Below are 57,671 nucleotides of genomic sequence, written 5' to 3'. Positions count from 1 at the left end.
AGGTCGTGTTCAGAACCGTAGAGGTCGATGGTGGCTTCAGGGCACTTGCACTTATATGTCTGCGCGCCGCTGCCGTCGTTCGCACGGATAAGAAAAGTTATCGTAGGCGGATTTTCCACGTCTATCTCGTCTTCCTTATTTTCAGGTTCGGGAAAATCGATGTTATCGAAAGATACTTCGGCGAAAACCTTGAGCTTTACATACTTTTCAAACTCCTTGGTATAGTGACCGGGTATCATGAGCAGCTTTATCTTCTTAGCGTCCTCGTTGAGCTTGAAGTAGCCTTCTGCGAGCTGTGTGCTGCCCTTTTTGATGGTAAATCTGCCCTCTTGGTCGAAGGTGAACGTCATATCGCCGTCGCCGCGCTCTACCCACGGACCGGTGATTATCTGGCGCGAAACGCCCACACGTTCAGGCTGACCCAGCGTGTATGTCATTACAAGTACGATGCAGAAAATGAGTACGATAAAAAATATCGTAAGGAAAATGCGTCCGATGATCTTTAGTGCTTTCATAAGAATGACCTTCCTTTTATGTCGTTAACGTTAGTTGTTTTTGAGTATAGCGCCGGTGTTGCCCGAAGTTACGAGCGAAGCGTATCTTGCGAGGTAGCCGGTAGTTATCTTAGGCTCTCTCGGCTGCCACTGCGACTTTCTTGCGGCGAGCTCTTCGTCGCTGAGCTTTACGTTTATGGTATTTTCGGGAATGTTTATCGAGATCATGTCGCCGTCCTTAACGAGTCCGATAGGGCCGCCTACCGCCGCTTCGGGGGAAACATGGCCGATAGCCGCACCGCGTGTAGCACCGCTGAAACGTCCGTCGGTGATGAGCGCTACCGACGAGCCGAGACCCATGCCCATTATAGCGGAGGTCGGGTTGAGCATCTCTCTCATTCCGGGGCCGCCCTTAGGACCTTCGTAGCGGATAACTACTACGTCGCCCTCGCTGATCTTGCCGCCCTTTATAGCGTCGATGGCGTCCTCTTCGCAGTCAAAGCACTTGGCAGGGCCTTCGTGAACGAGCATTTCGGGAGCTACCGCGCTTCTCTTTACTACGCAGCTGTCGGGCGCAAGGTTGCCCCTCAGTACCGCGATGCCGCCGGTTACGGAGTACGGGTTGTCGATAGGTCTGATTATCTCGGGGTTCTTGTTTACGGCGGGCGCTATGTTTTCGCCTACCGTCTTGCCGGTGCAGGTGATTATATCGGTATTGAGCAGGTCTTTCTTGGTCAGCTCTTTCATTACCGCGTATACGCCGCCCGCCTCGTTGAGGTCTTCCATATAGGTCTTTCCTGCGGGTGCGAGGTGGCAGAGGTTCGGGGTCTTGGCGGAGATGTGATTCGCTATATCAAGGTTGAGGTCTATGCCGCACTCGTGCGCGATGGCGGGCAGGTGGAGCATAGAGTTTGTGGAGCAGCCGAGAGCCATATCTACCGTGAGGGCGTTCATGAAAGCCTTTTCGGTCATGATGTCGCGCGGGCGGATATTCTTTCTGTAAAGCTCCATTACCTGCATACCCGCTTTCTTAGCGAGCTTTATTCTCTCGGAGTAAACGGCGGGGATAGTGCCGTTTCCGCGCAGACCCATGCCCAGTACCTCGGTAAGGCAGTTCATAGAGTTTGCTGTGTACATACCCGAGCAGCTTCCGCAGGTAGGGCAAGCCTTGTTCTCAAATTCGTCAAGGCCTTCCTGATCGAGCTTGCCTGCCGCGAAAGAGCCTACCGCCTCAAACATACTTGAAAGCGAGGTCTTTTTGCCCTGAACATGGCCTGCGAGCATAGGACCGCCCGAAACGAATATCGTCGGCACGTTTACTCTTGCCGCCGCCATCAGCAGACCGGGCACGTTCTTATCGCAGTTAGGCACCATTACCAGCGCGTCGAAATGATGTGCGAGCGCCATGCACTCGGTGCTGTCGGCGATAAGGTCGCGGGTAACGAGCGAGTACTTCATGCCCTGATGACCCATAGCTATACCGTCGCAAACGGCTATCGCGGGGAAAACTACCGGCGTACCGCCGTTCATAGCTACTCCCAGCTTTACAGCCTCTACTATCTTGTCGATGTTCATATGGCCCGGTACGATCTCGTTATATGAGGAAACTATACCTACCAGCGGTCTTCTCATTTCCTCTTCGGTCATACCCAGTGCGTTGAAGAGCGAGCGCTGCGGAGCTTTGTCCGAGCCTTCGCAGAAAAAGTTACATTCTTTACATTCTGACATTTTAGATTACCTCTTTTGCATATATGAATAAAATTTATTCTTCGTTGTAAGTTTCGGCAGCGTGGTCGAGTATAGCCGTCAGCTTTTTCTCGAGCGGCGTGCCTACTGCGTCGCGACAGTAAGTCATGCAGAGTCCCCAGTAATTCTTCTCAGATCTATCGCCGAGGTACAGCCCGTAAAAAGCGACTATCTTGCCGTAATAGTTTACGTTTTTCGCCTTGAAAAGTATATGGCCGCGGTCTATCGGCTGAAACTGCGAAAGCCCGCTCACTGTGCCGCTGCTAAGGTAGCTCACTACTGCCTTGTAGATGAAGTTAGCGCAGTCAAGGCTGATACAGGGCTTGTTGAGGTCTATATCGGCGTCATCTTTTTCATCATACTTGTAAAGATGGCACATCATAGGCTCGGCGTGGCTTCTGAATTCGGTGAAATCCTCAGGCAGCTCAAAGCTCGAGATCGGCTCGTAATATTCGTTTTTCACGATCTTGTAAGGCGCTGTCGGCTCACTGCCGCTTGCCAGTACCTCGGGCGGCGTGCAAGGCGCGTTTGAGATGCTCGCAGGTGCTGGCGATGGCGCTGAAACGTGGGTAGCTTCATGCTTTACGCCCATAGCCTTATCCACCGCTTCGGCAAAGCTGTTGCCGTTCGCGGTAGAGCCGCCGTTATTCACTATCGCGTTGTCGATAGCTTTTGCCGCTTCTTTTAATATTTTATCAAATAACCCCATTGCTGTTCTCCTTATAAACTGCGTTTTAGTTTTTGTTCAGACCCAAGAAAGCCGCGCCGATTATGCCCGCGTCGTTGCCGAGCTTAGCTATAACTATCTCGGTGTTCTTAGCCGAGTTTTTGGTATAAACTTCCTTAGCCACAAGCTCTTTCAGCGGCAGCAGCAGCGGGTCGCCCTCGTTGCAAACGCCTCCGCCTATGCAGAGTATGTCGGGCTGGAAAATGTTGATGGTGTTCGTGATGCCGAGCGCCAGGTACTTGATGTACTTTTCAACTACTTCCTTGCCAGCCTTATCGCCCGCGCGCATAGCGTTGAAAGCGGTTCTGGCAGATACCTTGCCGTCATCTTCGTTCATCTTCCACATTATCGAGCTCTTGTCGGCGAGCATGGCTTCCTTAGTCATTCTTACCAGACCCGTTGCCGAAGAGAATACCTCGAAGCAGCCCTTTCTGCCGCAGGTGCACTCAGGACCGTTGGGGTCTACCACAGTGTGACCTATCTCAGCGCCCGCGAAGTTGAAGCCCGAGTAGATCTTGCCGTTGATGATTATTCCGCCGCCTACGCCCGTGCCGAGTGTGATACATACCGCGTCATTCGCGCCCTTAGCCGCGCCTGCGACAAATTCACCGTAAGCCGCAGCGTTAGCGTCGTTTTCCACGAAACAGGGCTTATCTATATGAGTGCGCATGAGCTTCACTACGGGGAAATTCAAAAAGCCCAGATTGTTTGAATACTCTATAACGCCGCTCTCAGAGTTCGCAGTACCCGGCGTGCCGATGCCTACGCTCTCGATGTTTTCGAGGGTAAGGCCTGCCTTTTCTACCGCCTCGAGCGCTACCTTTGCCATGTCCGCGCATATCTCTTCCGCGGGGCGGGGCAGGTTTGTCTTGCAGGTCGCCTTTGAAACTATCTCAAAATCCTCAGATACCACGCCTGCCTTTATGTTAGTACCGCCGAGATCTATACCTATATAATATTTCATGTTTATACCCCTTTATCAAACTTTGGTGAGCACCGCTTTGCAGCAGCCCTCTACCGCATATTCTCCCGTACCTGCGCTTACGAAAACGCTGTCGCCCTTAGCAGCTTTCACGCCGCCTATCGTGCACTCGCCCTCGAGCACAAGAATGCTGTTGAAAGACTTTTCGTCCGCGTTTAGCTTAGCGCTGCCGTTGATGTCGAGCGCGTATGTAGTGAAGTAATCGCAGGAAGCGAGCAGCTTGCCGGTGTAGCCCTCGAATTTTTCAACAGGCGTATCGGGATACTGCTGCGCGGGCGCGAGCTTAGTAACGTCCTTAGCCTTTTCAACGTGCAGCTCTCTGGGCTTGCCGTCTTTGCCCACTCTGCCGTAATCGTAAATACGGTAGGTGGTGTTGGAATTCTGCTGTATCTCGGCTATGAGTATGCCCTTGCCGATAGCGTGAAGAGTGCCCGCCTGAATGAAGAAAACGTCGCCCTTCTTTACGGGAACAGCGTTGGTAACTTCCAGCAGGGTGTTATCGGCGATGCGTCTTGCAAATTCGTCCTTGCTTATCTCGTGCTTAAAGCCGTAAAGCAGGGTAGCGCCGGGGTCTGCGTCTACAACGTACCACATCTCTGTCTTGCCGTACTCGCCCTCTACGCGCATAGCGTACTCGTTATCGGGGTGCACCTGCACTGAAAGATTATCCTTAGCGTCGATGAGCTTTATCAGTATCGGAAAATTCTCAAACTTTTCGCAGTCGCTGCCCAGCACCTTTTTGCCGTGCTTTTCGATGTACTGCTCGAGGGTAAGGCCTTTGTCCTCGCCGTCCGCCACGGTAGAAGCGCCGTCTTTATGGCAGGAAAGCTCCCAGCTCTCAGCCACCTTATCGTAATCGCACTTTTTGCCGTACTCGTCGCGAAGTCTTGTGCCGCCCCATATATAGTCCTTAAATGCAGGCTCTAGTTTAAAAATAGCCATCTGAAATATCATATCCTTTCGTTCAAGTATTCTAAATTGAATATGCAACAATTTTAATATGTCGCATTTAATTTCAGTTAATTTTATTATACCATATCGCCAAATGAGTGTCAAGAGTTTTGCAGCAATTTCGGTCATTTTGCGCAAATGAAAAAGGCGGTGCCGAAGCGAAAATGCCCGGCGCCGCCAGTTTTCTGATAGATGAAATAAATCAGTGAATATCTTTGTAAAGTCCGATGTAGAGCTTGGCCGAACGCTTCCAGCTAAAGTCCTCGCGCATAGCGTGTCCTACCAGCGCGTTCCATCTTTCCTTGTTGTCGTATGCTACTCTTGCGCGCGTTACTGCGTCGAGCATATCGTTGGCATTATAGGTCTTGAATGTAAAGCCGTTGCCGTTCTCGCCGCCCGCGTCCTTGATAGAGTCGCGCAGACCGCCGGTTTCTCTTACTATCGGTATAGTGCCGTATCTCAGCGAGATCATCTGTGCAAGTCCGCAAGGCTCGCTCTGAGAGGGCATGAGGAACATATCCGCGCCCGCATAAATGCGCTTCGAGAGCGGGGGCACGAAGCCGATGGTAACGCCTACTCTGTCGGGATAGCGGTAAGCCATCTCGCGGAAGAAATCTTCGTAGATCTTCTCGCCCGAGCCGAGTATGGTGAACTTACAGCCGAGGCGTACCATGTCCTCAAAAACGTATTTCACGAGGTCAAGACCCTTGTGGCTTACAAATCTGGTAACTATGCCTATTACAGGCTCGTCGCCCTTTGCCAGACCAAACTCCTCCAGCAGCTTTTCCTTGCAGATCTTCTTGCCGCCGCGGTTCATGTAGGAGTAGTGTACGGGAATGTTCGGGTCGGTCTCAGGATTGTAAACGTCCTGATCTATACCGTTGAGGAATCCGCAGAGCTTGTACTGCTTCTTCACAAGTATCCTGTCCAGACCGTAGGAATACCAGGGGTCGAGTATCTCCCAAGCGTAGCTGGGCGAAACGGTGGTCACCTTGTCGGCGCACTCGATAGCCGCCTTCATAAAGTTTACGTCGCCGTCGTACTCCAGCAGGTCGGTGTGGTATAGGGGTATGCCCATGAGGTCGTTTATGATCTCCAGACCGTATCTGCCCTGATACTGTATATTGTGAATGGTAAATACCGTCTTGATATCCTCATAGCCGCCCTGATAGCGGTAGAAAATATCGTAGTAAACGGGAACGAGGGCTGTCTGCCAGTCGTTAGCGTTGATCACCTGCGGCTTGAAGTCGATGTATCTCAGCAGCTCGAGTACCGCGCGCGAGAAGAATATGTATCTCTCAGCGTCGTCGTAAAAGCCGTAAAGACCGTTTCTTGCGAAGTAGTATTCGTTATCAAGCAGGTAATATGTAACGCCGTTTACCACCGCGGTGAATACGCCGCAGTACTGGTTTCTCCATGCAACAGGCACGGTGAAATTGGTGAGGTAGCTGCACTTATCTTTCAGCTCCTGCTTTATTTGTCCGTAGTAGGGTATTACCACGCGGCAGTCGTTGCCCTCTTCATTGATAGCGCGGGGCAGCGAGCCTGCTACGTCTGCAAGTCCGCCCGAAGCTATAAAGGGCAGAGCCTCGCTGGCTGTATATAAAATATTCAATGTTTCGTACCTTCTTTCGTTATGTGGCTGAAAAGGTTTTTTAAACGCCTGCGCCCTTTGCAACGTACATCGGGTATGTAGGCGCGCTGGTGAGTATGTGGCCGCTGCCGATGGTAACGTTCTTATCGGTGATAAGGTAGTTGCACTCAGCTCCGTCGCCTACTACCGTGCCCTGCATCAGTATGCAGTTTCTTACTCTTGCGTTCTTGCCTATCTTTACTCCGCGGAAGATAACAGAGTTCTCAACTTCGCCCTCGATTATGCAGCCGTCTGCGATAAGGGAGTTCTTTACCGAGCAGTTGAGGTCGTACTTAGCGGGAGCGTTGTCGCTTACCTTGGTGTAGATAGAGCGCTTAGGCAGGTAAAGCTGCGAAGCGTTCGCGGGGTCGAGCAGCTCCATATTTGCCTTGAAGTAAGAGTTCACGCTGGTTATCTTAGAGAAGTAGTTGTTGTACTCGTAAGCCTGAATGTTCAGCTCGCCGCACTTAGCCTGAAGCACGTCGGTCTCAAAGCTTACCTGTCCGCGCGCGATAAGGTCTGTTACCAACTCGATGAGGAAGTCTTTCTTCATCACGAAAACGTTAAGGCTGGTGGTGCAGGTGCCGCTGATGTCGGGGCGAATGAGCACGCTCTGTACCTTGCCGTTTTCATCGGTATTGAGCACGGTGGACATCTTTATATCATCATTTGAATACTGACCGGTGTGAGCCACGATGGTTATATCAGCGCCGCTCTCTGCATGTCGCTCTACTATCGGCTTGTAGTCGATGTTGGTAACTACGTCGCAGTCAGACATTACGACGTATTCGCACATAGAGTGGCGAATGAAGCTCATAGCGCCGTTGAGCGCCTCAATTCTGCCCGTGTAGAGCGAAGCGCCTGCGTTGCCGAAAGGCGGGAGTATGTAAAGACCGCCCTTTTTGCGCGCGAGATCCCACTCTCTTGCCGAGCCGAGGTGGTCGAGCAGCGACTGGTAGTTATCCTTAGTGATTACGCCTACTGCGTTTATACCGCTGTTTACCATATTGGAAAGCGGAAAATCGATCAAGCGGTATCTGCCTCCGAAAAGTACAGATCCCATAGTTCTGTTTTTAGTCAGATCTCCTACGGTCATATCGTGCATATTGGCGAAAACAAGACCGAGGACATTACCCATATTTACACTCATTGCAGATCTTCCTTCCTTACATATCTTCGTAAATGATAGCCTTGGGTGCTACGGCAGCGCCGTCTGAGATGTTCAGCTTATGGCCTACTACTGCTACGCCCCAGGTGTCCTTATCCTCTATCGTTTCAGGTCTTGCGCCTATCTGCGCGTTCTCGCCTATAACGGAGTCTTCACCTACTATCGCGTACTCTACGTGCGCGCCCTTCTTTACTACGCAGCCGGGCATCAGTATAGAGTCGTAGATAACTGCGCCCTCTTCTACGGTAACGCCCTCAGAGATCATCGAAAATTCTACCGAGCCGTCGATCACGCAGCCCTCGGTCACCATAGAGTTCTGCACGCTGGCGTTTTTGCCGATGCTCTGCGGAGGCAGCACGGGGTTTCTCGAGTAGATCTTCCAGCTCTGGTCGTAAAGGTCGATGGGGATATTGGGGTTGATAAGATCCATGTTGGCTTCCCAAAGAGAGTCGATAGTTCCTACGTCCTTCCAGTAGCCGTCGAAGCGGTAAGCTACCAGCTTTTCGCCTGCTTCTCTCATATCGGGGATTATGTTCTTTCCGAAGTCCTTGCTGGCTTCCTTATCGTTTTCGTTTGCGATGAGGTAAGCGCGCAGCTTTTTCCATGTGAATATGTAGATACCCATAGAAGCGAGGGTAGAGCGCGGGTTCTTCGGCTTTTCCTCAAAGTCTATGATGTTGTCCTCATCGTCGGTTATCATGATGCCGAAGCGCGAAGCCTCTTCCTTAGGCACGTCGAGTACCGCGATGGTGGCGTCCGCGCCCTTTTCCTTGTGGAAAGAGAGCATCTTGTTGTAATCCATCTTGTAGATATGGTCGCCCGAGAGGATTATAACGTACTCAGGGTCGTATCTTTCGATGAAGCCGATATTCTGATAAATAGCGTTAGCAGTGCCCGAATACCAGTCTGCGCCCGAAGCCTTCTGGTACGGGGGCAGAACGTGTACTCCGCCGTGGATCCTATCGAGGTCCCAAGGCTGGCCGTTTCCGATGTACTCGTTGAGCACAAGGGGCTGGTACTGAGTAAGCACGCCTACGGTATCTATGCCCGAGTTGATGCAGTTTGAAAGCGGAAAGTCGATTATACGATACTTTGCACCGAAAGGCACCGCGGGCTTAGCCACGGTCTGCGTCAGTGCGTACAAGCGGCTTCCCTGTCCGCCTGCGAGCAGCATTGCTACGCATTCTTTTTTGTTGAACATAATAATTCACCCACCAATTTCTTAAATATTGTTCATCTATCTATCAATGGCAGTTTTGTCTGCCGCTGATGTCTTATTTTTTATCCGCCGCGCTCTTTTTCGCTGCGGGCTTTGTGCTTTTAGCCGTTTTAGAGGTCTTAGTCGTCTTAGCCGCAGATTTCTCAGCCTTAGCAGTCTTGGTCGTCTTAGCCGTCTTTGTGCTCTTCGCAGTTTTAGCGGTCTTAGGCTTAGCCGCCGACTTTTTCTTCTTCGGCTCGTCCTTCTTCACGGTAAAGTACAAGCAGCCGTATGCGGGAATATCTATACATATAGAATGTTCCAGACCGTGCATAGGTACGGGCTTTGAATGTACCGTGCCGTTGGTAAGCGGCGCGCCGTCCTCAGAGGTACAGTTGAGCACCTCAGTGTATTCGCCGTCGTAGGGCACGCCGAAGCAGTAGCTTGTGCGCGCTACGGGCACGAAGTTGCAGACGATTATTACCTCGTTTCCGCTCTTATCAAATCTGCGGAAGATTATTATGCTCTGGCGGTAATCGTCGTTAGAGATCCACGAGAAGCCCTCCCATGTGAAGTCGCGCTCCCAAAGCGCAGGAGTGTCTTTGTAGAAATTATTCAGCCTGCGGATATATTTCTGATAATTCCTATGGCTGTCATATTCCTCTATCATGAACCATTCCAGACCGTTTTCGTAATCCCACTCTCTGAACTGCGCGAACTCGCTGCCCATGAAAAGCAGCTTCTTTCCGGGGTGCGCCATCATGTAAGCCATGAAAAGGCGCGCCTGCGCGAACTTCATATCGGCATCTCCGCCGAACATTTTGTTTATCAGTGAAGCCTTGCCGTGAACTACCTCGTCGTGCGAGATAGGCAGTATGTAATTTTCAGAGAATGCGTAGAAGAACGAGAACGTAAGCATATCGTGGTGAAACGCTCTGTGTATCGGGTCGAGCTGCATATATTTCAGCATATCGTTCATCCAGCCCATGTTCCACTTGAAGTTAAAGCCCAGTCCGCCGTCCGAAACAGGCTTGGTCACCATCGGCCATGCGGTAGATTCCTCAGCTATCATCAGCGTGTGCGGGTCTTTTGCGAAGACCGCTTCGTTCAGCTTGTGGAAAAATTCTATCGCTTCGAGATTCTCATGACCGCCGAATTCGTTAGGCGTCCACTCGCCGTCGCGTCTGTCGTAATCGAGATACAGCATAGAAGCCACAGCGTCTACTCTAAGACCGTCGATATGGTATTTTTCGAGCCAGTACAGCGCGTTAGAAATAAGGAAGCTGCGCACTTCGGGTCTGCCGTAATCGAAAACGCGCGTGCCCCATGCTAAGTGGTCGCGTTTTTTCGGGTCGGCGTACTCGTATGAAGCCGAGCCGTCAAATTCAAAAAGGCCTGCCTCGTCGCGCGGGAAATGCGCAGGCACCCAGTCGAGTATAACTGCTATGCCCGCCGCGTGGAAGAGGTCTACCATCATCATGAAATCCTTAGGCGTGCCGAAGCGCGAGGTCGGGGCGTAGTAGCCTATTCCCTGATAGCCCCAGGAGCCGTCGAAAGGATATTCCGCCAGCGGCATGAACTCTATATGCGTATAGCCCATATCCAGCATATACGGTATTATCTCGCGTGCAAAATCTGTGTAGCTGTAATACTTGCCGGTTTCGCAGGTCTTCCATGAATTGAGGTGCACCTCGTAGATATTCATGGGACTGTTGTAAATATCTTTCTTTTTCTTCTCGGCGAGATATTTCTTATCGCTCCAGAGGTAGTCATCTATATCAAACACCTTCGACACCGTTTCGGGCGCTACGCCCATATGCGTGCCGTAGGGGTCGGCTTTCATTCTGGTAACTCCGTCGCAGCCTGTAACTGCGTATTTGTAAGAATCAAAAGTTTTCAGACCTGTAACGAATACTTCCCATACGCCCGTATCGCCCAGCTGCTCCATTCGATTCGCCTCAGCGTTCCAGTTATTGAAATCGCCCACCAGCGAAACGCCCTGAGCCTTAGCCGCCCATACTCTGAAAACTCTTCCTTCTGCGCCTTCCCTCTTGCAGGGGTGCGAACCGAAGAAATCGTAAGCGGTATGCAGCGAGCCTTCGTGAAAAAGATACAGCGGCAGCTCGTATTCCTTAGGTATATTCAGAGCCATTTGATCCGATCCTCCTTTTATATATCAAGTCGGGACGAATCCATTTGCTGCGGCGGTGCGGTCATGCTGGTCGCGCGTATGAATTGCCCTATGTATATTTTAACCGATTTTAAACAAAAAAGCAATAGTTTTAGTTATACTTTTCAGTTTCGTACATATTTCAACCCTCGCCGTTGTGCAAGTTGACGAATTTTTTTACACAATATTTATGGAATGTGAATTTCACATACAAACCCTTTCTTTTTTATACGAGATCTTTACGACCGCGACTGTTATATCGTCGCTTTTTACCCCGCAGGAAGCCGCCGTGCAGAGCGAGCCTATGCTGTAAGCGAGGTCGTCGGCTTCGGTGCGGGTATCCTCAGCCAGCTCGCTGAAGCGCATGAGCGTTTTTTCGGGCGCGCCGTCTGACGCCAGCAGAAGTACATCGCCGTCGAAAAGCTTGCATGACGAAACGTTCGGGTCGCAGCTAGGCAGTATGCCCGCGGGGAAAGAGTCGCAGTCGATCTTCACCATGCTGCCGTCGCGGCAGAGGTATGCGGGCGCTGCGCCCGATTTGAGAAACTCAGCCCTGCCCGAAAAGAGGTCGAGCCGCAGGAAATCGAGCGTGGCAAAGCTCTCTTCCCAATCTTTTACCCGCATCACGGAATTTATCATGCGCTGGGCAGTGGACATTGAAAGCCCCGAGCGCAGCATATGCGCCGCTAAGTTCACTGACATCGCCGAATCGAGCCGCGCGCGCTTGCCCGAGCCCATGCCGTCTGAAAGCAGCACATACCGCTCCCCCGCCGAGCAATCCACCGTTTCGAGCGTATCGCCCGAACAGCATGAGCCGCTGCCGAGCGCCGTATAGCAGCCGAATTCAGCCTTGAAAGGCGGCGTTTCGTCAAACTCCAGCTTGGTTATCCTATCGGCAGAAGTCACGCCGGGCAGGTCAAGATCACAGTCGAGCGCGCGGCAAAGTCCCGCCGTTATCTGCAAAGCGTCTTTCTCAAATTTTCCTGTGAGGTATATCTCGGCGTGGCGGCAGCAGTTCTCATCAGTGTAAACGCAGGCGCGCACGCCCTTAAATCCCTGCCGTTCGAAATAGCTCTTCGCCGCGGCGGAAAGGCGCGCGTCCACCTCGCGGCGGCGGGACAGACGGCATGAGAGGTCGCCGAGAATATCGGTCATAGAGCCTAACTGCTCCTGCAAAAATCCGCGCATCTCTTTCAGCCGAACCGCCTCGGCACGGTCGGCAAGCTGCTCTTCGCGGCAGCGTGTAATGATTTCGGGAAGCTCGGCGGCGCGCACACAACCCACCGCTTCGGGCAGTTCTCCGCGGCAGTAACTCAGCATATTGTTCATGCAGCCGTTCCTGCGGCACTCGTCGCAAAGCCGGCAGCGGCGGCAGGCGGCTTCGGCAACGCGGTCTTCCAGCGTTATGCTTTCCGAGCGGTTCTCCACCGTATGCGATACCGCCGCGAGCTTGTCCCGAATATCGTTTATCGTCATAGAGGCAAAAGCCAGCCGCGATGAAGCGGTCTGTCCCGCCGTGTCAGACGGGCTGTTCAATATAACAAAGCGCGACATAAGCGTGTACGGCAGCGAGCGCGGCATAGCGGCGAATATCACCGAGCCTGCGATTATATCGGCGAGCATATGGAAAGTATCGCTGTTCAGCCCCGCGGCGGCAAGGGCGGCACTTGCGGAGATCATGAACGAGAGCGCGGCGGCAACGCAGCCGAGTTCGCAGAAAGCCGAGCAGATAAGCCCTGCGGCGGCGAGCAGCATAGTGTTCACCGAAAGCGCAGAGCTGCAAAGCGTTACCGAAACGGCGGTGAGCGCGCCCATAACCGCACCGCCCGCAGCCCTGCGCTTTTTCGCCGCGGCGGGTATGGCTGCGCAGGCGCACACTCTGCCAATGTTGAAAATACCTATCTGACATGAAGAGAGGGTGGCTATCGCGGCTATGTAGAGCATGGCGCAGTAGACGGCGGTCAGCCCGCAAAGGCGCACAGGTTCGCCGCTGCGCGCACGCTCGATAACGAAAGCCGCGGCGTACACCACGCAGGCGCACATCAGCGAGCTGATAATACGCATGGAAACGAGGAAACCATCGGGGCTGACGGCGCTGCTTACCCCGCTGAGCAAAAGCGTTACGGCGGCGGTGAAGAGCGAAAGGCGTATCGGGTCGCCGTTTTTAGAGTAGGCGGGGAAAAAGAAATTTACGGCGGAGCACACGGCTATCGCGGCTATCTGTATAGCCGACTCCGCAAGCCTGCCCTGCACGGAGTATGAGAGCAGCGCGCCAATGAATGCCGCGGGGCTGAACCTGCCCGCGATAACGGCGCAGGCGACATTCATAAAGCTTGGAAAGCCCACCATATTTCCGAACGAGGCGAGAAAGCAGACCCCTGCCGCGGCGGCGCACCTCAGCAGGAAAGAGCGGGCGGAGCGCGGCGCTGCATCGTCGCAGACAGCCGCTTGTTTTGACTTGAATTTGAGCATGACCTTACACTTCCTTAGAATTAAAATACTGTAACTTGTGAAACAAAGCTTGGTAATTTAATTATATAATGCCCCGAGCGAAAAAAATGTCGTATCATTGTTGACATAATGTGATATGTGTGGTATTATGAATAAAGTGTTTTCGGACAAAAACCGTCAAGTGTGATTTGCATTGACGGTGAATATCTGTTATAATAAATGTAAGCGATAAAAAAACCGTTCCGTTTTTTCAGGAGGTATCCGAACCGTGGAATTTGGCTTTAATAATGATAAGATAACAAAAGCTCTTATACGAACAACTATAAAAAAAGCGCTGGCAGACGTTCAGCGCGACCCTAAGCGCAGCGTTAGAAATCTGGTAGATCTGGGGCTGAATTTTGCCGACGGCAGCAATCAGCAGTATTTTTTGCAGATAACCCAGTCGTATCTTTCAAGCGACAACAGCGCCTATTTCCGCTTGGCTGAAAATATAGTCAACGAGATAGACCACGAAAAGCTCGCCGCTTACGGTATAGATTTCGGCTATAACGGCTGCACATACGGCGCACGCAAGATCCGCGAAAATCAAGCGCGGCTGGGTTGCCATATACCTTTCCTCCTCGCTTTCAACGTAAGTTCCGCGCCCGACGCGCTGACGGTAGAGGACATCTCAAAGACCATTCGTCAGGGCATGGAGCTGGGCATATACATCTACGTTCTGATATGCTCGAGCGATAATTACCCCGACCTGCTTGATATGGCGGAGCAGTTCAGCGAGTGCGCATTCGTGTACTTCGTCAACCCCCGCCGCCTTACGCGAGAAGTGATAAGCCGCACCAGTGAGCTGAACAATCTTGTTACCTCTGTACGCTTCGACCCCAGCACCGACCTCAGCCGCGAAAAGGTAGCGGAGATGCGCGCGGCGGGCTGCATAACCTGCCTGCATTACGAGTACGGCCCAAATAATCTCAACCAAATACTCTCCGGCAGCGCGGTGGACGAAATGGCTGAAACGGGCGCGATAGCCGCTATACTTTACGCCCCGCCGTGGGTGGACAAAGCGGCGCAGAAACTTGTTTTCGACTACAAGACCGAAACTGTGCGCAGCCAGCAGTACCCTATATTCATGTTTGAAGCCAAGAGCGACATCGACCATATAGAGCATATGTTTTCAAACGCCGAGTGTCTAGTAGTGTTCACCGACGGCGGCAAGGCGGGCTACACCGCCGAGCAGAAGCCGCTTACCGGCGTAGACCTGCGCAGCAATTCGCTGATAGAGATACTCAAAGCTATAAAGCTCGACTGATAAAAATAACTAAAGCGCATGACTTTTTCGCAAGCCATGCGCTTTTTTGTGCTGTAATTTATATCGTCAGATCATCAGGTCATTAGGTCATCTCTGCGCCGCGCTGCATCAGCCGCTGAGTAAGTTCGCGCATTATGCGGTGGTCGGCGCGCTTTAGCTGCGGGTCGCTCTCGATTATGCTCTTCGACATCTGCTGAGCGGTCTGAAGAAGCTGCATATCGCGCGTTAGGTCGGCGAGCTTGAATGCGGGCAGACCGTGCTGGTGAGTGCCGAAAAAGTCGCCGGGGCCGCGCAGCTTCAAGTCCTCTTCAGCTATCTTAAAGCCGTCTGAGGTCCTGCTGATTATTTTCATTCGCTGCACACATTCTGGCGAGGTGTTGTCGGTTATCAGTATGCAGAAAGACTCCCACTCGCCTCTGCCGACTCTGCCGCGAAGCTGGTGAAGCTGCGAAAGCCCGAACCTATCGGCGTTCTCTATCACCATAACGGCAGCATTTGGCACGTCTACGCCTACCTCTACCACCGTAGTTGCGACAAGCAGGTCTATCTCGCCGCGCTTAAAGCCGTTCATTACCTCTTCCTTCTCCGCCGCCGACATCCTGCCGTGCAGCAAGCCGACTTTGTAATCAGCGAACGCCCCCTGCGCGAGCTTTTGCGAATAGCTTGTAACGTCGTTCAAGTCGCTCTCGCTCTCGTCTATCATCGGGCATACGACGTAGCCCTGCCGCCCCATCTCCAGCTGTTTTTTTACGAAGCCGAAAGCCCGCTCGCGCATTTTGCCCGTAACGGCGTAGGTCGAGATAGGCTTTCTGCCCGCGGGCAGCTCGTTTATCACGGAAATATCGAGGTCGCCGTAAAGTATCAGCGCGAGGGTGCGGGGTATAGGCGTAGCGCTCATTACAAGGCGGTGGGGATTGCGCCCCTTAGCCGAAAGCGCCGCGCGCTGTTCCACGCCGAAGCGGTGCTGCTCGTCGGTGATGACAAGCGCTAGATCGCTGAAATGGGTGCTCTCGGAGAAAAGCGCGTGTGTGCCGACTATCACGTCAAATTCGCCCGCGGCTATCTGCTCTTTCAGCACGCGCTTATTTTTCGGCGTAAGCGAACCTGTCAGCAGCGCCACCCTTACGCCGAGCGGCTCCAGCAGGCTCTTAAAAGTCTTGTAATGCTGCGCCGCGAGTATCTCGGTAGGCGCCATAACGCATGACTGGTAGCCGTTTTTGTAAGCGAACCACGCCGCGCCCGCCGCTACTACCGTCTTTCCGCAGCCTACGTCGCCCTGTATCAGCCTGTTCATGCGATGAGCGCCGCGCATAGCCACCGTGCAGTCGTTAAGCGAGCGAAGCTGCGTTTTTGTAAGCGTGAAAGGCAGCGCCGAGGTAAATTCCTCCAGCGGCTGAGCCTGCATAATGTAATTCGAGTCAGAATCTTCGTTCTGCCGCTGATAGGCTATCGCCAGCGAATGTATCAGCAGTTCGTCAAATATCAGCCGCCTGCGGGCTTCGTGAGCACCGTAAAGGCTTTTCGGAAAATGTATGTTTTCCCAAGCGCAGGCTAAGCTGCACATACGGCAGCTGTCGCGCACATACTGCGGCATTATGTCCTCCACCTCGCCTAGCACCAGATCGAGCGCGCCGCGGACTGCTTTGCGGATAATGTTCTGCGAAAGCCCCTCGGTAAGCGGGTAAACGGGCAGGATAAGGTCGGGAGATGCAGCGGAAAACACCATCGGCGAATTCATCTCGCGGCGCACCATATTGCCCGCCACCTTGCCGTAAAGTATGTAGTCCTCGCCCTCTTTCAGGCTCGCAAAAAGGTACTCCTGATTATAGAGGGTGACGGTAATATCATCAGTATCGTCGGTAAATACGGCTTTGCAGACCGTCAGCCCCTTGCGTATGCGGGCGGGCGGCATTTTTTTCACAACACGCGCGCGTATCACAAGCGGGTCTTCGCCCTGCGCGTTTTTTATCTCGCACGGCGCTGATAAGTCGATATAGTCGCGCGGGCAATATTGCAGCAGGTCGTAAACGGTGGATACTCCCACCTTTTCAAAAAGCTCGGCGCGCTTTGGCCCTACCCCTTTCACATACACCACGCTGCGTTCAAGTATCTGCTGCATGATATTTCAAAACCTGCCTTTCCACGAAACGTAATACAAAAGCGGCAGACCCCCGCGCAGGACTTCCCGCCTGCCAAAAGTCTGCCGCTCGCTTTATGCCATATGATATTAGTCAACTGTTTCTACTCTCATCATATTGGTGTTTCCGCTTACGCCGAGCGGCACGCCTGCGGTAACTACCACTAGGTCGCCGTGCTTCAGCAGACCCATATTTACCGACTTCTTGATAGCGACTTCGATCAGCTTATCAGTGTCCGACTCTTCCTCTACTATCCCGGGAACAAGACCCCAAGACATATTCATCTGGCGGGCGGTAAGCTCGCTGGTGGTCAGCGCGATTATCGGGCACTCCGGACGGAATTTCGAGAGCCTGCGCGCGGTAGTGCCGCCCTTAGTAACGGTGATTATCGCCGCCGCGTCAAGGTCGTGGGCGGTGGTAACGGTAGCGTGCGATATAGCCTCGGTAACTTCGTGGCAGAAATACTCGTCGTTTTCAGAATGTATCTCAAAAAGCTTCTTGTAGTTGGTGTTCTTCTCGGTAGTTTCCGCTATCAGCGCCATTGTCTTTACAGCATCTATCGGATACTTGCCCGCGGCAGTTTCACCCGAAAGCATTATCGCCGATGTGCCGTCGTAGATAGCGTTGGCAACGTCGGTTATCTCAGCGCGGGTGGGACGGGGGTTTAGTATCATCGACTCAAGCATCTGGGTAGCGGTTATTACCTGTTTGCCGGCGTTGTAAGCCTTATGTATCAGCTCTTTCTGTATAGCGGGTATCTGCTCAAAGGGTATCTCTACGCCCATATCGCCGCGCGCTACCATAATGCCGTCAGCCGCCTCGAGTATCTCGTCGATATTCTCTACTCCGTCGCTGTTTTCTATCTTCGCGATAATGCGTACATGGTTCCAGCCCAACGCCTGAGTGAACTTGCGCAGGTAGATAACGTCAGCGCCCGAGCGCACGAACGAAGCCGCGATAAAGTCAAAGCCCAGCTTAGCGCCGAACTGCAGGTCGCTCATATCGGCGTCGGAGATGTAGGGCATGGAAAGCTTTACGCCGGGGACGTTTATGCCCTTGTGGTCTTTTACCTCGCCGCCGTGAACTACCTTACATACAACGTCGGTCTTTGTCACCGACTCTACCGACATTTCTATAAGTCCGTCGTTTATGAGAATGCGCGTGCCCGCGGAAACGTCTTTCGGCAGACCCTCAAAGCTCACCGAGCATATATCCTTATTGCCGACTACCTCGCGGGTGGTAAGGGTAAAAGTATCACCGTCTGCGAGCATCACTGGCTTATGCTCTTCAAACTCTTTCAGGCGTATCTCAGGACCTTTTGTATCCAGCATGGTAGCAACGTGCAGACCCAGCTCGTCAGAAAGCTTGCGCACCATATGAAAGCGCTTTTCGTCCATCTCATAATTGCAGTGCGAAAAGTTGAAGCGCGCTACGTCCATACCCGATCTCATAAGCTCGCGCAGGGTGTTTTCGTCCTCGGTAGCAGGGCCTACGGTACATACTATTTTTGTCTTTCTCATAAACTATCTGTCCTTTCTTTAAAAAAGCAAAAAGCCAAACGCTTTCCTTTATTATACTTCATTTTATCGTAATAGTCAAGATTTTCAGCGCGCAATTACTTTATTTTTACTTTTGAAAAAAAGTTTGCGCTTACCCCTACCATTCGCGGCGAAAATGTGTTATAATAATAGTGTATACTTTATTATAGATGATTTTAGATGGAGGAAATAGCCATGCTAACAGGAAAGACCGTAGTTATAGCCGTTACGGGCAGCATCGCCGCCTACAAAATGGCAGACTGCGCGCGCGAGCTTACAAAGCTCCACGCAGATGTGCACGTTCTCATGACTCAGAACGCCACGCAGTTTATAAACCCCATAACCTTTGAAACGCTCACTCAGCATAAGTGCCTTATAGATACATTCGACCGCAATTTTCAGTACAGCGTAGAGCACGTCGCCCTCGCTAAGGCTGCCGACGTAGTGCTGATAGCCCCCGCTTCGGCAAACGTCATCGGCAAGATAGCCTGCGGCATCGCAGACGATATGCTGACCACTACCGTTATGGCGTGCACCTGCAAAAAGCTGGTAGCCCCCGCCATGAACCACAATATGCTGCACAACCCGATAGTGCAGGAGAATATAGAAAAACTGCGCCGCTATGGCTACGGAATAATCGAGCCGGCACGCGGTATGCTCGCCAACCGCGACATCGGCGACGGCAAGCTGCCGGACGTGAAAATACTCATCGACCGGGTATTGCAGGAGATAGCAAAGCCGAAGGACATGGCGGGCGTGAAGCTGCTTGTTACCGCGGGCGCTACCTGCGAGCCTATCGACCCCGTGCGCTTTATCACAAACCACTCTACGGGCAAGATGGGCGCTGCCATAGCGCGGGCGGCTTCGCTGCGCGGCGCTGACGTTACGCTGGTCGCGGGAAGCTGCACCGCCGAGATGCCGCCTTTTGCCGAGATAGTGAACGTGCGCACCGCCGAGGATATGTACCGCGAGGTGACAGCCCGCGCACCCGAGCAGGACATTATAGTAAAAGCCGCGGCAGTAGCCGACTACACCCCCGAGCACACGGCTGAGGACAAGATAAAAAAATCAGACGGCGAGATGGCTATACCGCTGCGCCGCACCAAAGATATTCTCAAAGCGCTGGGCGAGAACAAGCGCGCTGGTCAGCTTATCTGCGGATTTTCGATGGAAACGCGCGATCTGCTTGAAAACTCGAGCCGCAAGCTGAAAGCGAAAAACTGCGATATGATATGCGCGAACTCGCTGCGCACCGAGGGAGCAGGCTTCGGCACTGATACCAACGTGCTCACGCTCATCACTGCCGACGGCACAGAAGAGCTTGAAAAGATGAGCAAATTGCAGGCGGCGGATATGATACTTGACCGGCTTATGGAAATGAGAGGAAAATAACATGAAGAGGATAGAGATTTTTGAAAACGGCATATATTTCGTGCTGGAGATAGACGATGAAAACCGCGCACGGCTGCTGCATTTTTCGGCGCTGCCATTTGACGAAAAAACGCTGACTTCGCGCAGCGGGACTTACGGCTTTAACCTCTGCGAAGTGCAGATGTCGGGCATCGACCGCGCGGGCGAGCGCCACGGCAACAAGTACATCGTAACCGCGCCGGGATACACGCTGAAATTCAAAGACTTCACCGACACCTGCAATCAGACGGGCAGAAAGCTCGAGATAGCGCAGTTCGACGAAGGCACGGGCACGCTCGTCACTTCGCACTTTCAGTTCTACAATGGCATATCCGCCGTGCGCTGCTGGACGGTGGTAGAAAATCAGGGCAGCGAGCCGCAGACGCTTGAATATGTATCTTCATTCTGTCTGACGGGCATAGAGAAAGAGGGTCTGCGCACGCAGGACGAGAAGATGCGCATAGGCGTTTGCCACAACTCTTGGCAGCGCGAGCTTCAATGGAAAACATACACCCTGCCGCAGGTAGGTCTTGAAATGGCTCAGCCGCTCGACTATCAGCACTCCTCAAAAGTATTCGCCTGCACGAATGTCGGCAACTGGTCGGCTAAGGAGTACATACCTATGGGCTGCCTTGAAAACACCGAGGTCGGCAGCGTTATGCTATGGCAGATAGAGCACAACGGCTCGTGGCACTGGGAAATCTCAGACCGCGAGGGTCACCTCTACTTGCAGCTTTCAGGGCCGAGCGAGATAGAATCGCACTGGAGCAAGACGCTGGCGGTGGGCGAGAGCTTTACGAGCGTGCCATGCGCGGTATGCGTGAGCAGCGAGGGCTTTGACGAAGCGGTGGGCGAGCTGACGAAATACCGCCGCGCTATACGCCGCAGAAACCGCGACAACGAAAATCTGCCCGTGATTTTTAACGACTACATGAACTGCCTTTGGGGCGACCCCACCGCCGAAAAAGAGTTTCCGCTCATCGACGCGGCGGCTAAGGCGGGCTGCGGATATTTCTGCATCGACGCAGGCTGGTACGCCGACGGCGGCTGGTGGGACGAAGTAGGCGAATGGCGCGAGAGCCGCCGCCGCTTCCCGAACGGACTGAAAGAGATAACCGACCGCATACGCGAGCGCGGAATGATACCCGGCGTGTGGCTTGAGATAGAAGTAATGGGCATACACTGCCCGCTGCTGAAGGACACCGCCGACGACAGCTGGTTCTTCATGCGGCACGGCAAGCGCGTTTTCGACCGCTCGCGCTATCAGCTCGACTTCCGCAGCGAAAAGGTGCGCGCATACGCAGATTCGGTCATCGACCGACTTGTAAAAGACTACGGCGTGGGCTATATCAAAATGGATTATAACATAGAGCCGGGAATAGGCACTGAACAGAACGCGGAAAATGCGGGCGATGGTCTGCTGGGGCACGAGCGTGCGTACACCGCGTGGCTCGACGGCGTTTTCGCGCGCTACCCCGACCTCATCATCGAAAACTGCTCGAGCGGCGGGCTGCGTATGGATTACGCGATGCTCTCGCGCTACTCGATACAGTCCACCTCAGATCAGGACGATTATAGAAAATACTGCACGATAGCGGCAAACGCGCCCCTGGCGCTCACCCCCGAGCAGGCTGCGGTATGGAGCTACCCGATGTACGGCGGCGACCGCGAGCAGACGGTATTCAACATGATAAACGCGATGCTGCTGCGCATACACCAGAGCGGCCACCTTGCCAACATCGACGAGCAGAGCGGCGCGCTGGTGAAAGAGGGCATAGCCGTTTACAAAAAGATACGCCGCAACATCAAGACCGCCCTGCCCTTCTGGAGCTTGGGCACATCAAGCTTTTCGGATGAATGGGTATCGCTGGGTCTGCGCTGCGAAAAGTGCGCGTACATAGCGGTATGGCGCAGAGAGTCGGCGGAGGACGTTGCCGAACTGCCGATAAAATTCCTCGCGGGCAAAAACGCCGAGGTAAGCTGCGTCTACCCGAGCTTCAACGAAGAGCGTTTCGAGTGGCACAAAGAGAGCGGCAAGCTGGCAGTACAGCTCAGAAAACCCTGCACGGCAAGGCTTTTCAAGATCACATTCGCCGACTGAACCGCGCTTTCGCGCTCGCCGCACCGCTCATCACCGCAAGGGTGAGCGGCAGCAGCATGAAAACATCGCCTAGGGTGGTGTACAAACTTTTCGAGCTGAGCAAAGCCGTTTCGGCGCACACACCGCCCTTTTCGCGGCTGCGGTCGGCGGCGGCTTCCTCGCCCCACGGCGTTATTATCGCAGATATACCGCAGTTGCCCGCGCGAACGGTGTAACGCGAGTTTTCCACCGCGCGCATTTTGGCGTGAACGTAGTGCGCCCGCCGCGCGAACGAGCTGCCGAACCACGAATCGTTGGTCGGGATAAAAATAAGCTGCGCGGCCTGACGCACCTGCCCGCGAAAAATATCGCCGTATATCGACTCGACGCAGACGCCGCAGGCTATCCGCACCCCGCCGACATCTATCGGCTTACATGGCGCGGTGCAGGCGGCAAGGCTGTTTTTCGCAAACGGCACGAACTCGCCGAAAGGCACAAGGCGGCTCTTGCAATAGCGGCTGTCCGCCGCGCCGTCAGGCGTTACGGCGATAACGGCGTTGTACTTTTCGCCGCGCGTTTCGTCCTTATAAAAGCAGCCCGTCACGACCGTTTTGCCGCTTTTTTCGGCGAACTCGACTAGCTGAGAAAATGCGGCGTGGGTGGCGGAAAAAGTGGCGTTTACAGCGGTTTCGGGCAGGAATATCACATCGGCGGAGGTGAACTTTTCGGCAAGGCGCATATACTCGCGCGCCGACTGCGCGGGCTTCATCGCGGACTTTTCCCTGCCCTCGCAGTCGAGCTGCAAAGCGGCGGCGGTAAGCTTTTCGCAATCGGCAGACTCAGCTTTCAGCGCCGAGATCTCAGAATTGCCATAGATGCCGACCAGCCCGCCGACCGCGATGAAAGCCGCCACGCACTTCACCATAGGCTTCCGGCGGCGCAGCTTTACCGAGCGGCAGAAAATGTACACCAAGCCATTAAAATACATGATGATAAAGCTGGTAAATCGGCAGCCGAGCAGGTTCGCGGTGAGGGTGAGCGGCAGCGCGCCATCCGCCTGCGCCCACACGCCCAGCCACGGGAACGAGAAAAAACCAAGACACCCGCTGAGGTACTCCCCGCCCGCCCAGAGCGCCGAGAGGTACGCCGCGCCGCGCAGTTTGCCGACATCTGAGGGGCGCACGCCGACGTAAAAGCTGAGCGCAGCGGCGAGCGGGAGCAGCATTATCCCCGCCGTCGCGAGCACCGCCAGCAGCGCGAACGCGCCTGAATATTTGCCGAACGGCAGACCCGAAATATCGCGGATAGTCAGCAAAAACGAGCTTTTCGTGATGCAGTAGGAGGCTAGGAACGGCAGGATCTTCAGCACGAGCACGCGGCGGGTGCGGCACTCCATCGCGCTGAAGATCGGCAGCATCGAGATAAGACAGAAAATTTTCGGCAGACCGCGGCTTTCGAGCAGCCCAGCAAAAACGCCCCAGCCAAGCTTCAACAGAAGTGCGAAAAAACGGCGGCGTTCGCGATATATGTTTGTAAAATTCTCTGCAACTGCCATTGTCTTGCCGCCCTTTCTGATCGTTATTACGATATTATTTCCAAACAAGGGCAAAATTAAAAGGAATGATAGAATGAAAATTTTGGATATAAAAATACCGAAATATGCCGCGCAGGCGCTGAAAATGCTTGAAAACGCTGGCTTTGAAGCGTGGTGCGTGGGCGGGTGCGTGCGCGACTCGATACGCGGAGCGCAGGTGCACGACTGGGACATCTGCACAAGCGCCCTGCCCGAGCAGACCCTCGCGGTGTTTGACGGTCTGCGGACGATACCAACGGGGCTGAAACACGGCACGGTGACCGTCATCATCGACGGCGAGCAGGTAGAGATAACCACTTACCGCACCGACGGCGACTACCTGGACCACCGCCGCCCCGAAAGCGTGCAGTTCGTGCGCGACATCAGAAGCGACCTCGAGCGGCGTGATTTCACGATAAACGCGATGTGCCTGAGCCTGCGCGGCGAGCTTTTCGACCCGTTTGGCGGCGAGGAGGACATTCGGCGCGGTGTGCTGAGGTGCGTCGGCGACCCGAAAAAGCGCTTCGACGAGGACGCTCTGCGCATACTTCGGGCGGTGCGGTTCGCGGCTAAAACGGGCTTCGAGGTCGAGGAAAACACGGCGCACGCCGCTATGGAGATGCGCGGTCTGCTGGACGGCGTTTCGGCGGAGCGCATTTACGCCGAGCTGAGGTCGCTGCTGGTACAGCCCCACGCGGGCGAGGTCTTGCGACGCTTTCGCGAGATAATCGCGCAGGTGATACCCGAGGTGCGCCCCTGCTTCGATTTTCCGCAGAACAACCCGCATCACTGCTGCGACGTGTGGGAACACATCACACACAGCGTCGATAATATACGCCCTGACCCGCTGCTGAGGCTGGTTATGCTTCTGCACGACATCGGCAAACCGGATATGTTTTTCACCGACGAGAGCGGCATGGCGCACTTCAAAAAGCACCAATTCAAGAGCGCGGAGTACGCTGACGAGATACTGCGCCGCATGAGATCGGACAACTACACGCGTGAGCACGCCTGTGCCCTCATCGCCGAGCATGACACGCGTTTCCCGCCCAAGCGGAAAAACGTCGCGAAATTCATCTCGAAGTACGATATGCAGTTTTTCATGGACTACCTCGAGATACGCCGCGCCGACACCCTCGCGCAGTCGAACTACAAACGCGCGGAGAAGCTGGCGGCGCTGGACGAAATGGCGAAGATAGCGATACAGCTTGAGGAAGAGAACGCCTGCCTGAAGCTCAGCGACCTCGCGATAAACGGGCGCGACGCAGCGGCGCTTGGGCTGAAAGGCAAGGCTATCGGCGACGCGCTGAAGCAGACCCTCGCCGCCGTGGTGGAAGAGCGCGTGCCGAACGAGCGCGGCGCACTGCTGGGATTTATCCGCGAAAACTGCGCGGCTGAAAGCGGGTGCGCGGACGAATGAGCAGTTTTGGATTTCTGAGATACATCGACCGCCGAACGCTGAAAAGGCTGATTTTTGCTGTGCTTTCGGCGGCATGGTGCGGGCTGATATTCTACCTCTCCTCACAGCCGGGCGACGAGTCGAGCCGGACGAGCGGCGGATTTATAAACTTTTTCTGCGAACTGATAGTGCCCGATTTTTCCGGATTCAGCGGGGCTGGGCGCGCGGAATTTGTCGAGAACCTGCAATTCATCGTGCGCAAATGCGCGCATTTCACGGCATATCTTGTGCTTGCGGTGATCTCGTCGCAATTTTTCGTGACGTTCAAAAAGCTCGCGAATGAGGGCGCTCGCAAGCCGTTAAAAGCCTACGCCGCGGCATGGATATTCACGACCGCCTACGCCGCGAGCGACGAATTTCATCAGCTTTTCGTGGCGGGACGAAGCGCGCAGGTACGCGACGTTTTGATAGACAGCTGCGGGGCGCTCTGCGGGCTGGCGCTGGCATGGGCGGTAGGCGCGGCGGCTCTGCATTTTAGTGACAAAAAGCGAAAGGAGCGGGAAAATGACTGACATTTGCCTTATTGGAACTGGAGGAATGATGCCGCTGAAAGAGCGCTGGCTGACCTCCTGCTACATCGAGCACGAGGGAAAAGCGGTGCTCATCGACTGCGGCGAGGGCACGCAGATAGCGCTGACCTGCGCCGACTGCAAGATCAGCCGCATCGACATACTGCTCATCACGCACATACACGCCGACCACATCTCGGGTCTGCCCGGCTTTCTGCTCTCGTTAGGCAACGCCTCGCGCACCGAGCCGCTGGATATTTACCTGCCGCAGGGCACGCTGACGGCTGTTCGCGGGCTGTTGGGCATTTGCGACAGACTGCCGTTTGAGATATTTTTCCACGAGCTGCCGATTGCCGAGCCGACAAGCTTCATCGCCGAAAAGATCGACCCGATGCTCGAGATATGCACACTGCCCCTGCGCCACAGCACCCGCTGTCTTGGCTACTCGCTGACCTTCCGCCGCAAGCCTGTTTTCCTGCCCGAAAAGGCAAAAGCGCTCGGCGTGCCCGTCAGAGAATGGCGCAAACTGCACGCAGGCGGAAGCGTAACACTCGAAAGCGGCGAGAATATCACCGCCGAGATGGTAACGGGCGAGAGCCGCCCCGCCGTGAAGCTCTGCTACGTCACCGATACGCTGCCTTTCAACGGGATAGCGAAATTCGCCGAAAATGCTGACCTCTTCATCTGCGAGGGTATGTACGGCGAGCTTGACAAAAAGCAGAGCATGAACAAAAAGGGGCATATGCTGATGCAGGACGCTTGCCGACTCGCGAAAAGCGCAGGCGCAAAGCGGCTTTGGCTGACACATTACAGCCCCGCGGAGAAGTACCCGCAGAATTTCAAGAAAGAGCTGTCGCGCATATGCGAAAGCGTAGTGGTGAGCGCGGACGGCGAAAAGATAAGTTTGTGAGGGATAAATATGTCAGAAACAGGCAAGCCGCTTGAGATCGAGCGGAAATATCTTATCAAAATGCCGGGCGAAAAGCTGCTGGCGGAGCTGCCCGAGTGCGAGCGCACCGAGATACTCCAGATCTACCTTGTGATAAAGCAGGACGGCGTGCGCCGCAGGATACGCCGCCGCGGCACGCCCGAGCGCGGTTACGTCTGCACATACACCGAGAAAAGCGACGTATCGTTCGGCGTGCGCACCGAGGAGGAACGCGAGATAAGCGAGGAGGAATTTGAGCGGCTGCGTGCCGAAGCTGCGCCGAATCGCTCGCCGATAGAGAAAGAGCGCGTGGTTTTCCGCTGGCGCGGGCAAGTCTTTGAGCTTGACATATACCCATTTTCGCGGGAATTTGCCACGCTGGAGATCGAGCTGCCCGACATTTCCGCGCGCGTAGACCTGCCGCCGCAGATCGAGCTTGTGAAAGACGTCACGGGCGATAGACGCTTCAACAATTCCGAGCTTGCGGGGCTGGGGCACTTCCCGTCTTTGTGATCGGCAAGATCAAATATGCACAAAAAAATCGGACGCCGCTAAACGTCCGATTTTTGTTTTATTCAGTTGGTTTCAGACTTATTCGCCCTTTTTCTTAGCAACTACCATAGCAGCCGCGCCGAGGATAGCGAAGCCTGCAATGCCGCCGCCGATACCGGTCGCCGCATTCTTATCGTTGTTTACAGCCGAAGAGCCGGACGAAGACGCCGCGCTGCTTGTGCTTGACGAAGAGCCGGAGCTTGCAGACGAACTGCTTGAAGAGCTGCTCGAAGAAGCGGAGCTGCTGTTTGAAGAAGTATCTTCGGTGCTTGAAGTGTCGCTGTCAGAGCTGCTGTCAGTCTCTCCGACCTTCTGTCTGTATATTTCTACCTCTACTGTACGGTTCTTGTAGTTTTTGTTAGAGTAGATAGCCTTAGCGGTAGTGGTCTCACCCTCTGCGAGAGCAACGTTCTTTACCCACTTCCAGCCTTCGGGCAGCTTGATCTGCGAAGTATTCTTTACAGAATTATCAACAGTCATTTTGCTGTCGGGCACTACGGGCGGGTTCTCGGCTGCTACTACCTTTACGGTAACTTCGGTGTAGCCGGGCAGGTATTCGTCGGTAGCTTCGGTGTATACCTTTATAACGGTAGTTCCGACAGCAACAGGGGTGATAGTGCCGTCAGCCGCAACTGTAACTACGTCCTCGTTGCCCGAGAGGTACTTAACTTCCGCGCCGCTGTCAGCGGTGAGGGTAAGCTTCTTCGAGTCGCCCTTGTATGTCAGCTCAGCCTCGGTGTCGCCCGAGATAACGGTGTCTTTCTTGAGGTCGAGGTCAGTAAGTGCCGCGATGCCTGCCTTAATGTCAGGGTCGGTAAGCTTGCAGGTATTTCTGTTGTAGATAATGTTGCCCTGCTTGTTGGGCTCGGTGTAGTTGATGTCCCAAAGTACGGGGGCAATTCCTCTGGTGCGCATAGCTTCGATCTCAGCGAGAATAAGCTTGGTAGCATCGCCCTCGTTCTTGGTGATTATCTCAGAGCCCATGCCGCACTCGCCCATGATAACGGGCACGCCGTTGTCAACAAATCTCTTTTTCAGAGTGTCCATGCTGTTGTTGAGGTCAATGTAGTCCTCCTCAGTACCCCAGTCTTTGCGGGGGGTCGGGCACCAGCTTACAGGGTCGGTAACAAGAGCGAAAGGCTGCGGCGAGTAGTAGTGTACGGAAACCGCGCTGAGGTTCTTGTCGTCCTTAGGCATTTCAAATCTTTCGTCGCAGGTCTTCGCGATGTCGGTGTTGTAACCCGCGATGAGCAGAGGTCTGTCGGCGTTATTTCCGCCGGAATTTCTTACAAGGTCGGTGAAAGTCTGGTTTACTTCGTTGAGTATCTTGTAAGACTCGTCCTTCGAAACATATTCTTCCCAGCTGCCGCCCTCTTCGTTGAGCGACTCGAAAATAAGGTGCTGGTCGAAGTCCTTGAATTCGTCAGCTATCTGTTCCCACATTCTGGTATAGCGCTTCATAGCCTCGTCCTTATCGGTGCCGAAGGCCTTAGCCCACCAGCCGCCGTCCCAGTGGATATTTACGATAACGTACATATCGGCGTCTACCGCCCACTGAGCAACTTCCTTAACTCTGTCGAGAGCGTCCTGATCGATAGTGTAAGTAGTGTCGCCCTTTTTAAATGTATTAGACCAAGCCACGGGTATTCTGACCGAGCCGAAGCCCTCGTCAGCCATGCCCTGTATCATTGCCTGAGTTACCTTAGGACTGCCCCAGCCTGTTTCAAAAGCCGCCTTGTATGTCCAGCTTCCTATTCCTGTTTCAACGCCGCAGGACTCGAAAGTGTTTCCGAGGTTTATGCCTACGCCCATGTCTTTGATTATATCAGCCATAGTCATCTCTTTAGCGCTTGCTGCGGAAGCCGAAACAGAGCCGCATACGCCTGCCGCTACTGCCGCTGCCGAGAGAGCCGCGAGAGATCTTTTAAGTATCTTCATATCAAAATTTCCTTTCTTTGCAAACTTGCGGGCACACTTCGCCCACTTATCCATACTATAATTATCACACATTTCCGCGCGTTTGTCAATAGTGTTTATCCACAATTATTGCGCATGAAAAAAAGCACTTTTCACAAAACAAAACGGCGAAGAATATCGCCGCTTGTAATGTTTCATATTTTAATGTATTTGCGTGTTCAAATATCTAAAATGCTTTATTTTGAAAGCTTTTCGGCGGTAGCAAGCTTTACTGCCGATACGAATATTTCCATAGCCTTTTTCAGCTCTTCGGTACTGGGGTAGGTGGGGGCTATGCGAATATTCTTGTCCTCGGGGTCTTTGCCATAGGGGTAGGTAGCGCCTGCGCCCGTGAGCACAACGCCCGCCTCTTTGCAAAGCTCAACTATCCTCTTAGCGCAGCCGGGAACGCTGTCGAAGCTGATAAAGTAGCCGCCGTTAGGCTTTACCCAGCTGCCGATGCCGAGCGGCGCGATCTCAGTTTCAAGAGCCTCGATAACTGCGTTAAAGCGCGGCTCGAGTATCGCGCGGTGCTTCTGCATATGCGCCTTTACGTTCTCGAAGTTGCCGAAGAACTTCACATGGCGCAGCATATTCAGTTTATCGTGACCGATGGTCTGGATAGTCATGGTAGATCTTATATGAGCAAGGTTCGCTTCCGAAGCCGCCATTATAGCAACGCCGCTTCCGGGGAAAGTTACCTTAGAGGTCGAAGCGAACATATACACCATGTCCTCCTTGCCGTTCTTTTTCAGCTCGTCGAAAAGGTTGAGCAGGGTATCGGGGGTGTCGGTGAGATGGTGTATGCAGTAAGCATTGTCCCAGAAAATGCGGAAATCGCCGGCCGCGGGGTCAAGAGCGGCAATGCGGCGAACGGTGTCGTCCGAGTAGGTTATGCCTGTCGGGTTAGCATACATCGGCACGCACCACATACCCTTTATGCTCTCGTCCTCAGCCACCAGTTTCTCGATCATATCCATGTCGGGGCCTTCGGCGGTCATGGGAATATTTATCATCTCGATACCGAAAAGCTCGGTTATCGCGAAATGTCTGTCGTAACCGGGAACGGGGCAGAGCCACTTGATCTTGCCGCAGTCTTTCCAAGGCTTAGAATCTTTGGAAGCGCCGAAATTATAGCAGCGCGAAACGGTATCGTACATTATATTAAGGCTCGAGTTGCCGAAAACGATGACGTTTTTGGGGTCAACGCCCAGCATCGGCGCAAAAAGCTCCTTAGCCTCGGCAATGCCGTCAAGTCCGCCGTAGTTGAAATAATCGCCCGAAAGCTCCGCCGCGTCCTTAGAAGTAAGACAGTCGAGCATGGGCATAGAAAGCGCGAGCTGCTCAGCGCCCGGCTTACCGCGCGCCATGTTGAGTTTAAGACCCAGCGCCTTGTAAGCTTCATATTCCTTCTGAACGTCCTGCTTAAAAGCGGCAAGTTCCTGCGCGCTCATATCCGTAAGTTTCATCACAAAAAACCTCCATACAAACATCAATTGATCTACATTATATTATACTCCCGCCGTGCTGATTTTGCAAGTATTTTTTGTGAACTTGCAGAAAATCATCACATTAAACAGTATATCATCTGCAAGTCGGCGCGTATTATGCAGTTTTTACAATGAATTTGACAGTGCAGAAAACTGCTGTGAATTTATTGGCGGCTAAAAATGCAAAAACGCCGCAGATAAAGGTCTGCGGCGCGCGGGTTTTGTATCAGCTGCTGCGCGAACGTCTGCGCAGGTATTTTAGGTATATAGCGTGGATAACGAGAGTCAGCAGTATCAGCAAAATGCCGACCATCAGCGCTATTGTCTGCGCGGTGATGATGTGGTCAAGCGCGGTGTCGCAAAGTCCCGTTACCGTGCGATAAATATAGTCGCTCTTTACGAAAAATCTGTCAAAGAAATGCACTTTTTGCAGATAAAGGCTTGGCACCAGTACCAAGGTCGAAGCCGAGAATATCGTGCAGCCGAACCAGTAAGGCAGATCGCGCGGGTGGCGGCGGTCAACTATCACCATTGCCGCGAGGAAGATCACGGCAGCTGCGGCGCTCGCGAACGCGCCAAATCTGATGTAGCCCGCGCAGGTGTGAACTTTCGCCGCGAAGCCTGTTTTTGAGAGGGTGTAGAGCATCATTACATCCAGTCTGCTCTTTATTTGCCCCTCAGCGGTAGATATGGTATTCTCGACCAGCTTATTGTACTCGTCCTTGTCCTCGACCTTATCGTGATCGGTGTTTGCCTCGATGTAGTCGGTAATATCCTTATCAAGCTGCGTGAAATCGTACTGCGGCTCTGGTTTCACAGCGTTTGGGTCAGATAAATACGCCAGCGAGTCGGAAAGAAGCTGGTAAGCCGCTTTAGAAAGTTCACTTTTATCAAGGCTTTTGGTAAATACCTCTTTCGGTATGCCCGTCGGCGCGGCGTAGTGCTCGAAATATGTGTTCAAGTCCTCGTAGATCGCGTCAGAAACGCCCTTGCTGCCCATCGCCTCAGAATAGATCTCGGGCTTCATCAGCACCAAAGAGAAAAAAGTGCAGACCTCAAAGATCACGGCAAAAAGCGCCGCAAACAGCGCCAACACGATCATCGCGGGGTAGTGGTAAAGTCTTTTCATTCCTCCACCTCTTTCCATTCACGGTCGGTCAACTCGCAGATCACGGCAATTCTGTACTCCGACATTCCGAGCATACCGTTGTTCCAGCAGGTGTACATCGTCAGCCTGTCATCGTCGGTCGGGCGAACGTAGGTCTGGTCGTCCTCGTGGAAAATCTCGATGTCGGTGACCATGTAGGTCTGTTTGACATAAGACGTTTCCAGCGTTACCTCGTCGCCCTTCTTGCATTTAGGCAGATTGTAAAAATATGTGTGGTTATGACCCGCCAACACGACATTTCCGACGTGGCCGATATAGACTGAGCCGTTGTACCAGCCCGCGCCTTCGGCAAGAATGTCGTTTGTAGTGCCGCTGTAAACGGGAATATCGTTCATACCCGCCGCTTCGCAGTTCAGCGTGGCATATTTGTCACCATAATATGGATAAACCATAGTGTGCATCTCGCCCGTAGCGCCGTCCTCGACCTCTTTTTTCTGAACAGGTGCGTTATCGTCGCGGTATTTATTTATAGTTCTGGCATTTTTTATGCTGTTGTCATCGTTATTAAAAACGATGTTGACATACGGTTTCGCGGCGGCAAAAGGCTTCGCGGCTGCCAGCGCGACAACGCCGAAAAGCAGCGCAGACATCAAAAAAGGTGTGAGAACAAAAGTAATCGTCCTCAGCACCCTGTTCGACGAAGTGCCTCTGCCGCGCTTTTCTGCTGATCTCTCAGCATCAAGACTGCGTTTTTTCATTACTCAACACTCCGAAATATTCTCTTTTGTCAAGGAATTATTCCTTGTTCTTTCTAGCAACTACGATGATTCCGGTAGCTGCAAGTACAACTGCAAGACCTGCGCCAGCAACAACGCCTGCGCTTACGCCACCCTCAACTTCTCCGCCGGTGGGAGCTACGGGGTCGGTGATAACAGTCTGCGTTCCGCCGCCATTGCTGGAGCTGGAGCCACTGCTGCTGGAATTGCTGTCAGAGCTGCTGCTGTCCTTAGGCTTGATCTTAGCTTCTACAGTGAAGTCTTCCTGACTGAGCTTGTCGATGTCAACTTCTACATCGTACTTAGCGCCGAGGTCTACGAGAGTGCTCTTTATAGCGGCTCTGTCCTCAGCAGACCAGCTCTTGCCTACCTCTACCTTTTCATCTTCGGTAAGCTCAGCAGGGGTCTTGCCAAAAAGTTCCTGTGCCTTAGGAGCAACATAAGTATCGCGAACGTTGTTGAGCACGCTGATCATGTAATCATAATCGTCAGACGAAAAATAATCCGCGTTGGGCTCTAAAAAGTTGGAAAGCTCCTGTACGTTGGTAGCCTGTACGCCTGCGTCCTTAGCTGCCTGTACTGCGTCCTTATATGTTGTAGCAGATGCGGATACTGCCAAAGCAGAAGCTGCAACGGTTGCTGCCGCGATCGCGGAAATTGTCTTTAACATTTTCATTAGTTATCCCTCCATCTATTTCCTATTCAGAAATAATATATTTTTTATTTCTTTTACATTATACCACACTAAAGATAAAAATGCAAGTGTTTTAGTTAAATCGCCGAAAAGATTGTGCATTATGATACCCGATTGTAACAAATATCGCAATTCATACGGCGCATTTAACAAAAACGATTTACAATTATCAAAAAGCTGCCGCAAACGCGCTGCCGTTTTCTGCGGCAGCCATATGCGCAAAAAAGCGCGAGCCGACCTGTAAGCCGAGTTTTGTCGTGTGCGGCAATCTATCTTGGACGCATGTTGCCATACGCCTCCAGCCGCCTACAGCCGCAGCCCTGACGAGCAGCCATTGGTCTGCTTGCTGCCATTGGCGTTGCATCGGGTAAGGTTTACATGGCGGCAGCCTCACGACTGCCCCGGTGAGCTCTTACCTCGCCTTTCCACCCTTGCCGCCCGAAAGCGGCGGTATATTTCTGTTGCACTAGCTCGGAGGTCACCCTCGGTTGACGTTATCAACTACCCTGCTCTATGATGCTCGGACTTTCCTCAGCGCGTATAGCCGCGCCGCTGCCGCATAGCCGACTCGCTTTTATTATTTTATCACATTTTTCCCCGTTTGTCAAGCCCCGCGCTTACTCTTTATAAATTGCGAAAAAAATTTCAAAAAGGGCTTGCATTTTTTCGTGAGTTGTGTTATAATAATGTAGTACTAAGGCGGCTTGCGCTGCCGCGGTAGATCTATATGTTTTTTCAGATCAATCCGAGATACAGGTGTGCGGGTCCTGCGCAATGAAACACTGTGAACCATGTCAGGCGGGGAACCGAGCAGCATTAAGCAGTTTGTTTCGTGTGACGCAGTTACGCCTGCACGCCTGTATGTCGGATTGATTTTTTATTGGAGGTGGCAGTTTGTATCAGGCTTTGTATCGTAAATGGCGTCCGAAATCTTTCGACGACGTGGTTTCGCAGCCGCAGATAACCGCCACACTGAAAAATCAGATCGCCGGCGGCCGCACCGCCCACGCCTACCTTTTTACGGGCTCACGCGGAACCGGCAAGACCACCTGCGCGCGTATTTTTGCGAAGGCTATCAACTGCCCAAATTCGCACGACGGCGAACCATGCTTAGAATGCGACATTTGCCGCGCGGCGGAAAACGGCTCGCTCGCCGACATCATCGAGATCGACGCGGCTTCAAACTCGCGCGTGGACGACATTCGCGAGCTGCGTGAGGGCGTTATCTACACCCCAGAGCTGTGCAAGTACAAGATCTACATCATCGACGAAGTGCATATGCTCTCCCCCGGCGCTTTCAATGCGCTGCTAAAAACTATGGAAGAGCCGCCCCCGCACGTCAAGTTCATTCTCGCGACCACCGAGATACACAAAGTTCCCGAAACGATAGTTTCGCGCTGCCAGCATTTCGATTTCAACCGCATACGCAGCGAAGACATAGTTTCGCGCATAATGTACATTTCCGAACACGAGGAATTTACACTTCACGAGGACGCCGCCGCCATGATAGCGCGGCTTTCCGACGGCGGTATGCGCGACGCGCTCTCGCTTCTAGACAGATGCTCCGCTTTTTCGGACGACATCACGCTCGAAGTAGTTTCAGGCGCGGCGGGCATCGCGGGACGAGATTATCTGCTCGATCTGCTGGAAAAGATCGCCGAGTGCGACACCGCGGGCGCTGTTAAAGCCGTTGACGAACTGCACGGCAAGGCTAAAGACCTAAAAGTTCTCTGCTCCGAGCTGCTCATGATGATGCGAAATCTCATGCTGATAAAATCTTCGGACAACAGCCGCGAGCTTATCGCCTGCCTGCCCGAAGAGTACGAGCGGCTCGAAAAGATCGCGAAAACTGTCACGCTCGACAGGATATTTGAGTGCATAACGCTGCTCCAGCAGTCCTCCGAGAGGTTCGCGCGCGCCGCGGATAAGCGCATAGAGCTAGAGATGTGCATGGTGCGCCTCTGCTCTGCCGCTCCGAAAAAGCGCGCCGTGCAGAACACCGCCCCCGCCGCCGATCAGCAGGAACTGAACGAGCTGCGCGCGCAGGTAAATGCGCTGACGAAGGCGCTCGCCGAGGGTGCGAAGATAGTGCCGAACGCGGTACAGCCGCCGAAACAGCCGAAGAAGCCCGCCGCGCCGCTGAAAAAGTTCGACCCGAACAATTTTACGCCGCTGAAAGAATGGCAGGACATTCTCGAGATAATCAAGGAGCGTGCGCCTGCGCTTTGGGCATTTTTGAAAAATTCGCTCGCCTGCATAGAGGGCGACACCTTCTGCGTGGTAGTTTCGAGCGACTTTTTCCTCAAGAAATTCAAAGCATCCGACGACAAAGCACTGCTGAAACAGGTTGTGCATGACTATTATGGCAAAGACTTCGGCTTCATGCTTTATTCTTCCAAAAATGTCGATATTGCCGACAAGGAAAACCCGATAAGCGAGCTTTTAAAGCGCGCCGAGAGCATGGATGTAGAAGTTGAAATAAAAAAATAACAAGGAGTTTTTTAAAATGAAAGCAAGATTACCACAGGGTATGGGCAAAGGCCCCGCAGGAAATATGAACCAGATGCTCAAGCAGGCACAGCAGATGCAGGATAAGATCACCGCGCTTCAGGCTGACCTCGAGCAGAGAGAATTTACCGCTTCCGTAGGCGGCGGCGCAGTAGAGATCAAGATCAACGGCAAGCGCGAGGTGCTCTCGCTCAAAATCAAGCCCGAAGTAGTTGACCCCGAAGATGTTGAAATGCTTCAGGATCTCATCATGAGCGCTTTCAACGAAGCTGTTCACAACCTCGACGAAGTCAGCGACGCTGAGATGAGCGAGCTTACCGGCGGCGTTTCCTTCCCCGGCCTTTTCTAAAATATGGATAACAGCAATGCGCTGCCGCTGGTCTTGCTGGCTGAGCAGTTTGCAAAACTCCCAGGCATCGGCAGGAAATCTGCCGAAAGGCTGGCTTACCACGTCATGAGCATGAGCGACAAGCAGGTGCACGAATTTGCCGAAGCGCTCGTCAACGCTCACACTAAGGTGCACACCTGTGCGATATGCCAGAACCTTACTGAAAACGAACTTTGTTACATATGTTCCGACCCCGCGCGCGATAAGTCGACTATTTGCGTGGTGGAAACGCCGAAAGACATTTCCGCTTTCGAGCGCACCCGCGAGTACAAGGGCGTTTACCACGTTCTGCACGGGCTGATTTCGCCGATCGACAACGTTACGCCAGACAAGCTAAAGATCAAAGAGCTGTTGGCGCGCATGAACGGCGACGTTTCAGAGGTCATCATGGCGACGAACCCGACAGTTGAGGGCGAGGCGACGGCGATGTACATCTCGAAGCTCATCAAGCCGCTCGGCGTAAAGGTCACACGGCTGGCTTTCGGACTGCCCGTCGGCGGAATCCTAGAATATGCCGACGAGATCACGCTTTACAAAGCTCTCGAAAATCGCAACGAAATATAAACGAAACCGCAGACGCTCATCAAACGCCTGCGGTTTTTTTATATAAATCCTTCCTGCATCAGGAAATCGTAGAGCTGGGCATATCGCCGCGCCACGGGGAACGCCATTTTTTTCTGCGTTATCATGTTTTCAAACTCCGCTTTGCCGATCCATTTCGCGTTGACAGTTTCGCCCTCTTGGAAAACAATGTCTTTTATATCAACGTCGCGCCGCAGGAAATAGCAGTCTATAAATGCGGTATTTTCCTTAACGGTTTTTATAAACGTCAGTTCATTTTCGTCCGTCTTGATGCCAGTTTCTTCAAAAAGCTCGCGTGCGGCAGCGTGGCGGCTCTCCTCCCCCGCGATGACCGAGCCGGCAGTAACCTCCCACAAATTAGGATACTTTGACTTTTTGGGCGAACGCAGGGTGCACAAGATCTCGCCATGGCTGTTCATCGTCACGATCAGTACAACGATATGATACTCGCCGCTCAGCGGAGTCATTTTTCCACGGCGTATCGTCCGCCCAAGCGGTTTGCGGTCATCGTCAAACAGATCCCAGAATTCAGCCATTTTACCATTATCCTTTCCTTGCGGCTTTTTTCTCCTCACGCATTTTTCGGAAGAAATCCTTCATAAGCTGCGAACATTCTTCCTGCAAAACGCCGCTGACGACCTCCGGCTTATGGTTCAGCCCCTGCGAAAAGAGGTCGAAGCATGATCCGCAAGCCCCGAACCTATGATCGAACGCGCCGAAAACAACGCGCTCTACCCTGCTGTTGACTATAGCGCCCGCGCACATCGCACAAGGTTCGAGCGTCACGAAAAGTTCGCAGTCGATCAAGCGCCAGCCGCCCAACTTTTGGGAAGCCTGCGCGATCGCGGCAAGTTCGGCGTGCGCCAGCGACGAGCGCTCAGCCTCGCGGCGGTTGTAACCCTCGCCGATGACCTCGCCCGTAGTCTTTTTAACAACTATCGCGCCGACAGGAACGTCGGTCGCCTGCTCCGCCAGTTTCGCCAGAGCTATACATTTTCGCATATAATATTCATCACTATACATCTATCAAACTATCCTCACTGCAAGAATTGTTTCAAATAAAGACAGTAACAGCCAAATTATCATATAATTGGAATTCAGCACAAGCCTAAGTTTATCCGCAAGTGTTATTTCAGACGAATTGGGACGATTTTTTGGAGTGATGATGTACTCTTGCAGGTATGTGATGATGCAGGTGCAGACAACAAGCAGGAAAATGCAGACAATTATCTCGCGAAAGCGCAGTTCATAATCCAGTACGCCGACCGAAAAGTCATTCAAAACGTAGGTAACATCAACCACGATCATCCGAGCGATCATTGAAGTGAATATGTTGCCGGTCTTAATGGTCGCAGTTGCCAGTATTACCGAGAAAAAGAACATATACATTAGTTTGGATATATCGTGAAAGCAGCATGATGCTAGTATAGATGAAAAAATCACCGCAAATGTGTCGCCAAATTGTCTGAATAGCTGTAAGAAAAATCCTCTGAATAAAATTTCTGACAAAATAGGCACTATCAGGAGCTCAGTTGCTATGTAGAAATACTGTCCTGATGGTGAATTACTGACAACATATCTATAAAAACACATATCAATGTTAACAGAATAAAACATTTTTACCAAAAGAAAATCAAAAAGCCGAGCGATCACCATGAAGATAAGTGACACACACACTGCATATGTGATCTTCTTTCGCGATACTTGCTCATTCGGTATATAAACTTTTCTCGGGAGACGAAGTTTAAGTGCACAGAAAAGTATCACACTCAGATAAGCTATGATTTTGATCGCACAATAGAACGTGATCTGCTCGAAGCTGTATTTTCTCAGCGTCGAACGCTCAGAATAGTACACCCAGCCGTCCATTTGCGCACCAAATATCCATTTCATAGAAATTGAAAGTGCCGTCTGAAATGCGATCAAAATCAGCATCGCAATGCCAGCAACTTTGAAACAGCGGTGAAGCGTTTCTTTTTCAGATGTCACGGCAAATTCGTCTGCATAACCCTCACCATCAACGTATGTATGCTCGCGCGAATCATGGATAAAAGCGTAGCCATATGGATTTTTCTCATCGTTACGCCATTCAGTGAACGCTTTTGTATACTCTTTACCCTGATTTTGGTAGATATGATCTCTGGCAACGTCTATAAAATAGTCTGCATTATCATTTTTGTTCTTTTCTGCCATCAGATCCACCTCGCTTGCAATATTTCACATACTATTATAACATATTTAATGCCTTTTGTCCACCAAATGCGCATGAATTAAAATTTTTTTAACAAAAAAACGAGCCTGCCGAAGCAGACTCGCCTTTTATTAAAAGTAATAAATTACTCGTTGATCTTGGTAACAACGCCGGAACCAACAGTTCTGCCGCCCTCACGGATAGCGAAACGAAGTCCCTCTTCGATAGCGATAGGAGTGATAAGCTCAACGTCCATCGAAACGTTATCGCCAGGCATGCACATTTCCTTGTCAGCAGGAAGAGTGATAACGCCGGTAACGTCGGTAGTTCTGAAATAGAACTGAGGTCTGTAGTTGTTGAAGAAAGGAGTATGACGGCCGCCTTCGTCCTTCTTCAGAACGTAAACCTGACCGGAAAACTTGGTGTGCGGATGAATGGAACCGGGCTTGCAGAGAACCTGTCCTCTTTCAACCTGATCTCTGGTGATACCACGGAGCAGTGCACCGATGTTGTCGCCAGCCTCAGCGTAGTCAAGAGTCTTTCTGAACATCTCGATACCGGTTACAACGGTGGTCTGCTTCTCATCAGAAAGACCAACGATCTCAACCTGCTCGTTTACGTTCAGACGTCCACGCTCAACTCTACCGGTTACAACGGTACCACGACCGGAAATGGTCATAGTATCCTCGATAGGCATCAGGAAAGGCTTAGCATCGTCTCTCTCAGGGCTGGGGATGTACTCATCTACAGCGTCCATGAGGTCGAGGATAGGCTTGTAAGCAGGGTCAGAAAGATCATCGGGAGCTTCGAGTGCAGCAAGTGCAGAACCGATGATGATAGGAGTGTCGTCGCCAGGGAAATCATAAGAAGAAAGCAGATCTCTGATGTCCATTTCAACGAGCTCGAGCAGCTCAGGGTCGTCAACCTGGTCAGCCTTGTTCATGAAAACAACGATAGCAGGAACGCCTACCTGACGAGCAAGCAGGATGTGCTCTCTGGTCTGAGCCATAGGGCCGTCAGAAGCAGCAACAACGAGGATAGCGCCGTCCATCTGAGCAGCACCGGTGATCATGTTCTTAACGTAGTCAGCGTGACCCGGGCAGTCAACGTGAGCATAGTGACGCTTGTCAGTCTCATACTCAACGTGAGCGGTGTTGATTGTGATTCCTCTTTCTCTCTCTTCAGGAGCCTTATCGATCATATCGTAAGCCTCGTACTGAGCCTGACCCTTAAGTGCGAGGGTCTTAGTGATAGCAGCGGTAAGAGTGGTCTTGCCGTGGTCAACGTGGCCGATGGTTCCGATGTTTACGTGCGGTTTGGTTCTTTCAAATTTAGCCTTAGCCATTGGAAATTTCCTCCTTAAATATAGATTGCATATAAAATACACGTTTGTATATTTTCATTATAACAGAAATGCATCTGTTTTGCAAGGGGTTTTGCGAAAAAATATTGAATTTTTTTGCAGAATTATTCGCCCTTCTTGCGTGCGTTCATGATCTTCTCAGAGATGGACTTCGGTACTTCGATGTAGCTATGAGGCTCCATGGTGTACTGTCCGCGGCCCTGAGTCTTAGAACGCAGGTCGTTCGAGTAGCCGAACATTTCGGAAAGCGGAACAAGGCTGTCTACCTGAACGGCGCCGGGTCTTGTTTCCTGACCGAGGATCTGTCCTCTTCTTGAGTTGAGGTCGCCGATAACGGTTCCGAGATAATCATCGGGAGCGATAACCGTAACCTTCATGATAGGCTCAAGGATAACGGGGTCTGCCTTGCGCATAGCTTCCTTGAATGCCATCGAACCAGCGAGCTTGAATGCCATTTCGGAAGAGTCTACTTCGTGGTAAGATCCATCGTAAAGCTCTACCTTAACGTCTACTACGGGGTAGCCTGCGAGTACGCCTGCTTCCATAGCGCCCTTGATACCGGCGTCAACTGCGGGGATGTATTCCTTGGGAATAGCACCGCCGACAACGTTGTTGATAAATTCATAGCCCTTACCGGACTCGTTAGGTTCAACGTTGATCTTAACGTGACCGTACTGACCCTTACCACCCGACTGCTTAGCATACTTGTAATCAACGTTTGCCTTGCTTCTGATGGTCTCTTTGTAGGATACCTGAGGTGCGCCTACGTTTGCCTCTACCTTAAACTCACGGAGAAGTCTGTCTACGATGATCTCGAGGTGAAGCTCGCCCATTCCGGCGATGATGGTCTGTCCGGTCTCCTCGGAAGTCCATGTTCTGAAAGTCGGGTCTTCTTCAGCCAGCTTAGCCAGCGCGATACCCATCTTTTCCTGACCAGCCTTAGTCTTAGGCTCGATAGCGAGCTGGATAACAGGCTCAGGGAATTCCATGGATTCGAGTATTACGGGGAATTTCTCGTCGCAGAGAGTATCACCCGTAGTGGTATTTTTCAGACCGATAGCCGCGGCGATGTCGCCTGCGTAAACGGTCTCGATGTCTTTTCTGTGGTTCGAGTGCATCTGAACTATACGTCCGATTCTCTCGTTCTTGTCCTTAGAAGCGTTGTAAACGCTGGAACCTGCCTGAAGAACGCCCGAATATACTCTGAAGAAGCAGAGCTTACCTACGAAGGGGTCGGTAGCGATCTTGAACGCGAGAGCTGCAAAAGGCTCTTCATCGCTCGAAGGTCTTTCAACTTCTTCGCCGGTCTCGGGGTTAACGCCCTTGATGTGGGGAACGTCGATAGGTGCAGGCATATAGTCAACGATAGCGTCGAGCAGCTTCTGTACGCCCTTGTTCTTATAGGAAGTACCGCAGGTTACGGGAACCATTGTGTTAGCGATGGTAGACTTTCTGATAACAGCCTTCATTTCATCAACAGTGATCTCTTCGTCTGCAAAGAACTTCTCAGCAATATCGTCGTCTACCTCAGCGAGGTGCTCGATAAGGTCGTTGCGATATTCCTCAGCCTTCTCCACCATGTCCTCAGGTACATCGGTGACGTTGATGTCAGTACCGAGGTCGTTAGTGTAGATATACGCCTTCATTTCCAGCAGGTCGATGATGCCCTGGAAATCTTCCTCAGCGCCGATAGGCAGCTGGATAGGAACAGCGTTAGTTTTAAGTCTGTTATGAAGCATATCAAGAACGTTGTAGAAGTCAGCGCCCATAATATCCATCTTGTTTACATAAACCATTCTGGGGACCTTGTAGTTATCAGCCTGACGCCAAACTGTTTCGGTCTGAGGCTCAACGCCTCCCTTAGCACAGAGAACGGTTACGGATCCGTCGAGTACACGGAGAGATCTTTCAACCTCTACGGTGAAGTCAACGTGTCCCGGGGTGTCGATGATGTTGAGTCTGTGACCCTTCCAGTAGCAAGTAGTAGCAGCGGAGGTGATTGTGATACCTCTCTCCTGCTCCTGTGCCATCCAGTCCATCGTAGCTGCACCCTCGTGAGTTTCTCCAATTTTATGGTTTACACCGGTATAAAACAGGATACGCTCGGTCGTGGTTGTTTTACCGGCGTCAATATGAGCCATGATACCAATATTTCTGGTATCCTGCAATGAACAATCTCTTGCCATAATATCCTCCTGTTTACCTTATTACCATCTGAAATGTGCGAAAGCCTTGTTAGCTTCAGCCATTCTGTGTGTTTCATCGCGCTTCTTGCAGGATCCGCCCACTCCGTTAAGAGCGTCGAGGATCTCTGCTGCGAGTCTTTCCTTCATGGTGTCTTCGTTTCTCTCGCGCGAGAACTTAGTTATCCAACGAAGTCCGAGAGTCTGACGTCTGTCAGGACGAACCTCCATAGGAACCTGGTAGGTAGCACCGCCCACACGGCGAGCCTTTACCTCCAGCTCAGGCATAATGTTATCCATAGCCTCTTCAAATACCTCAAGAGCGGGACGTCCGGTCTTTTCCTCAACGATCTCAAATGCTCCGTAAACGATCTTCTGGGCTACGCCCTTCTTTCCGTCGAGCATGATGTTGTTTACGAGTCTGGTAACAAGCTTGGACTTGTATACAGGATCCTCGAGAACGTCTCTCTTTGAAACCTTACCTCTTCTTGGCACTGTAATTCCCTCCTTCACAATAATGAATTCACAGGTACTCGCTCCGCAGGCTTGCCCTGCGGCCCCGACCAGTACTGCGGCAAGGTGAATCTATAAAATGAATCACTCCGCTTTACTGTGGTCTTCGCAGTGTTGCGACAATGAGTTTTAACCTTTTTGAATAAGTCTTTTTTAGGCAGCCTTTAAATTACTTTCCTGCCTTAGGTCTTTTGGCACCGTACTTGGAACGAGCCTGCATTCTCTTAGCTACGCCCTGTGCGTCAAGAGTACCTCTGATGATGTGGTAACGAGTACCAGGGAGGTCCTTTACACGGCCGCCTCTGATGAGAACAACGCTGTGCTCCTGAAGATTGTGTCCGATACCGGGGATGTAAGCTGTTACTTCAGTTCCGTTTGTAAGCTTAACTCTGGCGATCTTTCTCATAGCGGAGTTAGGCTTCTTAGGTGTAGCAGTTCTTACTGCGGTGCAAACGCCTCTCTTCTGGGGGCAGCTCTGGTCGATCACCTTTTTCTTCTTAGAGTTGTAACCCTTCTGAAGTGCAGGTGCAGTAGACTTAGAGTCAAAGCTGTCTCTTCCTTTTTTAACTAACTGGTTAAAAGTTGGCATAATATCTCTCCTTTCTGCAAATTTACATACGCCGCCGTACTACGTCAGCATACTTTCCTATTATACACCATGTATCACTGCTTGTCAATACCCATTCACATATTTAATACATTTTTTTTACCGTTTTTTAATCATACAAAAAGACCGCTCCCCTTTCGGAACGGTCTTTTCTGTATATCGTGCGTTATTTAGCTCAGATATTGGTAAAACCCTCGGAAGTATGAGCGCCGGCGCTCTCGTTCTTGACGATCTGAACGTTGTTGTAAACGTCCATACCCGTACCTGCGGGTATGAGCTTACCGATAATAACGTTCTCTTTAAGACCAAGCAGGTGGTCGGTCTTGCCCTTGATGGCGGCGTCGGTAAGAGCCTTTGTGGTCTCCTGGAAGGATGCTGCCGAAAGGAACGAATCGGAGTAGCTGGAAGCCTTTGTGATACCCTGAAGTACGGGAACGGTGGTCACCAGTCTTGCGCTGATGTCGCCCTCGTCGATCTTCTTCTGTATCTCTTCATTTACAGCCGCGATCTCGGTCTTTTCTACAAGGCTGCCGGGCAGCAGGTAGCTCGAACCGCTGTCGTCTATCTTTACCTTCTTCATCATCTGACGAACGATAACTTCGATGTGCTTATCGTTGATGTCAACACCCTGCAGGCGGTAAACCTTCTGTACTTCGGTGATGATGTAGTTCTGTACAGCTTCTACGCCGTTTACTGCAAGTATATCGCCCGGGTTGATCGAGCCTTCGGTAAGGGGATCTCCCGCGCTTACGGTGTCGCCCTCCTTTACCTTGAGCTTGTAGCCGTAAGGTATCGAGTAGGTCTCCTGAGCGGGGTTCTCGAGATCCTCGCCGGTAACGATGACCTGACGCATCTTCTTAACTTCCTCGATGCGTACAGTACCGTCTATTCTTGTGATTATAGCCGCGCCCTTCGGACGTCTGCTCTCGAAAAGTTCCTCTACGCGGGGAAGACCCTGTGTAATATCTTCCGCCGATGCGATACCGCCCGTATGGAACGTTCTCATGGTAAGCTGTGTACCCGGCTCGCCTATCGACTGCGCCGAGATTACGCCGACCGCTTCGCCGACTCTTACTACCTTGCCGTTTGCGAGGTTAGCGCCGTAACACTTAGCGCATACGCCGTTTCTTGCCTTGCAGGCGAGTACCGAGCGGATCTTTATGCGATCTCTGCCCGTATCGTCGAGTATCTGTACTACTCTTTCTGCGTCGTGCTCGGTCATCAGCTTGTGGTGCGAAACCGCGATCTCGCCCGTCTTAGGATCTTTGAGGTCTTCAACGAGGTATCTGCCGACAAGTCTTTCAGCCAGCGGCTCGATCTTCTCTCTGCCGTTTCTGATCTCGAATACGTCGATACCGTCGGTAGTTCCGCAGTCCTCCTCACGGATAATAACGTCCTGCGAAACGTCTACCAGACGTCTGGTCAGGTAACCTGAGTCAGCGGTACGCAGCGCGGTATCTGCCAGACCTTTTCGTGCTCCTCGAGAGGAGATGAAGTATTCCAGAATGTTAAGACCTTCACGGTAGTTAGCTCTGATAGGCATCTCGATGGTCGAACCCGAGGTGTTCGCGATAAGTCCGCGCATACCTGCGAGCTGACGTATCTGGTTTATAGAACCACGCGCACCGGAGTCCGCCATCATGTTGATGGGGTTGTACGGGTCAAGACCCGCTTTCAGCGCGTCGGTAACTTCGTCTGTCGCGTTGTTCCAGATCTCGATGAAGCGCTTCGACTTCTCTTCGCGCGAGATGTAGCCGCGCTTGTACTGGCGGTCGATAACGTCTACCAGCGAGTCGGCGTGCGCGAGAATGTCCTTCTTAGCCTCAGGTATCTCAGCGTCGCATACCGCAACGGTGATAGCCGCCTTGGTGGAGTACTTGAAGCCGAGAGCCTTTATCTTATCCAGCACTTCCGAAGTGTATGTCGTGCCGTGCTGGTGTATACATCTTTCTACGATGTCCGAAAGCTGACCCTTCTTTACGAGGAAGCTTACCTCGAGGTCGAACTCCTTGTCGGAATTGGTTCTGTCAACGTATCCCAGATCCTGCGGGATATTTTCGTTGAATATCAGTCTGCCGACGGTAGCGTCGATTATCTTCGATACCTGTCTGTCGCCGAGCTGCTTCGTGATCTTTACCTTGATGGCAGCGTGCAGGGAAACTACGCCCTGATCGTAAGCCATAAGAGCTTCGTTCACGTCGCGGAAGACCTTGCCCTCGCCCGGCTCGCCCTCTTTCTGAAGGGTGAGGTAGTAAGAACCAAGGATCATATCCTGCGTAGGTACTGCAACGGGGCGTCCGTCGGAAGGCTTCAGCAGGTTGTTCGCAGCGAGCATAAGGAATCTCGCCTCAGCCTGCGCTTCAGGGGAGATAGGCAGATGCACCGCCATCTGGTCGCCGTCGAAGTCAGCGTTGTAAGCCGTGCAGACCAGCGGGTGGAGCTTTATAGCTCTGCCCTCTACCAGTACAGGCTCGAATGCCTGGATACCGAGGCGGTGGAGGGTAGGCGCACGGTTCAGCAGTACGGGGTGACCCTGAATAACGTTTTCCAGCGCGTCCCAAACGATGGGCTCCATGCGCTCGATGGCGTTCTTCGCGCCGTTGATGTTGAGCTGCGGGTTTGTGCTTATATCGGTAAGACGCTTGATAACGAAAGGCTTGAAAAGCTCGAGAGCCATTTCCTTAGGCAGACCGCACTGATACATTTTCAGCTCAGGACCTACTACGATAACGGAACGGCCGGAGTAGTCAACACGTTTACCGAGCAGGTTCTGACGGAAACGTCCCTGCTTACCTTTCAGCATATCCGAAAGCGACTTGAAAGCGCGGTTGTTCGGGCCTGTTACAGGTCTGCCGTGGCGGCCGTTGTCGATAAGGGCGTCTACCGCTTCCTGCAGCATTCTCTTTTCGTTTCTTATGATGATGTCGGGAGCTTTCAGCTCGAGCATTCTTTTGAGTCGGTTATTTCTGTTGATAACTCTTCTGTACAGGTCGTTCAGGTCGCTGGTAGCGTATCTGCCGCCGTCGAGCATTACCATAGGGCGAAGTTCGGGCGGGATAACGGGTACTACGTCGAGTATCATCCATTCGGGTCTGTTTCCCGAAGTTCTGAAAGCTTCTACTACTTCCAGTCTTTTGAGCAGCTTTATCTTCTTCTGGCCGGCGGGCAGGTCTTCAAGCTCTGCTTTCAGCTCGGCAGAGAGCTTTTCAAGGTCGATCTCTTCGAGCAGCTCTTTTATAGCCTCAGCGCCCATGCCTGCCTTGAATGCGTCGTCGTACTTTTCGCGCATCTCAACGTAGTCTTTCTCGCTGAGAAGCTGGCACTTGGTAAGCTCGGTGTTGCCGGGGTCGATAACTATATACTTGGTGAAGTAGAGAACTTCCTCCAGCCTTTTCTGGCTGACTTCTATCATCTGACCTATTCTCGAGGGAGTACCCTTGAAGTACCAGATGTGCGATACGGGTGCTGCAAGCTCGATATGGCCCATTCTCTCGCGTCTTACGTCCTTCTTCGCGATAACTACGCCGCAGCGCTCGCATACCTTGCCTTTAAGGTACTTCTGCTGCTTGTACTTTCCGCAGTGGCAGGTCCAGTCCTTAGTAGGTCCAAAGATCCTTTCGCAGAAAAGACCGTCCTTTTCAGGCTTCTGGGTGCGGTAATTTATAGTTTCAGGGCGGGTCACCTCACCGTAAGACCATTCTCTGATCTTTTCGGGCGAAGCGAGCGAGATTTTTATTGATTCAAAAACATTAGATTCCAATATTGTACCCTCTTCCTCTATTGTTGATCGGGCGTTTTCAGCGCCGCCGCGCGGCAGCGCCTGCCCTTATTGCTTTTGCATTGCTCGTATAAAACGCATCAGAATTCGTCGTTTTCGTCCTCTGAGTAGTTATCGTCGTAGTCGCTGACATAGTCGTCGTTATCGGCAAAAAGATCTCCGCCGTTATCGTCGTCGCCCAGCGATACGCTGTCTTCGCCGTCAGCGCTTTCTGCGTCGTTTATAACAAATCCTGCGTCCTCAAATTCATCGTCGTCGGGCAGCATGCTGAAATCAGTGCCTTCGTCGAGATGCTTGAAGTTAGCCGGCTCTTCCTCAGTGTAATTCTGACGAAGCTCTACCTTATCGCCGTCCTTGCCGTAGATCTCAAGATCCAGACCGAGCGACTGCAGCTCTTTGACAAGTACCTTGAAAGCTTCGGGTATGCCCGGAGTAGGTACGTTCTGTCCGTCGCTGATAGCGTGGTAGGTCTTATCTCTTCCGTCCTTATCGTCAGACTTGACGGTGAGTATTTCCTGAAGGGTGTAAGCAGCGCCGTAAGCTTCGAGCGCCCAAACTTCCATCTCACCGAATCTCTGACCACCGAACTGGGCTTTACCGCCGAGAGGCTGCTGAGTTACCAGCGAATACGGACCGGTAGATCTTGCGTGGATCTTATCGTCTACCAGATGGTGCAGCTTGAGGTAATACATATATCCTACGGTTACTCTGTTATCGAATTTTTCGCCTGTACGTCCGTCGTATACGGTGAACTTTCCGTCCTCGCTCATGCTGAGGGCGTTAGGATTGATAACTTCGTCCATAGTGTGCAGCACAAAATCATCGTCCTTGTGCTCGAGGTAATTTTCCTGAGCGGCTCTGAAGCAGGCTCTGATGTCCTCTTCATGTGCGCCGTCGAATACAGGGGTCATTATCTTCCAGCCGAGCGCCTTGGAAGCCATACCGAGGTGTACTTCCAGTACCTGACCGATGTTCATACGCGAAGGTACGCCGAGGGGGTTCAGCACGATGTCGAGCGGTGTGCCGTCTTCGAGGAAAGGCATATCCTCAGGCGGCAGTATGCGGGAAACAACACCCTTGTTTCCGTGGCGGCCCGCCATCTTATCGCCGACCGAGATCTTTCTCTTCTGCGCGATGTAGCAGCGTACCAGCATATTTACGCCGGGTGCGAGCTCGTCGCAGTTCTCTCTTGTGAACACCTTTACGTCGATTATAGTACCCGATTCGCCGTGAGGTACTTTCAGCGAGTTGTCGCGAACGTCGCGCTCCTTATCGCCGAATATAGCTCTCAGCAGGCGCTGCTCGGGGCAGACCTCGGTCTCGCCCTTAGGCGTTACCTTACCTACCAGTATATCGCCCGGACGAACGTCTGCGCCTATGCGGATTATACCGTTTTCGTCGAGGTTAGCGAGGTACTCTTCCTTTACCTGCGGAATATCTCTTGTGATCTCCTCAGGGCCGAGCTTTGTTTCTCTTGCTTCTATCTCGTACTCTTCGATGTGTATAGATGTGTATTTATCCTGTCTTACAAGGTTTTCATTGAGCAGTACGGCGTCCTCGTAGTTGTAGCCTTCCCATGTCATGAAGCCTATGAGGGCGTTTTTACCGAGCGAAAGCTCGCCGTTTGAGGTAGCGGGGCCGTCGCCGATTATCTGATGAGCCTCTACGCGCTCGCCCTTTTCTACTATCGGGCGCTGGTTGGTGCAGGTGCCCGCGTTAGAGCGCTTGAATTTGATAAGCTCGTAGGTGCGCAGGTTGCCGTCGTCCTCGCGGATAACTATCTTGTCTGCGTCTACCTTCTCAACAACGCCTGCCTTGTCGGTAACTACCGCAACGCCCGAGTCGAGGCAAGCCTTGTACTCCATACCTGTACCTACGATAGGCGACTCGGTCTTGAGCAGAGGAACTGCCTGACGCTGCATGTTAGAGCCCATCAGCGCGCGGTTCGCGTCGTCGTTTTCAAGGAAAGGTATGCAGGCGGTAGCTACTGAAACTACCATCTTAGGCGAAATATCCATGAAGTCGATATTTTCGCGGTCTATTTCAAGTATCTGGTCACGGTATCTGCCGTTTACCTTAGCTCTTGCGAACTTGTTTTCCTCGGTAAGGGGCTCGTTCGCCTGAGCTACCATGTAGTTATCCTCAACGTCAGCGGTCATGTAAACTACTTCGTCGGTAACTACGCCCGTTTCCTTATCTACTCTTCTGTAAGGAGCTTCGATAAAGCCGTACTCGTTTATCTTCGCGAAAGATGCAAGGTAAGAGATCAGACCGATGTTAGGACCTTCAGGAGTTTCTATAGGACACATTCTTCCGTAATGTGTGTAGTGTACGTCGCGGACTTCAAATCCTGCGCGGTCACGCGAAAGACCTCCGGGGCCCAGCGCGGAAAGACGTCTTTTATGAGTAAGCTCAGCCAGCGGGTTGTTCTGATCCATGAACTGCGAAAGCGGCGATGAACCGAAGAATTCCTTTATAGCTGCAGTGATAGGTCTGATATTGATGAGCGCGGCAGGGGTGATGACTTCTATATCCTGCGACTGGATGTTCATTCTCTCGCGGATAACGCGCTCCATTCTGGTGAAGCCGATGCGGAACTGGTTCTGAAGCAGCTCGCCTACCGAACGTATTCTTCTGTTGCCGAGATGGTCTATATCGTCAACAGTGCCCACGCCCTCGCAGAGGTTGAGGAAGTAGGAGATTGTAGCGATTATATCGTCGAGGATGATGTGCTTGGGAACAAGCTCGCCCGCGCGTTCTTTGATAGCGGTGAAAATCGCTTCTTCTTCGTCGCTCTCTTCAAGTATCTCGCGCAGTACGGGGAAGTAAACTTTCTCGTTTATGCCGAGCTCCTTAGGATCTTTCGAGATGTAGCCCGAAAGGTCTACCATGCCGCTGCCGATGATCTTTACCTCGCGCTCTTCCATTCTGGTGAGCGTTTCGCCGGTAGTTTCAGAAGTGTAGTACTCTTTAACTTCGGTGGTAACGTAGGCTTCCATAACGCCCGCGTTCTCGATCTCCATAGCCTTGTCGAACTTGCATACCTCGCCCGGCTCTGCCATTATCTCGCCGGTAAGCGGATTAACTATCGCGCGGGAAAGGGTGTGGCCCGAAAGGCGCGAAGCTATGCCAAGCTTCTTATTGTACTTATATCTTCCGAACTTGCAGAGGTCGTATCTCTTATCGTCGAAGAAAAGGTTGTGGATAAGGGTCTGTGAACCGTCTACTGTGGGGGGCTCGCCGGGACGAAGCTTCTTGTAAACTTCGAGCAGCGCCTCTTCCTTATTAGCGGTAGCGTCTTTCTGCAGTATAGTCTGATTAAGTCTTTCGTCAACGCCGAATACCTCGGTTATCTCGTCGTTAGTACCTATGCCCAGAGCACGGATAAAGGTAGTGAGAGGTATCTTGCGGTTTTTATCTATACGAACGTAAACTACGTCGTTCGAGTCCATCTCGTACTCCAGCCACGCGCCGCGGTTGGGTATGATGGTTGATTTGAAAAGGTCTTTACCTGTCTTGTCCTTATCAAAAGAGTAGTAAACGCCGGGCGAACGTACCAGCTGCGATACTATAACGCGCTCCGCGCCGTTGATAACGAAAGTACCGCTGTCGGTCATTTTCGGGAAATCGCCCATGAAAACTTCGGATTCTTTGATCTCGCCCGTTTCCTTATTTATAAGGCGGGCTGTAACGCGCAGGGGCGCTGCGTAGGTAACGTCGCGCTCTTTGCACTCTGCTACGGTGTATTTAGGCGTGTCGTCAATTCGGTAGTCGATGAAGGAAAGCTCTAAGTTTCCGTTGTAATCGGTGATAGAGGATACCTCTTTAAACACCTCGCGCAGACCTTCGTCTAAGAACCACTGATACGAGTTTTTCTGTACTTCGATAAGGTTCGGCATCTCGCGGACCTCATGAATCTTGGCAAAGCTTTTTCTGGTGTTTTTACCAAGCTTTACGTCTTTGACATTGACATTCACCATTCGCACTGATCACTCCTTAATTTATTGCCAAACGTCCCCGCTTTTGGGTATACCTTTTATATATGCCCGCCGCGGATAAGCGTTTTTTCTGTCGGTTTCAGCCCGTTTTCAGCCGCTTTGTGCGGACAAAAAAGGTATGAAAAGCCATTATGATACAGTATATTATTATACTTCAAACTCCCGTAAAAGTCAATAGAATAGCTGAATTTTTTTCATTTCTCACGCTCATTTTGTAGCTTTGCACAATTTTCATTTCCAAAAAAGCGGAAAGTTCTATAATTACCATTGTGTTAGAAAACCGTAACTTTTTCGTTAACATTATTGCTTTCCAGCGCAAAAAGAAAAGCGCTTCCCTGCTGCGGGAAACGCTTTTGTGTGTGATATTTATTATCTTACAAGCCCGAAATAGAGTATTACGAGCACGCCGAGGATAATTCTGTACCAGCCGAAAACCGTGAAATCATGCTTCTTGATGTAGCCCATCAGGAATCTGATGACAACTATCGAAACTATGAAGGATACCGCCATGCCGAGTATCAGGTACACAAGCTCCGCCGTCTGGAAAGCTAAGCCGAATTTCACAAGTTTCAGCAGGCTCGCACCAAACATTACGGGAACTGCGAGGTAGAATGTAAACTCAGCCGCCACCGTGCGCGAAACGCCTATAAGCAGCGCGCCGACTATCGTAGCGCCGCTGCGCGATGTACCGGGAAATACCGCAGCGATGAGCTGAAAAGCACCTATCATGACCGCTACGCAGTAGGGCATCTGCTCTATCGAATTTATCGTCGGCTTTTTGCCCTTATTGTGTTTTTCTATCACGATGAATGCTATACCGAAGAGTATCAGCATAACGGCTACCGTCTGCCAGTTGTAGAACATCGCGTGGAAAAGGTCGTCGAAAAGCAGACCTATCACCGCCGCGGGCACGCACGCCGCCAGCACCTTGAACCACATCTTGAAAATATCGGTCTTTATGTAAGAGCCCGCTCCGTGATCGCTCAGCGGGTATTTATTGTCCTTTTTGCCGAACGGGAAAAGCTGGTGCCAGTACAGCACAACTACCGCGATTATCGCTCCGAGCTGTATAACTACGTCGAACATTTCCTTAAAATCTTCGCTGGCTTTGAGCTTCATAAATTCATCGACCAGTATCAGATGTCCCGTACTGCTCACCGGCAGCCATTCGGTTATGCCCTCCACTATGCCGAGCACTATTACCTTGATAATTTCTACAATTTCCATCTTGCGTCCCTTCTGTTATCTCTAAAAATGTCTTATTCCGCGTACTCGCCCGCGCAGTTTTTCGCCATCACGGCGGGTATCTCCATGCGGTACGCCGCCGCTATGCTGAGCTTCACATACGCGGCTATCGGCGAAACTGCGGGCAGAGTGATTATCCCCAGCGCGCGGTACTGCTTCACGCTTTCGTAATCCGCTTCCCTGCCGCCTGCGCCCGCTACGAATATCGGCACGTCCTCGGCCGCGGCTCTTTCGGCAAATTCCGCCAAGCGCTCGTCGGCGCACATAGTGCCCGAATGATAGCTTTCAAACATCACCGCCGAAACGTCCGCCGTAAGCTGCGGGTAATACATATCGGGTCGGCAGGTCAGCGTCAGTACTCTGCGCGTTTGGTCAAAGCCATGCGGGTCGCCCTTAAAGCGGCGGGTGATCTCGCTCTCGCCGCAAAAGCCGCCCGCCGTTTCGCTAAAATTCGGCAGGCTCACGAGCATATCGCTGTACGGCGCGTGCGGCAGCAAACGCACGCCCCTGTGCGCCCGCGCTTCGCCATCGGCATACCACACCGCGAAAACGCCCGCTTCGCCGCTTTTTGCAAGCTCCACCGCCGCCGCGAAATTCTGCTGACCGTTTGCGCGCTCGTCCTCCAGCGGGCAGCCCGAGGACACCAGCACTATCGGCTTTTTGATGTCTGAAAGCGCCAGTCCTAAGAAAGCCGCAGTGTAGCAGAGCGTGTCTGTACCGTGCGTGATGATAACGGCTTCCGCCGCGGCAGATCTTTCCCGCGCGCAGGCAGCCAGCTTGCAAAGATGCTCAAAGCTGCTGTTTTCGCTGAGGATAGTGTACGGCTCGCAGGTATCAAATTCGCAGCCGCCGTGCTCACGCCGCCAGTTCTCTATCAGCGTGTAAGGGCAGCCCGAAACGCCGATGTAGCCGCCGCTGAGCCTGCTGCCGATAGTTCCGCCTGTAAATATCACGCTTATCTTCAAATGTGCCGCCTCCCGCTTTATCTGAAAGGGCTTGCCGAATGCTTCTTATTTATCTGCTTATCCTGATACATTTTTTCGTCGGCAAGCTTTACCATTCTGTCCAGCTTTTCTGCCGAATCCGCTATCTCGCAGACCGCGCCTAAGCTGACCTTTACCATGTAAGGCAGCCCCGAATGCGCATTGAAATCCTCCAAACTTCTGCGTATGCGCAGTTTGAGGTCGTCTATGCGCTCTTCGCTGTAATCGCCTACGCCGATGAGCATAAATTCATCGCCGCCGAAGCGGTAGCAGCGTTCGTTCTCGCCGCAGGCGCTGCTTATAGCCTGCCCTATGGCGTTGAGCGCCTTATCGCCCGCGAGGTGTCCGAAATTATCGTTTATCAGCTTCAGACAGTTCAGATCAGCCATCATAAACATCGTCTTTACCCCGCGCTCGCCGTCAGCTATAAGCTCTTCCACGCGGCGGTTGAAAGCGTAGCGGTTGTAAAGCCCCGTAAGGCTGTCGGTCAGCGCCGCCTTTTCCAGCTCAAAGTACATACGGCGAATGTGTATCTGTCTGCGCATACATTCAAAGCCGTTGCAGACATTTTTGAGCCAGCCGCAGAAATCGTCCACCATAGAGCGCGGCGTATCATACTGCATAACGATATAGCCGAAAGCGCGGTCGCCGAAGTGCAGCGGCGCGAAGTAAAACGCCGCAGGCTTCTCGCGCTGCCAAGCCATTTCGGGCAGCATATCCGCTGAGGGAAAGCTTATATCGTACTCCTGCTTATCCTCTCCAGTACGGTGCGCGAGACGCAGCTGCACGTTTTCGCTGTAACCGCGCGCTATATAACCTTTCTCGCTGCCCTCCCAGTTTTGATTAAGACAGAGATACAGCGCATCGAAAGGCCGTATTTGAAAGCTGTACCAGTTGACCCTGCCGATAAGGCTGCTGAGGTCTTCGGCTGATATAAGGTCGCTCATCATATCGTTTGAAGCCGAAAGAAAATTGCTAAGGTGGTTGTCGTCAGAGTAATAGAAATTCTTCGACCTGTAAACTGCCGAAGCGTCCACCCCGCAGCCGCAGGTCTGCGCCAGCACTATATCCGTCGAGTAAGCCCCGGGCTCAAAGGGCTTGTTTTCTATAACGCTGTGCAGATATTCCACCGCGTTCGCGCCCGTCTGCTTCGCGGGTATCTCGGCAGAGGTTATCGAGGGCACATGGTTGGTGCCTGCCTTTATGCTGTCGTAGCCCGTTATCTTTATATCGTCGGGAACTTTTATCCCGCGATGCGCAAATGCGTCGCAAAGGCTTATAGCCTGAGTGTCGCAGGCGCATACTACCGCCTGCGGTCTTGGCAGCGGAGAAGATAATATATCCTCCGCAGTTTTTTCACCCATGTTGTACCAAAAATCGCCGTCGTGCACGCGGGCAGGCTCGTAAGCTATGCTGTGCTTTTTGAGCGAACGCAAATAGCCTTCCAGCCGCCTAGCTGAGTGTTCGTGCCCCGGCGTACCGCTGAAAAAGTCGATGATGCGGCAGCCATGTTCTTCTATAAGATGGTCTGTCAGCGATTCGATGGCGGCAGCGTCGTCGCCCATAATAACGGGCATATCCCCCGCGCGGTGATCGACCGATACCACAGCCCCCTTGAATTTGCGGCGCACTAAGCGCTCGGCAAACTCAGCTGTCTTTTTGTTATTAAAAGTATCAGGCACTATGATAACTCCGTCGAGCATATCGAAATTTATAAGATCAAAAATATTCTCAGCGCCGCGGCGCACGTTTTCGCCCGACTCAGTTTTTATCGGATCTGAGAAAGTGAAGCAGTCATATCCTAATTCAAAAGCGCGTTCGGCGATACCGCTCATCAGCTTCGACTGATATTCTCTTTCAGCCTGCGCCAGAAGCACGCCAATGATCTTCCTCTTCTTCAGCGCCATTCCGTCTTACATCCCCTTATACCTTATTATATATAGATCCAATGTTCTTTATTCATTATTCAAAGCCGCGGTACTGCGGCGAAACATTCACACCACATTATAGCACATTTTATGCGCGATTGCAATACGGTAAAAGCAAATTATTTATTTTTTTATTTATTTGTTTTGTTTTCGCTTTATTCATTATTCCCAAATTTATTACAATTGTTCCTGCCAAAGAGCGTTCACAGCGTCGCTAGGCATTCTCCAGTCGCCGCGCGGTGAAAGCGTTACCGAGCCTATCTTTGCGCCGTCGGGCAGACAGCTGCGCTTGAACTGCTGCGAGAAAAATCTGCGGTAGAAAGTCTTTAGCCAGTGGGTGATGACCTCCTCGCTGTAATCGTCGCCGAAAGCGTACATTGCCAGCCGCTTCACCTTTTTCGGCTCGCAGCCCCAGCGCACGGCGTGGTAGAGGAAGAAATCGTGCAGCTCGTAAGGGCCTACCAAGTCCTCAGTCTTTTGAGTCATCTCAGTGCCGCTCTCGTCAGTAGGCAGCAGCTCGGGCGATACGGGGGTATCCAGAATATCCAGCAGCACCTCGGCGAGGGGGGCGTAGCCGCAGGTATCGGCGTAGTAGCGAACTATGTGGCGCACAAGCGTTTTCGGCACGCTCGCGTTCACGCCATACATCGACATATGGTCGCCGTTGTACGTTGCCCAGCCCAGCGCCAGCTCTGAAAGGTCGCCCGTGCCGATAACAAGTCCGTTCACCTGATTGGCAATATTCATCAGCACCTTCGTGCGCTCGCGCGCCTGACCGTTTTCAAATACCACGTTGTGATTATCATAATCGTGACCGATATCCTCAAAATGCTGTAGCACGGCTTTTGAGATATTAACCTCGCGGAAGGTTACCCCCAGCGCTTCGCAAAGTATCTCAGCATTCGAGCGGGTGCGCTTTGTAGTGCCGAAGCATGGCATAGTCACCGCCACGATGTCGGTATGCGGGCGTTTCAGCAAGTCCATCGCCATAACGCAGACCAGCAGCGCGAGGGTGGAATCAAGCCCGCCGGATATGCCTATCACTACGCTCTGCGCGTGGGTGTGGGCGATGCGCTTCATCAAGCCGTGCGACTGCATTTGCAGTATCAGATGGCAGCGCTCGTTGCGCTCTGCGCGGTCGGCGGGGATAAAAGGCGTTTTGGAATAGCCGCGGGTAAGCGCGGTGTCCGCCATGTCGAACGATATGAACTCCGTCGGCAGGTTATCAAGGAAGTACGGCTGATAATTCTCAGCGGGCGCACCCCAGCTTGTGACGGCGGCGGGGTATGTCGAGATCTTGCGGCGCTCGAAAGCCAGCCGCTTGAAATCTATCTCAGAGATAATTATGCCGTTTTCAAAGAGCTTGCTTTCCGCCAGCAGCGAGCCGTTTTCCGCTATCAGGTTGTGTCCCGAGAACACCATATCCTGCGTGGATTCGCCGTCGCCCGCCGAGCAGTAGATATAGCCCGCTACCAGCCGCGCCGACTGGTTCGACACTAGCTGACGGCGGTAGCTGTCCTTGCCGATGACCTCGTCCGAAGCGGAGAGGTTGCAGATAAGCGCAGCGCCCGCTTTCGCGAGGTAGTTTGAAACGGGGTCGGCTACCCAGAGGTCTTCGCAGATCTCGAAGCCTATCTTCACGCAGTCGGCGGGCTGAGAGCCTTGCGTTTCCCAGTTATCCAGCTCGAAAACGCACTGACCCATCTCGGCGGAGTGCATTATATCGTCGGAAAAATACTGCGTAAGCTCCACCTGCACCGAGCCGCCGCGGTATGGCGCAAAGTGGCGCGCTTCGTAAAATTCATTGTAGTTCGGCAGGTGAGTCTTTGGGATAAAACGCAGAACCTCGCCGTTTTGGAGAACTGCGGCGCAGTTGTAAAGCTTGCCCCTAGCGCGAACGGGACAGCCCACCGCCACGAGCATATCGCTGCCAGCCGTGTGCTTCGCGATATTCGCCAGCGCACGCATCGCGCCGTCAAGCAGGGTATCTTGATAGAAAAGGTCTTGACAAGTGTAGCCCGTAATGCAAAGCTCGGGGAAGACCGCTATCTTCACGCCAGCCGCGCGGCATTTATCCATCTGCTCGATTATTTTTTCAGCGTTGAAAGCCGTATCCGCAACGCGTATCTCAGGCGTGCAGGCGGCTACTTTTATAAATCCGTCTTTCATAAAAACAGCTCCAATTTCAGAATAAAATACATTATGATTATAACACATTTCGGTGAAGATTTCAACCGAAATTCGCGGCAGGCGTAAAAAAAGCCTCTGCATTTTCCGCAAAGGCTTTTATACTTGATATTGTTCAAGGCAACACCGCACAACTATTGTGTGCAGATTGCGTCGTCAGATTTTTCGTCAGATTGCCTA

Annotated in this window: 41 protein-coding genes and 2 other RNA genes (1 of these 43 running past the window's edge); 11 read left to right on the top strand and 32 right to left on the bottom strand. The window is 52.4% G+C overall.

What is annotated here, in order from left to right:
* From LI114_RS04950 to LI114_RS04905, 10 genes are all read right to left on the bottom strand, one after another.
* Window positions 1-515, bottom strand: the 5' portion of a protein-coding gene (locus LI114_RS04950) for a hypothetical protein (protein WP_227219711.1). Its footprint begins 13 nt before the window's first position; the window shows 515 of its 528 coding nt (coding positions 1-515); its start codon is at window positions 513-515; its stop codon lies beyond the left edge, outside the window.
* 30 nt (window positions 516-545) lie between these two features.
* On the bottom strand, window positions 546-2,222 hold the full coding sequence (gene ilvD / locus LI114_RS04945) for a dihydroxy-acid dehydratase (RefSeq protein WP_227219710.1): 1,677 nt from the start codon (window positions 2,220-2,222) through the stop codon (window positions 546-548).
* Window positions 2,223-2,256: 34 nt separating this feature from the next.
* Window positions 2,257-2,949, bottom strand: a complete 693-nt coding sequence (locus tag LI114_RS04940; RefSeq protein WP_227219709.1) for a hypothetical protein — start codon at window positions 2,947-2,949, stop codon at window positions 2,257-2,259.
* A gap of 25 nt (window positions 2,950-2,974) precedes the next feature.
* Entirely contained in the window at window positions 2,975-3,931 is a 957-nt protein-coding gene (locus LI114_RS04935; protein ID WP_227219708.1) for an ROK family protein, read from the bottom strand.
* Window positions 3,932-3,946: 15 nt separating this feature from the next.
* Window positions 3,947-4,891 carry a type I phosphomannose isomerase catalytic subunit gene (locus tag LI114_RS04930; RefSeq protein ID WP_022126988.1) on the bottom strand — a complete coding sequence of 315 codons (945 nt, stop codon included), beginning with the start codon at window positions 4,889-4,891 and terminating at the stop codon, window positions 3,947-3,949.
* Window positions 4,892-5,102: 211 nt separating this feature from the next.
* Window positions 5,103-6,515, bottom strand: a complete 1,413-nt coding sequence (locus LI114_RS04925; RefSeq protein ID WP_022126989.1) for a glycogen synthase — start codon at window positions 6,513-6,515, stop codon at window positions 5,103-5,105.
* Window positions 6,516-6,555: 40 nt separating this feature from the next.
* On the bottom strand, window positions 6,556-7,683 hold the full coding sequence (glgD, locus tag LI114_RS04920; protein ID WP_227219707.1) for a glucose-1-phosphate adenylyltransferase subunit GlgD: 1,128 nt from the start codon (window positions 7,681-7,683) through the stop codon (window positions 6,556-6,558).
* Between the two features lie 16 nt (window positions 7,684-7,699).
* On the bottom strand, window positions 7,700-8,902 hold the full coding sequence (locus tag LI114_RS04915; RefSeq protein WP_227219706.1) for a glucose-1-phosphate adenylyltransferase: 1,203 nt from the start codon (window positions 8,900-8,902) through the stop codon (window positions 7,700-7,702).
* A gap of 73 nt (window positions 8,903-8,975) precedes the next feature.
* A complete protein-coding gene (glgB, locus tag LI114_RS04910; protein ID WP_227219705.1) occupies window positions 8,976-11,051 on the bottom strand; it encodes a 1,4-alpha-glucan branching protein GlgB in 2,076 nt (691 codons plus the stop codon).
* Window positions 11,052-11,273: 222 nt separating this feature from the next.
* The gene (locus LI114_RS04905) at window positions 11,274-13,541 is read right to left on the bottom strand and encodes a SpoIIE family protein phosphatase (RefSeq protein WP_227219704.1); all 2,268 of its coding nucleotides are present in this window, start codon (window positions 13,539-13,541) and stop codon (window positions 11,274-11,276) included.
* 247 nt (window positions 13,542-13,788) lie between these two features.
* On the opposite strand from LI114_RS04905, the gene LI114_RS04900 reads away from it, so the two are divergent.
* Window positions 13,789-14,826: a hypothetical protein gene (locus LI114_RS04900; protein WP_227219703.1), complete on the top strand. Its 1,038-nt coding sequence runs from the start codon at window positions 13,789-13,791 to the stop codon at window positions 14,824-14,826.
* 82 nt (window positions 14,827-14,908) lie between these two features.
* On the opposite strand, the gene recG is transcribed toward LI114_RS04900, so the two are convergent.
* Window positions 14,909-16,945, bottom strand: coding sequence for an ATP-dependent DNA helicase RecG (gene recG, locus LI114_RS04895; RefSeq protein ID WP_227219702.1), 2,037 nt, complete (start codon window positions 16,943-16,945; stop codon window positions 14,909-14,911).
* A 108-nt stretch (window positions 16,946-17,053) separates the two neighbouring features.
* Window positions 17,054-18,484 (bottom strand): pyruvate kinase, encoded by a 1,431-nt coding sequence (pyk, locus tag LI114_RS04890; RefSeq protein ID WP_227219701.1) that lies wholly within the window; start codon window positions 18,482-18,484, stop codon window positions 17,054-17,056.
* A gap of 213 nt (window positions 18,485-18,697) precedes the next feature.
* Here pyk and coaBC point away from each other — a divergent pair, with 213 nt between their 5' ends.
* On the top strand, window positions 18,698-19,894 hold the full coding sequence (coaBC, locus tag LI114_RS04885) for a bifunctional phosphopantothenoylcysteine decarboxylase/phosphopantothenate--cysteine ligase CoaBC (RefSeq protein ID WP_227219700.1): 1,197 nt from the start codon (window positions 18,698-18,700) through the stop codon (window positions 19,892-19,894).
* A gap of 1 nt (window position 19,895) precedes the next feature.
* Entirely contained in the window at window positions 19,896-22,013 is a 2,118-nt protein-coding gene (locus LI114_RS04880) for a glycoside hydrolase family 36 protein (RefSeq protein ID WP_227219699.1), read from the top strand.
* Here LI114_RS04880 and lnt read toward each other — a convergent pair.
* Entirely contained in the window at window positions 21,997-23,547 is a 1,551-nt protein-coding gene (gene lnt / locus LI114_RS04875; RefSeq protein ID WP_227219698.1) for an apolipoprotein N-acyltransferase, read from the bottom strand. The genes LI114_RS04880 and lnt overlap by 17 nt on opposite strands.
* A gap of 73 nt (window positions 23,548-23,620) precedes the next feature.
* On the opposite strand from lnt, the gene LI114_RS04870 reads away from it, so the two are divergent.
* Genes LI114_RS04870 through LI114_RS04855 form a run of 4 tightly spaced genes read left to right on the top strand, consistent with a single transcriptional unit; the run spans window position 23,621 to window position 26,974 of the window.
* Window positions 23,621-24,985, top strand: a complete 1,365-nt coding sequence (locus tag LI114_RS04870) for a CCA tRNA nucleotidyltransferase (protein ID WP_227219697.1) — start codon at window positions 23,621-23,623, stop codon at window positions 24,983-24,985.
* Window positions 24,982-25,536, top strand: coding sequence for a VanZ family protein (locus LI114_RS04865; protein ID WP_227219696.1), 555 nt, complete (start codon window positions 24,982-24,984; stop codon window positions 25,534-25,536). The genes LI114_RS04870 and LI114_RS04865 overlap by 4 nt, the downstream gene beginning before the upstream one ends.
* Entirely contained in the window at window positions 25,529-26,443 is a 915-nt protein-coding gene (locus tag LI114_RS04860; protein WP_227219695.1) for a ribonuclease Z, read from the top strand. The genes LI114_RS04865 and LI114_RS04860 overlap by 8 nt, the downstream gene beginning before the upstream one ends.
* Before the next feature lie 9 nt (window positions 26,444-26,452).
* The gene (locus tag LI114_RS04855; RefSeq protein ID WP_227219694.1) at window positions 26,453-26,974 is read left to right on the top strand and encodes a hypothetical protein; all 522 of its coding nucleotides are present in this window, start codon (window positions 26,453-26,455) and stop codon (window positions 26,972-26,974) included.
* A 78-nt stretch (window positions 26,975-27,052) separates the two neighbouring features.
* On the opposite strand, the gene LI114_RS04850 is transcribed toward LI114_RS04855, so the two are convergent.
* The 6 genes from LI114_RS04850 to rnpB all read right to left on the bottom strand — a co-directional run bounded on the left by LI114_RS04850 (window position 27,053) and on the right by rnpB (window position 33,608).
* Window positions 27,053-28,951, bottom strand: a complete 1,899-nt coding sequence (locus tag LI114_RS04850) for a glycoside hydrolase family 5 protein (protein WP_227219693.1) — start codon at window positions 28,949-28,951, stop codon at window positions 27,053-27,055.
* Between the two features lie 215 nt (window positions 28,952-29,166).
* Window positions 29,167-30,438, bottom strand: coding sequence for an aminotransferase class I/II-fold pyridoxal phosphate-dependent enzyme (locus LI114_RS04845; protein ID WP_227219692.1), 1,272 nt, complete (start codon window positions 30,436-30,438; stop codon window positions 29,167-29,169).
* 247 nt (window positions 30,439-30,685) lie between these two features.
* Window positions 30,686-31,588, bottom strand: a complete 903-nt coding sequence (locus LI114_RS04840) for a hypothetical protein (protein WP_227219691.1) — start codon at window positions 31,586-31,588, stop codon at window positions 30,686-30,688.
* The gene (locus tag LI114_RS04835) at window positions 31,585-32,325 is read right to left on the bottom strand and encodes a class D sortase (protein WP_227219690.1); all 741 of its coding nucleotides are present in this window, start codon (window positions 32,323-32,325) and stop codon (window positions 31,585-31,587) included. The genes LI114_RS04840 and LI114_RS04835 overlap by 4 nt, the downstream gene beginning before the upstream one ends.
* Window positions 32,326-32,362: 37 nt before the next feature.
* Window positions 32,363-33,019 carry a hypothetical protein gene (locus LI114_RS04830; RefSeq protein ID WP_227219689.1) on the bottom strand — a complete coding sequence of 219 codons (657 nt, stop codon included), beginning with the start codon at window positions 33,017-33,019 and terminating at the stop codon, window positions 32,363-32,365.
* Window positions 33,020-33,262: 243 nt separating this feature from the next.
* An RNA gene (rnpB, locus tag LI114_RS04825) (RNase P RNA component class A) lies at window positions 33,263-33,608 on the bottom strand.
* 187 nt (window positions 33,609-33,795) lie between these two features.
* On the opposite strand from rnpB, the gene ffs reads away from it, so the two are divergent.
* The 4 genes from ffs to recR all read left to right on the top strand — a co-directional run bounded on the left by ffs (window position 33,796) and on the right by recR (window position 36,497).
* Window positions 33,796-33,895, top strand: an RNA gene (gene ffs, locus LI114_RS04820) — signal recognition particle sRNA small type.
* Window positions 33,896-33,931: 36 nt separating this feature from the next.
* Entirely contained in the window at window positions 33,932-35,527 is a 1,596-nt protein-coding gene (dnaX, locus tag LI114_RS04815) for a DNA polymerase III subunit gamma/tau (RefSeq protein ID WP_227219688.1), read from the top strand.
* A 16-nt stretch (window positions 35,528-35,543) separates the two neighbouring features.
* Window positions 35,544-35,894: a YbaB/EbfC family nucleoid-associated protein gene (locus LI114_RS04810; RefSeq protein ID WP_227219687.1), complete on the top strand. Its 351-nt coding sequence runs from the start codon at window positions 35,544-35,546 to the stop codon at window positions 35,892-35,894.
* A 3-nt stretch (window positions 35,895-35,897) separates the two neighbouring features.
* Window positions 35,898-36,497, top strand: a complete 600-nt coding sequence (gene recR, locus LI114_RS04805) for a recombination mediator RecR (RefSeq protein ID WP_227219686.1) — start codon at window positions 35,898-35,900, stop codon at window positions 36,495-36,497.
* A 38-nt stretch (window positions 36,498-36,535) separates the two neighbouring features.
* Here the strand turns inward: recR and LI114_RS04800 are convergent, their stop codons facing one another.
* From LI114_RS04800 to LI114_RS04740, 13 genes are all read right to left on the bottom strand, one after another.
* Complete coding sequence (locus LI114_RS04800) at window positions 36,536-37,051, bottom strand: NUDIX hydrolase (RefSeq protein ID WP_227219685.1); 516 nt, start codon at window positions 37,049-37,051, stop codon at window positions 36,536-36,538.
* Between the two features lie 7 nt (window positions 37,052-37,058).
* A complete protein-coding gene (gene tadA, locus LI114_RS04795; protein ID WP_227219684.1) occupies window positions 37,059-37,538 on the bottom strand; it encodes a tRNA adenosine(34) deaminase TadA in 480 nt (159 codons plus the stop codon).
* 3 nt (window positions 37,539-37,541) lie between these two features.
* The gene (locus LI114_RS04790; RefSeq protein WP_227219683.1) at window positions 37,542-38,708 is read right to left on the bottom strand and encodes a CPBP family intramembrane glutamic endopeptidase; all 1,167 of its coding nucleotides are present in this window, start codon (window positions 38,706-38,708) and stop codon (window positions 37,542-37,544) included.
* Window positions 38,709-38,851: 143 nt separating this feature from the next.
* The gene (gene tuf, locus LI114_RS04785) at window positions 38,852-40,051 is read right to left on the bottom strand and encodes an elongation factor Tu (RefSeq protein WP_022127149.1); all 1,200 of its coding nucleotides are present in this window, start codon (window positions 40,049-40,051) and stop codon (window positions 38,852-38,854) included.
* Between the two features lie 122 nt (window positions 40,052-40,173).
* Window positions 40,174-42,255, bottom strand: coding sequence for an elongation factor G (gene fusA / locus LI114_RS04780; RefSeq protein WP_227219682.1), 2,082 nt, complete (start codon window positions 42,253-42,255; stop codon window positions 40,174-40,176).
* A 21-nt stretch (window positions 42,256-42,276) separates the two neighbouring features.
* On the bottom strand, window positions 42,277-42,747 hold the full coding sequence (rpsG, locus tag LI114_RS04775; RefSeq protein WP_022127147.1) for a 30S ribosomal protein S7: 471 nt from the start codon (window positions 42,745-42,747) through the stop codon (window positions 42,277-42,279).
* A 187-nt stretch (window positions 42,748-42,934) separates the two neighbouring features.
* The gene (rpsL, locus tag LI114_RS04770) at window positions 42,935-43,354 is read right to left on the bottom strand and encodes a 30S ribosomal protein S12 (RefSeq protein ID WP_022127146.1); all 420 of its coding nucleotides are present in this window, start codon (window positions 43,352-43,354) and stop codon (window positions 42,935-42,937) included.
* 193 nt (window positions 43,355-43,547) lie between these two features.
* Window positions 43,548-47,132, bottom strand: coding sequence for a DNA-directed RNA polymerase subunit beta' (gene rpoC, locus LI114_RS04765; protein ID WP_227219681.1), 3,585 nt, complete (start codon window positions 47,130-47,132; stop codon window positions 43,548-43,550).
* Between the two features lie 98 nt (window positions 47,133-47,230).
* A complete protein-coding gene (gene rpoB / locus LI114_RS04760; protein WP_227219680.1) occupies window positions 47,231-51,130 on the bottom strand; it encodes a DNA-directed RNA polymerase subunit beta in 3,900 nt (1,299 codons plus the stop codon).
* 387 nt (window positions 51,131-51,517) lie between these two features.
* Window positions 51,518-52,375: an undecaprenyl-diphosphate phosphatase gene (locus LI114_RS04755; protein WP_227219679.1), complete on the bottom strand. Its 858-nt coding sequence runs from the start codon at window positions 52,373-52,375 to the stop codon at window positions 51,518-51,520.
* Between the two features lie 32 nt (window positions 52,376-52,407).
* A complete protein-coding gene (locus LI114_RS04750; protein ID WP_227219678.1) occupies window positions 52,408-53,358 on the bottom strand; it encodes an asparaginase domain-containing protein in 951 nt (316 codons plus the stop codon).
* 17 nt (window positions 53,359-53,375) lie between these two features.
* Window positions 53,376-55,283 carry a GGDEF domain-containing protein gene (locus LI114_RS04745; protein WP_227219677.1) on the bottom strand — a complete coding sequence of 636 codons (1,908 nt, stop codon included), beginning with the start codon at window positions 55,281-55,283 and terminating at the stop codon, window positions 53,376-53,378.
* A gap of 198 nt (window positions 55,284-55,481) precedes the next feature.
* A complete protein-coding gene (locus LI114_RS04740) occupies window positions 55,482-57,473 on the bottom strand; it encodes an NAD(+) synthase (protein ID WP_227219676.1) in 1,992 nt (663 codons plus the stop codon).
* Between the last annotated feature and the right edge of the window lie 198 nt (window positions 57,474-57,671).

The sequence above is a fragment of the Ruminococcus sp. 210702-SL.1.03 genome, assembly GCF_020559915.1.
Lineage (GTDB): Bacteria > Bacillota > Clostridia > Oscillospirales > Ruminococcaceae > YE71.
Note: the sequence above shows the minus strand (reverse complement) of the source record. Positions and strands in the feature narration are given on the sequence as shown.

Excerpts from the sequence above, each read along its gene's own strand:
- LI114_RS04880 (WP_227219699.1), top strand. The coding sequence starts at position 19,896 with ATGAAGAGGATAGAGATTTTTGAAAACGGCATATATTTCGTGCTGGAG.
- LI114_RS04835 (WP_227219690.1), bottom strand. The coding sequence starts at position 32,325 with ATGAAAAAACGCAGTCTTGATGCTGAGAGATCAGCAGAAAAGCGCGGC.
- LI114_RS04905 (WP_227219704.1), bottom strand. The coding sequence starts at position 13,541 with ATGCTCAAATTCAAGTCAAAACAAGCGGCTGTCTGCGACGATGCAGCG.
- LI114_RS04935 (WP_227219708.1), bottom strand. The coding sequence starts at position 3,931 with ATGAAATATTATATAGGTATAGATCTCGGCGGTACTAACATAAAGGCA.
- LI114_RS04850 (WP_227219693.1), bottom strand. The coding sequence starts at position 28,951 with ATGAAGATACTTAAAAGATCTCTCGCGGCTCTCTCGGCAGCGGCAGTA.
- LI114_RS04790 (WP_227219683.1), bottom strand. The coding sequence starts at position 38,708 with ATGGCAGAAAAGAACAAAAATGATAATGCAGACTATTTTATAGACGTT.
- coaBC (WP_227219700.1), top strand. The coding sequence starts at position 18,698 with ATGCTAACAGGAAAGACCGTAGTTATAGCCGTTACGGGCAGCATCGCC.
- LI114_RS04755 (WP_227219679.1), bottom strand. The coding sequence starts at position 52,375 with ATGGAAATTGTAGAAATTATCAAGGTAATAGTGCTCGGCATAGTGGAG.
- LI114_RS04740 (WP_227219676.1), bottom strand. The coding sequence starts at position 57,473 with ATGAAAGACGGATTTATAAAAGTAGCCGCCTGCACGCCTGAGATACGC.
- tuf (WP_022127149.1), bottom strand. The coding sequence starts at position 40,051 with ATGGCTAAGGCTAAATTTGAAAGAACCAAACCGCACGTAAACATCGGA.
- LI114_RS04845 (WP_227219692.1), bottom strand. The coding sequence starts at position 30,438 with ATGAAACTTACGGATATGAGCGCGCAGGAACTTGCCGCTTTTAAGCAG.
- LI114_RS04840 (WP_227219691.1), bottom strand. The coding sequence starts at position 31,588 with ATGAAAAGACTTTACCACTACCCCGCGATGATCGTGTTGGCGCTGTTT.
- LI114_RS04745 (WP_227219677.1), bottom strand. The coding sequence starts at position 55,283 with ATGGCGCTGAAGAAGAGGAAGATCATTGGCGTGCTTCTGGCGCAGGCT.
- rpsL (WP_022127146.1), bottom strand. The coding sequence starts at position 43,354 with ATGCCAACTTTTAACCAGTTAGTTAAAAAAGGAAGAGACAGCTTTGAC.
- recR (WP_227219686.1), top strand. The coding sequence starts at position 35,898 with ATGGATAACAGCAATGCGCTGCCGCTGGTCTTGCTGGCTGAGCAGTTT.
- glgD (WP_227219707.1), bottom strand. The coding sequence starts at position 7,683 with ATGAGTGTAAATATGGGTAATGTCCTCGGTCTTGTTTTCGCCAATATG.
- pyk (WP_227219701.1), bottom strand. The coding sequence starts at position 18,484 with ATGAGAAAGACAAAAATAGTATGTACCGTAGGCCCTGCTACCGAGGAC.
- LI114_RS04830 (WP_227219689.1), bottom strand. The coding sequence starts at position 33,019 with ATGAAAATGTTAAAGACAATTTCCGCGATCGCGGCAGCAACCGTTGCA.
- LI114_RS04870 (WP_227219697.1), top strand. The coding sequence starts at position 23,621 with ATGAAAATTTTGGATATAAAAATACCGAAATATGCCGCGCAGGCGCTG.
- fusA (WP_227219682.1), bottom strand. The coding sequence starts at position 42,255 with ATGGCAAGAGATTGTTCATTGCAGGATACCAGAAATATTGGTATCATG.
- rpoB (WP_227219680.1), bottom strand. The coding sequence starts at position 51,130 with ATGGTGAATGTCAATGTCAAAGACGTAAAGCTTGGTAAAAACACCAGA.
- glgB (WP_227219705.1), bottom strand. The coding sequence starts at position 11,051 with ATGGCTCTGAATATACCTAAGGAATACGAGCTGCCGCTGTATCTTTTT.
- tadA (WP_227219684.1), bottom strand. The coding sequence starts at position 37,538 with ATGTATAGTGATGAATATTATATGCGAAAATGTATAGCTCTGGCGAAA.
- LI114_RS04855 (WP_227219694.1), top strand. The coding sequence starts at position 26,453 with ATGTCAGAAACAGGCAAGCCGCTTGAGATCGAGCGGAAATATCTTATC.
- recG (WP_227219702.1), bottom strand. The coding sequence starts at position 16,945 with ATGCAGCAGATACTTGAACGCAGCGTGGTGTATGTGAAAGGGGTAGGG.
- ilvD (WP_227219710.1), bottom strand. The coding sequence starts at position 2,222 with ATGTCAGAATGTAAAGAATGTAACTTTTTCTGCGAAGGCTCGGACAAA.
- lnt (WP_227219698.1), bottom strand. The coding sequence starts at position 23,547 with ATGGCAGTTGCAGAGAATTTTACAAACATATATCGCGAACGCCGCCGT.
- LI114_RS04930 (WP_022126988.1), bottom strand. The coding sequence starts at position 4,891 with ATGGCTATTTTTAAACTAGAGCCTGCATTTAAGGACTATATATGGGGC.
- LI114_RS04810 (WP_227219687.1), top strand. The coding sequence starts at position 35,544 with ATGAAAGCAAGATTACCACAGGGTATGGGCAAAGGCCCCGCAGGAAAT.
- LI114_RS04800 (WP_227219685.1), bottom strand. The coding sequence starts at position 37,051 with ATGGCTGAATTCTGGGATCTGTTTGACGATGACCGCAAACCGCTTGGG.
- LI114_RS04915 (WP_227219706.1), bottom strand. The coding sequence starts at position 8,902 with ATGTTCAACAAAAAAGAATGCGTAGCAATGCTGCTCGCAGGCGGACAG.
- LI114_RS04865 (WP_227219696.1), top strand. The coding sequence starts at position 24,982 with ATGAGCAGTTTTGGATTTCTGAGATACATCGACCGCCGAACGCTGAAA.
- LI114_RS04940 (WP_227219709.1), bottom strand. The coding sequence starts at position 2,949 with ATGGGGTTATTTGATAAAATATTAAAAGAAGCGGCAAAAGCTATCGAC.
- LI114_RS04860 (WP_227219695.1), top strand. The coding sequence starts at position 25,529 with ATGACTGACATTTGCCTTATTGGAACTGGAGGAATGATGCCGCTGAAA.